44 protein-coding genes, 1 pseudogene and 1 riboswitch (2 of these 46 only partly in view) are annotated in these 57,671 nt (G+C 70.3%); of the genes and pseudogenes, 15 read left to right on the plus strand and 30 right to left on the minus strand.

What is annotated here, in order from left to right:
* Positions 1 to 231, minus strand: partial view of a DUF5998 family protein gene (locus ACOBQB_RS08310; RefSeq protein ID WP_423590009.1) — the 5' portion only. It extends 357 nt beyond the left edge of the window; the window shows 231 of its 588 coding nt (coding positions 1-231); it begins with the start codon at positions 229 to 231; its stop codon lies off the left edge, out of view.
* A 71-nt stretch (positions 232 to 302) separates the two neighbouring features.
* Entirely contained in the window at positions 303 to 3,167 is a 2,865-nt protein-coding gene (locus ACOBQB_RS08315) for a GNAT family N-acetyltransferase (protein WP_423590011.1), read from the minus strand.
* A 180-nt stretch (positions 3,168 to 3,347) separates the two neighbouring features.
* Between ACOBQB_RS08315 and ACOBQB_RS08320 the strand changes: the two genes are divergently transcribed.
* A complete protein-coding gene (locus ACOBQB_RS08320; RefSeq protein WP_030021209.1) occupies positions 3,348 to 3,629 on the plus strand; it encodes an HPr family phosphocarrier protein in 282 nt (93 codons plus the stop codon).
* Between the two features lie 172 nt (positions 3,630 to 3,801).
* Here the strand turns inward: ACOBQB_RS08320 and ACOBQB_RS08325 are convergent, their stop codons facing one another.
* The 4 genes from ACOBQB_RS08325 to ACOBQB_RS08340 all read right to left on the minus strand — a co-directional run bounded on the left by ACOBQB_RS08325 (position 3,802) and on the right by ACOBQB_RS08340 (position 8,705).
* Positions 3,802 to 4,506 (minus strand): GntR family transcriptional regulator, encoded by a 705-nt coding sequence (locus tag ACOBQB_RS08325; RefSeq protein WP_423590013.1) that lies wholly within the window; start codon positions 4,504 to 4,506, stop codon positions 3,802 to 3,804.
* A 214-nt stretch (positions 4,507 to 4,720) separates the two neighbouring features.
* A complete protein-coding gene (locus ACOBQB_RS08330) occupies positions 4,721 to 5,524 on the minus strand; it encodes a M23 family metallopeptidase (protein WP_423590015.1) in 804 nt (267 codons plus the stop codon).
* A gap of 12 nt (positions 5,525 to 5,536) precedes the next feature.
* A riboswitch (cyclic di-AMP (ydaO/yuaA leader) is annotated at positions 5,537 to 5,699 on the minus strand.
* Positions 5,700 to 5,949: 250 nt separating this feature from the next.
* Positions 5,950 to 7,335, minus strand: a complete 1,386-nt coding sequence (locus tag ACOBQB_RS08335) for a M16 family metallopeptidase (protein ID WP_423590016.1) — start codon at positions 7,333 to 7,335, stop codon at positions 5,950 to 5,952.
* On the minus strand, positions 7,332 to 8,705 hold the full coding sequence (locus ACOBQB_RS08340; protein WP_423590018.1) for a M16 family metallopeptidase: 1,374 nt from the start codon (positions 8,703 to 8,705) through the stop codon (positions 7,332 to 7,334). Before ACOBQB_RS08340 ends, ACOBQB_RS08335 begins: the two co-directional genes overlap by 4 nt.
* Positions 8,706 to 8,954: 249 nt before the next feature.
* Between ACOBQB_RS08340 and ACOBQB_RS08345 the strand changes: the two genes are divergently transcribed.
* Positions 8,955 to 11,408: a DNA gyrase/topoisomerase IV subunit A gene (locus ACOBQB_RS08345; RefSeq protein WP_423590019.1), complete on the plus strand. Its 2,454-nt coding sequence runs from the start codon at positions 8,955 to 8,957 to the stop codon at positions 11,406 to 11,408.
* Between the two features lie 55 nt (positions 11,409 to 11,463).
* Here the strand turns inward: ACOBQB_RS08345 and ACOBQB_RS08350 are convergent, their stop codons facing one another.
* Positions 11,464 to 12,678 (minus strand): CobW family GTP-binding protein, encoded by a 1,215-nt coding sequence (locus tag ACOBQB_RS08350; protein ID WP_423590021.1) that lies wholly within the window; start codon positions 12,676 to 12,678, stop codon positions 11,464 to 11,466.
* 395 nt (positions 12,679 to 13,073) lie between these two features.
* Between ACOBQB_RS08350 and ACOBQB_RS08355 the strand changes: the two genes are divergently transcribed.
* Together ACOBQB_RS08355 and ACOBQB_RS08360 are read left to right on the plus strand one after the other, a co-directional pair.
* Positions 13,074 to 13,649 (plus strand): DUF6082 family protein, encoded by a 576-nt coding sequence (locus tag ACOBQB_RS08355; protein ID WP_423590023.1) that lies wholly within the window; start codon positions 13,074 to 13,076, stop codon positions 13,647 to 13,649.
* 93 nt (positions 13,650 to 13,742) lie between these two features.
* Positions 13,743 to 13,979 (plus strand): hypothetical protein, encoded by a 237-nt coding sequence (locus tag ACOBQB_RS08360; RefSeq protein ID WP_423590025.1) that lies wholly within the window; start codon positions 13,743 to 13,745, stop codon positions 13,977 to 13,979.
* Between the two features lie 507 nt (positions 13,980 to 14,486).
* On the opposite strand, the gene ACOBQB_RS08365 is transcribed toward ACOBQB_RS08360, so the two are convergent.
* Positions 14,487 to 15,662: a citrate synthase/methylcitrate synthase gene (locus ACOBQB_RS08365; RefSeq protein WP_423590027.1), complete on the minus strand. Its 1,176-nt coding sequence runs from the start codon at positions 15,660 to 15,662 to the stop codon at positions 14,487 to 14,489.
* Between the two features lie 120 nt (positions 15,663 to 15,782).
* On the opposite strand from ACOBQB_RS08365, the gene ACOBQB_RS08370 reads away from it, so the two are divergent.
* The 6 genes from ACOBQB_RS08370 (at position 15,783) to ACOBQB_RS08395 (ending at position 22,416) form a co-directional block, all read left to right on the plus strand.
* Positions 15,783 to 17,045, plus strand: coding sequence for a citrate synthase family protein (locus tag ACOBQB_RS08370; protein ID WP_423590028.1), 1,263 nt, complete (start codon positions 15,783 to 15,785; stop codon positions 17,043 to 17,045).
* A gap of 42 nt (positions 17,046 to 17,087) precedes the next feature.
* On the plus strand, positions 17,088 to 17,993 hold the full coding sequence (locus tag ACOBQB_RS08375; RefSeq protein ID WP_423590030.1) for a sucrase ferredoxin: 906 nt from the start codon (positions 17,088 to 17,090) through the stop codon (positions 17,991 to 17,993).
* A gap of 202 nt (positions 17,994 to 18,195) precedes the next feature.
* Positions 18,196 to 19,836, plus strand: a complete 1,641-nt coding sequence (locus ACOBQB_RS08380; protein WP_423590031.1) for a sensor histidine kinase — start codon at positions 18,196 to 18,198, stop codon at positions 19,834 to 19,836.
* A 22-nt stretch (positions 19,837 to 19,858) separates the two neighbouring features.
* Complete coding sequence (locus tag ACOBQB_RS08385; RefSeq protein ID WP_423590033.1) at positions 19,859 to 20,536, plus strand: response regulator; 678 nt, start codon at positions 19,859 to 19,861, stop codon at positions 20,534 to 20,536.
* 186 nt (positions 20,537 to 20,722) lie between these two features.
* A complete protein-coding gene (locus ACOBQB_RS08390; protein ID WP_423590482.1) occupies positions 20,723 to 21,130 on the plus strand; it encodes a YciI family protein in 408 nt (135 codons plus the stop codon).
* Between the two features lie 20 nt (positions 21,131 to 21,150).
* Complete coding sequence (locus ACOBQB_RS08395; protein ID WP_423590484.1) at positions 21,151 to 22,416, plus strand: RNA polymerase sigma factor; 1,266 nt, start codon at positions 21,151 to 21,153, stop codon at positions 22,414 to 22,416.
* A 65-nt stretch (positions 22,417 to 22,481) separates the two neighbouring features.
* On the opposite strand, the gene ACOBQB_RS08400 is transcribed toward ACOBQB_RS08395, so the two are convergent.
* The 6 genes from ACOBQB_RS08400 to ACOBQB_RS08425 all read right to left on the minus strand — a co-directional run bounded on the left by ACOBQB_RS08400 (position 22,482) and on the right by ACOBQB_RS08425 (position 29,151).
* The gene (locus ACOBQB_RS08400) at positions 22,482 to 24,074 is read right to left on the minus strand and encodes a solute symporter family protein (protein WP_423590035.1); all 1,593 of its coding nucleotides are present in this window, start codon (positions 24,072 to 24,074) and stop codon (positions 22,482 to 22,484) included.
* Positions 24,071 to 24,619, minus strand: a complete 549-nt coding sequence (locus ACOBQB_RS08405; RefSeq protein ID WP_423590486.1) for a DUF485 domain-containing protein — start codon at positions 24,617 to 24,619, stop codon at positions 24,071 to 24,073. The genes ACOBQB_RS08400 and ACOBQB_RS08405 overlap by 4 nt, the downstream gene beginning before the upstream one ends.
* Before the next feature lie 117 nt (positions 24,620 to 24,736).
* Positions 24,737 to 25,390 carry a response regulator transcription factor gene (locus ACOBQB_RS08410; protein ID WP_423590037.1) on the minus strand — a complete coding sequence of 218 codons (654 nt, stop codon included), beginning with the start codon at positions 25,388 to 25,390 and terminating at the stop codon, positions 24,737 to 24,739.
* Between the two features lie 89 nt (positions 25,391 to 25,479).
* Positions 25,480 to 26,625, minus strand: coding sequence for a sensor histidine kinase (locus ACOBQB_RS08415; protein WP_423590039.1), 1,146 nt, complete (start codon positions 26,623 to 26,625; stop codon positions 25,480 to 25,482).
* On the minus strand, positions 26,622 to 26,837 hold the full coding sequence (locus ACOBQB_RS08420; protein WP_423590040.1) for a hypothetical protein: 216 nt from the start codon (positions 26,835 to 26,837) through the stop codon (positions 26,622 to 26,624). Before ACOBQB_RS08420 ends, ACOBQB_RS08415 begins: the two co-directional genes overlap by 4 nt.
* A 190-nt stretch (positions 26,838 to 27,027) precedes the next feature.
* Positions 27,028 to 29,151, minus strand: a complete 2,124-nt coding sequence (locus tag ACOBQB_RS08425; protein ID WP_423590041.1) for a DNA gyrase/topoisomerase IV subunit B — start codon at positions 29,149 to 29,151, stop codon at positions 27,028 to 27,030.
* A gap of 440 nt (positions 29,152 to 29,591) precedes the next feature.
* On the opposite strand from ACOBQB_RS08425, the gene ACOBQB_RS08430 reads away from it, so the two are divergent.
* A complete protein-coding gene (locus ACOBQB_RS08430) occupies positions 29,592 to 29,822 on the plus strand; it encodes a DUF7455 domain-containing protein (protein ID WP_127911237.1) in 231 nt (76 codons plus the stop codon).
* A 166-nt stretch (positions 29,823 to 29,988) separates the two neighbouring features.
* Here ACOBQB_RS08430 and ACOBQB_RS08435 read toward each other — a convergent pair whose 3' ends face one another.
* The 7 genes from ACOBQB_RS08435 to ACOBQB_RS08465 form a co-directional block, all read right to left on the minus strand.
* A complete protein-coding gene (locus ACOBQB_RS08435) occupies positions 29,989 to 30,819 on the minus strand; it encodes a serine protease (protein ID WP_423590043.1) in 831 nt (276 codons plus the stop codon).
* A 140-nt stretch (positions 30,820 to 30,959) separates the two neighbouring features.
* Positions 30,960 to 32,504, minus strand: coding sequence for an RNA polymerase sigma factor (locus ACOBQB_RS08440; RefSeq protein ID WP_423590045.1), 1,545 nt, complete (start codon positions 32,502 to 32,504; stop codon positions 30,960 to 30,962).
* Positions 32,505 to 32,956: 452 nt separating this feature from the next.
* The gene (locus ACOBQB_RS08445) at positions 32,957 to 33,847 is read right to left on the minus strand and encodes a FadR/GntR family transcriptional regulator (protein WP_423590046.1); all 891 of its coding nucleotides are present in this window, start codon (positions 33,845 to 33,847) and stop codon (positions 32,957 to 32,959) included.
* Between the two features lie 162 nt (positions 33,848 to 34,009).
* A complete protein-coding gene (locus ACOBQB_RS08450; RefSeq protein ID WP_423590047.1) occupies positions 34,010 to 35,950 on the minus strand; it encodes an ATP-binding cassette domain-containing protein in 1,941 nt (646 codons plus the stop codon).
* A 275-nt stretch (positions 35,951 to 36,225) separates the two neighbouring features.
* Positions 36,226 to 36,987 carry an NUDIX hydrolase gene (locus tag ACOBQB_RS08455; protein WP_423590048.1) on the minus strand — a complete coding sequence of 254 codons (762 nt, stop codon included), beginning with the start codon at positions 36,985 to 36,987 and terminating at the stop codon, positions 36,226 to 36,228.
* A gap of 398 nt (positions 36,988 to 37,385) precedes the next feature.
* Positions 37,386 to 39,302, minus strand: coding sequence for a glycogen debranching N-terminal domain-containing protein (locus ACOBQB_RS08460; protein ID WP_423590488.1), 1,917 nt, complete (start codon positions 39,300 to 39,302; stop codon positions 37,386 to 37,388).
* A gap of 378 nt (positions 39,303 to 39,680) precedes the next feature.
* Complete coding sequence (locus ACOBQB_RS08465) at positions 39,681 to 41,522, minus strand: DUF4192 family protein (protein ID WP_423590049.1); 1,842 nt, start codon at positions 41,520 to 41,522, stop codon at positions 39,681 to 39,683.
* A 133-nt stretch (positions 41,523 to 41,655) separates the two neighbouring features.
* Here ACOBQB_RS08465 and ACOBQB_RS08470 point away from each other — a divergent pair, with 133 nt between their 5' ends.
* Together ACOBQB_RS08470 and ACOBQB_RS08475 are read left to right on the plus strand one after the other, a co-directional pair.
* The gene (locus ACOBQB_RS08470; RefSeq protein WP_423590051.1) at positions 41,656 to 43,848 is read left to right on the plus strand and encodes a RecQ family ATP-dependent DNA helicase; all 2,193 of its coding nucleotides are present in this window, start codon (positions 41,656 to 41,658) and stop codon (positions 43,846 to 43,848) included.
* 234 nt (positions 43,849 to 44,082) lie between these two features.
* Entirely contained in the window at positions 44,083 to 44,721 is a 639-nt protein-coding gene (locus tag ACOBQB_RS08475; protein WP_423590053.1) for a hypothetical protein, read from the plus strand.
* Between the two features lie 600 nt (positions 44,722 to 45,321).
* Here ACOBQB_RS08475 and ACOBQB_RS08480 read toward each other — a convergent pair.
* From ACOBQB_RS08480 to ACOBQB_RS08490, 3 genes are all read right to left on the minus strand, one after another.
* The gene (locus ACOBQB_RS08480) at positions 45,322 to 46,029 is read right to left on the minus strand and encodes a hypothetical protein (RefSeq protein ID WP_423590054.1); all 708 of its coding nucleotides are present in this window, start codon (positions 46,027 to 46,029) and stop codon (positions 45,322 to 45,324) included.
* Between the two features lie 79 nt (positions 46,030 to 46,108).
* Entirely contained in the window at positions 46,109 to 46,810 is a 702-nt protein-coding gene (locus tag ACOBQB_RS08485; RefSeq protein WP_423590055.1) for a ribonuclease HII, read from the minus strand.
* A 50-nt stretch (positions 46,811 to 46,860) separates the two neighbouring features.
* Positions 46,861 to 47,475: a TetR/AcrR family transcriptional regulator gene (locus ACOBQB_RS08490; protein WP_423590489.1), complete on the minus strand. Its 615-nt coding sequence runs from the start codon at positions 47,473 to 47,475 to the stop codon at positions 46,861 to 46,863.
* Between the two features lie 762 nt (positions 47,476 to 48,237).
* Between ACOBQB_RS08490 and ACOBQB_RS08495 the strand changes: the two genes are divergently transcribed.
* Positions 48,238 to 49,779, plus strand: a complete 1,542-nt coding sequence (locus ACOBQB_RS08495) for an MFS transporter (RefSeq protein ID WP_423590491.1) — start codon at positions 48,238 to 48,240, stop codon at positions 49,777 to 49,779.
* Positions 49,780 to 49,803: 24 nt separating this feature from the next.
* Here ACOBQB_RS08495 and ACOBQB_RS08500 read toward each other — a convergent pair whose 3' ends face one another.
* From ACOBQB_RS08500 to abc-f, 4 genes are all read right to left on the minus strand, one after another.
* Positions 49,804 to 51,294: a DUF4173 domain-containing protein gene (locus tag ACOBQB_RS08500; RefSeq protein ID WP_423590056.1), complete on the minus strand. Its 1,491-nt coding sequence runs from the start codon at positions 51,292 to 51,294 to the stop codon at positions 49,804 to 49,806.
* A gap of 995 nt (positions 51,295 to 52,289) precedes the next feature.
* Positions 52,290 to 53,198 (minus strand): ADP-ribosylglycohydrolase family protein, encoded by a 909-nt coding sequence (locus ACOBQB_RS08505; RefSeq protein ID WP_423590058.1) that lies wholly within the window; start codon positions 53,196 to 53,198, stop codon positions 52,290 to 52,292.
* 12 nt (positions 53,199 to 53,210) lie between these two features.
* Complete coding sequence (locus ACOBQB_RS08510) at positions 53,211 to 53,870, minus strand: histidine phosphatase family protein (RefSeq protein ID WP_423590060.1); 660 nt, start codon at positions 53,868 to 53,870, stop codon at positions 53,211 to 53,213.
* Positions 53,871 to 53,904: 34 nt separating this feature from the next.
* A complete protein-coding gene (gene abc-f / locus ACOBQB_RS08515; RefSeq protein WP_423590493.1) occupies positions 53,905 to 55,515 on the minus strand; it encodes a ribosomal protection-like ABC-F family protein in 1,611 nt (536 codons plus the stop codon).
* Between the two features lie 361 nt (positions 55,516 to 55,876).
* On the opposite strand from abc-f, the pseudogene ACOBQB_RS08520 reads away from it, so the two are divergent.
* A pseudogene (locus ACOBQB_RS08520) lies at positions 55,877 to 56,476 on the plus strand (TetR/AcrR family transcriptional regulator C-terminal ligand-binding domain-containing protein); the annotation flags it as partial.
* A 24-nt stretch (positions 56,477 to 56,500) separates the two neighbouring features.
* Here the strand turns inward: ACOBQB_RS08520 and ACOBQB_RS08525 are convergent.
* Positions 56,501 to 57,106: a YdbC family protein gene (locus ACOBQB_RS08525; RefSeq protein WP_423590061.1), complete on the minus strand. Its 606-nt coding sequence runs from the start codon at positions 57,104 to 57,106 to the stop codon at positions 56,501 to 56,503.
* 33 nt (positions 57,107 to 57,139) lie between these two features.
* A protein-coding gene (locus tag ACOBQB_RS08530; protein ID WP_423590063.1) for an arylamine N-acetyltransferase family protein crosses the window boundary here: on the minus strand, positions 57,140 to 57,671 show its 3' portion. Its footprint extends 290 nt past the window's final position; 532 of the gene's 822 nt are visible here — the last part of the coding sequence; the start codon falls outside the window, past its right edge; it ends in the stop codon at positions 57,140 to 57,142.

Here is a 57,671-nt window from a genome sequence, read left to right on the forward strand (position 1 = left end):
CGCCTGCTCGTCGGTGTGGCTGACGATGAAGCGCGTCCCGGTCAGGACGAGGACCGTGACGTGCCGGCGCACTTCGTTGGCGTCGAACGTCGTCTCCTGGTGAACCAGGTACGACCCGATGGCCTCGCCGCCGATCGCGGCCTCCACCGCCTCGGCCACGAGGGCCGGGTAGTAGCCGCTGCGCTCGATCGCCGCGCGCAGCCCCTGGGTCGTCGTACCGGTCTTTGCCATGCCGACCATCCTACGGCCCGGTGCGGGGGCGCTGGGCCCCCGTGGCCGCCCCGGTGCCCGTGGAGCGCGCTTCAGTACCCGGGGAGCGTCCGCGGGCCGAGATCGTCGCGGGCGGGCGGGGGCGCGAGGCGTACGGAGGCACCGAGGACGGAGAGGCCGTGCGGGGCGACGACCACGGGCTCCAGGGAGACGCCGACCACTTCGGGGTGGTCGTCGACGAGCCGGGAGACACGCTGGAGCAGCTCTTCGAGGGCCGGGGTGTCGACCGGGGCCGAGCCGCGCCAGCCGAAGAGGAGGGGCGCGGTCCGGATGGACCGGATCAGGGAACTCGCCTCGCGGTCGGTCACCGGGATGAGGCGGTGGGCGGTGTCGCCGAGCAGCTCGGAGGCGGCGCCCGCGAGCCCGAAGGAGAGCACCGCTCCGGCCGCCGGGTCGATGACGGCGCGTACGACGGTGTCGACGCCGCGCGGGACCATGCCCTGCACGACGGGCCGCAGCTCGGCGGGCTTGCCGAAGGTGTCGGTCAACTCTTGATAGGAGCGGCGCAGTTGTTCTTCGTCGGCGAGGTCGAGCCGCACCCCGCCGAGGTCGGCGCGGTGCCGCAGGTGCGGGGCCGTGGTCTTCAGGGCCACGGGGTAGCCGAGCGTGCGCGCGGCGTGCGCGGCGGCGTCCGGGTCCGGCGCGGGCAGGGCCCGTCGTACGCGGATGCCGTACCGCCTGAGGAGTTCGTGGGCGTCGGCCGGGGCGAGGGTGGTGCCACGGGGGTCGCCGTCCTTGCCCAGCAGCTCCGCGATGCGCTCGGCGGTGCCGCTCTCGTCGATGTCGTCGTACTCGTGCACCTTGCCGGGATCGGCGGCCTCGCGGCGCCACTGCGCGTACTTGACGGCTTCGGCGAGGGCGCGGACGGCGCGCTCGGCCGCGGGGTAGGCGGGGATGCGGTACTGCTCCGCCGGGGGCTCGTCGGTCGCGGGGGCGGCCTCCGGTGGCGTCTCGTCTGCGGCGGGGCGGTGTGCGGGGTGGTCCGGGTCGGCGCAGCCCGCGGTGCCGGGCTCTTTCGGCGGGGCGCCCGGCCGGGTGCTGGTCGCGGCGGAGAGGGCGTCGGCGAGGCCGCCGAGTTCGACGTGGACCACGGCGACGGGCTTCGCGGGGCAGCCGGCCGCGGCGGCCCGCAGCTCCGTGGCGAGCGTCTCGGGGTCGGCGGTGGCGCCGTCCTCCCGCACCCAGGGGATGGCGTTGACGATCACCGCGTCGCATCCCTCGTCCGACAGGGCCGCGGCGAGCGCGGCCCGGAAGTCCGCCGGGGTGGCCGCGGTCGTGAGGTCGCGGGGCGGCAGCGGTCGCAGCCCGTCGGCGACACACGCGTCGTACGTGAGGAGCCCGAGCGACTCGGAGTTGCCGAGGATCCCCACGCGCGGGCCGGACGGCAGCGGCTGCCCCGCGAGCAGCAGGCCCGCGTCGACCATCTCGGTGACGGTGTCGACGCGGATGACGCCCGCCTGGCGCAGCAGCGCGGAGACCGTGGCGTGCGGCAGGCGCGTGGCCTGTACGGCGTGGCCGGTGGGCGTGATGCCGCTGTGGCGGGCGCCCTGGACCACGACGAGCGGCTTGGCGGTCGCGGCCCGCCGCGCGAGGCGGGTGAACTTGCGCGGGTTGCCGATGGTCTCCAGGTACATCAGGGCGACGTCGGTGTCCGGGTCCTCGTACCAGTACTGGAGGAGGTCGTTGCCCGACACGTCGGCGCGGTTGCCGGAGCCGACGAACGTGGACAGTCCCGCGCCCCGGCGGTGCAGCCCGGAGAGCAGCGCGATGCCGATGGCGCCGGACTGGGTGAACAGACCGATGCGCCCGCGCGCGGGAGGCTCGGGAGCGAGCGAGGCGTTGAGCCGCGTCCGGGGGGAGGTGTTGATGACACCGAAGGCGTTCGGGCCGATGATGCGCATGCCGTACGAGCGGGCGTGGCGGACCAGTTCGCGCTGCCGCTCGCGGCCCTCGGCGCCGCTCTCGCCGTACCCGGCGGAGAGCACCAGGAGGCCCTGTACCCCACGCTCGCCGCACTCGGCGACGACCTGGGAGACCCGGTCGGCGGGCACGGCGACCACGGCGAGGTCCACGGGCTCCTCGATGGCCGTGACCGAACGGTGAGCGGGCACCCCGTCGACTTCGGAGCCTTCTTCGAAGGCGCTGTTCACCGCGTGGAGGCGCCCGGTGAAGCCGGCCTCCTTGAGGTTGCGCAGCACGCTGCGGCCCACGCCGCCGGGGGCGCGGCCCACGCCGATCACCGCGACCGAGCCCGGCGTCAGCAGGCGCTGCACGGACCGCCCCTCGGCGCGTTGTTCGCGGGCGCGCTGCACCGCGAGCGAGCGGTCGGTCGGCTCCAGGTCGAACTCCAGGCGTACGACGCCGTCCTCGAAACTGCGCTTCTGCTGGTACCCCGCGTCCGTGAACACCTTGATCATCTTGGTGTTGGCGGGCAGCACCTCGGCCGCGAAGCGGCGGATGCCGCGTTCCCTGGCGACCGCCGCGATGTGTTCCAGGAGCGTGGAGGCCACGCCACGGCCCTGGTGGGCGTCCTGCACGAGGAAGGCGACCTCGGCCTCGTCGGCGGGGGCGCTGGCGGCCATGCCGCGTTCGTCGATGCGGTCGTAGCGCACGGTGGCGATGAACTCGCCGCCCACGGTGGCGGCGAGTCCCACCCGGTCCACCTGGTCGTGGTGGGTGAAGCGGTGCACATCCTTGGCGGACAGCCGCGGGTAGGGCGCGAAGAAGCGGTAGTACTTCGACTCGTCCGACACCTGTTCGTAGAAGCTGACCAGGCGGTCCGCGTCCTCGGCCGTGATGGGCCTGATCCGGGCGGTGCCTCCGTCGCGCAGCACCACATCGGCTTCCCAGTGCGAGGGGTAGTCGTGCCGGTCCTGCTGATCCGACGGGGTCTGCATGGGGCCAGGGTACGGGTCGCGGGGGCGCCCGGGCCGGGTACGGTCGAGGAGGACCGGCGTCCCGTCGCCGGAGGGCCGGCGTCCGGTCGACGGAGCGGCAGCGTCCGGTCGACGGAGCATCCACAACGGCATGCGACAATGGTCTAGACAAGTGTGAGATACCTGGAAGGGCAGCAACACATGGCTGAGCGCCGCGTCAACGTCGGCTGGGCCGAGGGCCTCCACGCCCGACCCGCCTCCATCTTCGTCCGCGCGGCCACGGCCGCCGGCGTCCCCGTGACGATCGCCAAGGCCGACGGCAACCCGGTCAACGCCGCCTCGATGCTCGCGGTGCTCGGCCTGGGTGCCCAGGGCGGCGAGGAGATCGTGCTCGCCTCCGACGCCGAGGGTGCGGACGCCGCCCTCGACCGTCTGGCGAAGCTCGTCGCGGAGGGCCTCGAGGAGCTCCCGGAGACGGTCTGAACCGCGCAGTACCTGGACGCGCAGTACCTTTCAAAGGGTCCACCCTGGAACACGGGGTGGGCCCTTTGTTTTGCCTGGCGGCAGTTTAGTTGCGCATGGATGGAGAAACGGCCGGAATTAAATTGAACGGCCCGCATCTTTCTCACGCCGCTCGCTGTATACGGCAGCTGCGTTAATTCCTGAGGCTCACTGTGTTTACGGGATGTTGCACTTCCCTCACTTCGCTCACTTCCCTCGTAGGGCCGCCCCTCGGCGCACGGCGCAATCGGTGCGCGGCCGTCGCCCGCTCCGCGTGCCCGGCGGTCAGCGCCCTGGCCCGTTCCGCGTCCCCGCGGGCCACCGCGTCGACGATAGCCGCGTGTTCGGACCAGGAGGCGGCGGGCGCCGCCGGGGGCCCGACGACGTACATCCAGGCGAGTTTGTGCCGCAGCTGGCCGAGCAGCGTGACGAGGCCGGGGCTGCCGGAGGCCTGGGCGAGCGTCTCGTGGAACCAGCCGCCCAGCGAGCGCAGATCCTCCCCCTGCCCCTTCCGCGCGCGCTCCTGGCCCAGCCGTACGAGTCCGCGCAGGACCTTGAGGTGCGCGTCGGTGCGGCGCTGTGCGGCGCGGGCCGCGGCGAGCGGTTCGAGCACCGTGCGCAGCTCCAGGAGGTCGGCGGCCTCCTGCTCCGTGGGCTCGGCGACACAGGCGCCCGCATGCCTGCGCGTGACGACGAAACCCTCGGCCTCCAGGGTGCGCAGGGCTTCGCGCACCGGGACGCGGGAGACGCCGTAGCGGCGCGCGAGGAGCTCCTCGGTGAGCCGGCCGCCCCTTTCGTAGACACCGGCGACAATGTCGTCCCGGATGGCCGTGCATACCGAGTGCGCGGGAATGCGCATGACCGGACCTCCGCCTTAATCCCCGCGTAACGCGGTCGACCGACGCTCGTTCAGGAACTCTATGGCAGAGCTTCGGAATTTCCGATGGCGGGCCGGAATCCATGGATATTTTTTGGCCAAACGCGGGCGGGCCGGAAAATGACGCCGGAAACACCGAAGGCCCCGGCTCGCGTGAGCCGGGGCCTTCGGTCGGGCGCTGAGAGCGTCGGAGAGGTCAGACGTTGACACCGTGCGAGCGGAGGTACGCGACCGGGTCGATGTCCGAACCGTAGTCCGGGCCGGTGCGGGCCTCGAAGTGGAGGTGCGGGCCACTGGAGTTGCCGGTGGAGCCCGAGAGGCCTATCTGCTGGCCCGGGGTGACCGTCTGGCCGACGGTGACACCGAGGGACGACATGTGGCCGTACTGGGTGTACGTGCCGTCGTTCATCTTGATGACCACGTTGTTGCCGTAGGCACCGCCCCAGCCCGCCTCGACGACGGTGCCCGCGCCCACCGCGTGGACCGAGGTGCCGGACGCGGCGTGGAAGTCGACACCGGTGTGGCTGCCGGAGGACCACATGGCGCCGCCGGTCTGGTAGCCCGTGGAGACGTACGAGCCGGAGATCGGGGAGACGTAGGTGTTCAGGCGCTTGCGCTCGGCCTCGCGGGCGGCGCGCTCCTTGGCCTCGCGCTCCTTCTTGGCCTTCGCCTTGGCCTCGGCCTCGGCCTTGCGCTTCTCCTCGGCGGCCTTCTTCTTGGCGGCCTCTTCGGCCTTCTTGGCCGCAGCCGCGTCGTCGGCGGCCTGCCGCTGGGCGGCGGCCTGCGCGTCGATGCTGTCGGCGAGCGAGTCACCGACAGAGATCGCCTGGGTGAGTCCGGTGTGCTCAAGGGCGGCGTCGTCGGCGGCGGCGAGCGCCGGAGCGGCCAGGCCTCCGATGACACCCGTGGTGGTGATCGCGGCGACGCCCGCGACGTTCGCGGTCGTGCGGGTGAGGCGGCTGGGACGACGGTGCTTCCCGGTGGCACGGGTGAACGCCATGAAGCGGCTGATCCTTTCCTTCCTTCTCGCCTACCGGGTTAGCTGACGGGTTCGGAGCAGGAAGGTCTCCTACGAGTCCCTCACCTGATGGCAAGGTGCCCGATTCACCCCAGGGGACATGTGGGTCCCCGGCTCCCCTGGCTCGCGCCGTACGGGGACTCGGCGATGACTGTCCGGTGCCGCGGATGCGGCGTGGTGCGTGACGTACAGCCGGACCGACGCTAAACGGGCCGTCTTTCAATCCACAAACAGAAGACGTCTTTTGTAGCGCACGCCACACGCCAGACGGGCAACCTCCATATGAATTCGGACATATGGGGAGTAGGAGACCCCGGCCACCGAAACGGTCACCGGGGTCCTGATATGTCCTGACTGTCACTCAGCCATGTCCCGGCTGACGCTCAGCCGGGGGCTCAGCCGGCGACTCAGCCGGTGACCACCGTCACGTCTCCGATGCCGAGCGCCCTGACGGGCTCCTCGATCTCCGCGGCGTCCCCGACGAGGACCGTCACCAAGTGATCCTCCGGGAAGGCGCTCACGACGGCCGCGGTGGCCTCCACGGTGCCCGTCGTGGCCAGCCGCCGGTACAACTGCGCCTGGAAGTCGTCCGGGAGGTTCTGTTCGACCTGGTCGGCGAGCGTGGCGGCCACAGAGGCGGCCATCTCGTACTTGAGCGGGGCCACGCCCACCAGATTCTGCACCGCCACGTCGCGCTCGGCGTCGGTCAGGCCCTCCGCGGCGAGGGTGCGCAGGACCGTCCAGAGGTCCTCCAGCGCGGGCCCGGTGGAGGCGGTGTCGACGGAGCCGCTGATGGCGAGCATCGCGGCGCCTGTGCCGTCCGGGGCGGAACGCAGGACCTGGCCGAACGCCCGTACGCCGTAGGTGTAGCCCTTCTCCTCGCGCAGGACGCGGTCCAGGCGGGAGGTGAGGGTGCCGCCCAGGCAGTACGTACCGAGGATCTGGGCCGGCCAGACCCGGTCGTGCCGGTCCGGGCCGATGCGGCCGATCAGGAGCTGCGTCTGGACGGCGCCGGGGCGGTCCACGATGACGACACGGCCCGTGTCGTCGGCGGTGATCGCGGGCATCGGGCGGGGTTCTGCCGTGCCACCCGTCCAGGTGCCGACCGTGTCCGCGAGGACGGCGTCCAGGTCGGTGCCCGCGAGGTCGCCGACGATTACCAGGGTGGACGTGGCGGGACGGACGTGCGTCTCGTAGAAAGCGCGCACCGCGGCCGCGTCGATGGCCGTGACCGTCTCCTCGGTGCCCTGGCGGGGTCGCGACATGCGCGAACTCGCCGGGAACAGCTGCCGGGAGAGCTCCTTGGCGGCGCGGCGTGCCGGGTTGGCCGCCTCGTGCGGGATCTCGTCCAGGCGGTTGCGTACGAGCCGTTCGATCTCGCTGTCGGCGAAGGCCGGGGCCCGCAGGGCGTCGGAGAGCAGACCGAGCGCCTTGGGGAGGCGGGAGACCGGTACCTCAAGGGAGACACGGACGCCGGGGTGGTCGGCGTGCGCGTCCATGCTGGCGCCGCACCGGTCGAGCTCGGCGGCGAACTCCTCCGCCGAGTGCTTGTCGGTGCCTTCGTTGAAGGCCCTCGCCATGATCGTGGCGACGCCGTCGAGGCCCTCCGGCTCGGCGTCCAGGGGCGCCTCCAGGTGGACCTCCACGGCGACGACCTGCTGGCCGGGGCGGTCGCAGCGCAGCACCGTGAGGCCGTTGGGCAGCGCGCCGCGCTCGGGGGCGGGGAAGGCCCACGGCTTGGCCGTACCGGCCTGGGGCTGGGGGTGGAACTGCATCGTCGCGGCCTCGGTCACTTCGCCGCCTCCTCTTCCTCTGCGGTCTCGGCGGCGGCCTCGGTGCCCTCGGCGGCCTCGTCGTCGTCGGCCAGGGGTTCGTAGACGAGCACCGCGCGGTTGTCCGGGCGCAGGCGGGCCTTGGCGATCTCCTGCACCTCCTCTGCGGTGACGTCGAGCACGCGCTGCACGGCGCTGAGGGCGAGCTGCGGGTCGCCGAACAGGACCGCGTAACGGCACAGTTCGTCCGCGCGGCCCGCGACGGTTCCGAGACGGTCGAGCCACTCGCGCTCCAGCTGGGCCTGGGCGCGCTCCATCTCCTCCGGAGTAGGGCCTTCCGCGGCGAAGCGGGCCAGCTCCTCGTCGACGGCGGCCTCGATGACCGGCACCTCGACGTCTCCGGAGGTCTTCACGTCCAGCCAGCCGAGCGAGGGCGCGCCGGCGAGGCGCAGCAGGCCGAACCCGGCGGCGACGGCCGTACGGTCGCGGCGCACGAGCCGGTTGTAGAGCCGGGAGGACTCGCCGCTGCCGAGGACCGTGAGGGCGAGGTCGGCCGCGTCGCACGCGCGCGTGCCGTCCTCCGGGAGGCGGTAGGCGGCCATGAGGGCACGGGCCGGCACGTCCTCCTCGACGACCTCGCGCAGCTCCTTGCCGATGCGCTCCGGAAGGGAGCCGTCACGCGGCGGCTGCTTGCCGTCGTGCGAGGGGATCGACCCGAAGTACTTCTCGACCCAGGCGAGCGTCTGCTCCGGGTCGATGTCGCCGACGACCGACAGGACGGCGTTGTTGGGCGCGTAGTACGTACGGAAGAACGCGCGCGCGTCCTCCAGCGTGGCCGCGTCCAGGTCGGCCATGGAGCCGATCGGCGTGTGGTGGTAGGGGTGGCCCTCCGGGTAGGAGAGGGCGGTCAGCTTCTCGAAGGCCGTGCCGTACGGGACGTTGTCGTAGCGCTGGCGGCGTTCGTTCTTGACGACGTCGCGCTGGTTCTCCATGGACTCCTCGTCGAGCGCGGAGAGCAGCGAGCCCATCCGGTCGGCCTCAAGCCACAGGGCCAGCTCCAACTGGTGGGCGGGCATCGTCTCGAAGTAGTTGGTGCGCTCGAAGCTGGTCGTGCCGTTCAGGGAGCCGCCCGCCCCCTGGACCAGTTCGAAGTGGCCGTTGCCGTGCACCTGCTTCGAGCCCTGGAACATCAGGTGCTCGAAAAGGTGAGCAAGGCCGGTACGCCCCTTGACCTCGTGACGGGAGCCGACGTCGTACCAGAGGCAGACCGCGGCGACCGGGGTCAGGTGGTCCTCGGAGAGCACCACGCGCAGGCCGTTGGCCAGCCGGTGCTCGGTCGCTGTCAGGCCGCCGGAGCCGGCCTCGGCTGTGGCCGTGTGACCCATGGGCATGTACGTCCCTTCGATCGCTGGATCATGGTGATCATCGCTGGACCCAGAACAATTTCCTGCCAGTTCTGCCAGTCCTGCCACTGTATGCAAGCGTGTGGACACCTGACGAAGTTCCCGGGTCCGCCCTCGGCGTACTTCGCGGGGTGACGCGCGGCCGTCGACACGGGGCGTGGTCGGCGTTGTCAGTGGGACAGTCCACAATGGTCGGCGTCAGAACCCGCACTTGTTGGTGAAGGAGCCGCAGCAGCGATGGCCCGCCGCAGCACGAAGACCCCGCCGCCCGACGACTCGTTCGAGGAGAAGATCCTCGACATCGACGTCGTCGACGAGATGCAGGGCTCCTTCCTTGAGTACGCGTATTCGGTCATCTACTCCCGGGCCCTGCCGGACGCCCGCGACGGCATGAAACCGGTGCACCGCAGGATCGTCTACCAGATGAACGAGATGGGCCTGCGCCCCGACCGCGGCTATGTGAAGTGCGCCCGTGTCGTCGGCGAGGTCATGGGTAAGTTGCACCCCCACGGCGACGCGTCGATCTACGACGCGCTGGTGCGCATGGCCCAGCCCTTCTCGATGCGCCTCCCGCTGGTGGACGGCCACGGCAACTTCGGCTCGCTCGGCAACGACGACCCGCCGGCCGCCATGCGCTACACCGAGTGCAAGATGGCCGACGCCACCTCCCTGATGACGGAGTCGATCGACGAGAACACCGTCGACTTCGAGCCGAACTACGACGGCCAGGAGATGGAGCCGTCCGCCCTCCCGGCGGCCTACCCGAACCTCCTGGTCAACGGCGCGTCGGGCATCGCGGTCGGCATGGCGACGAACATGCCGCCGCACAACCTCGGCGAGGTCATCGCGGCCGCGCGCCACCTGATCAAGCACCCGGGGGCCGACCTCGAAACGCTGATGAAGTACGTGCCGGGCCCCGACCTGCCCACGGGCGGCAGGATCGTCGGCCTGACCGGCATCAAGGACGCGTACGAATCGGGCCGCGGCTCCTTCAAGATCCGGGCCACGGTCGCCGTGGAGAACGTGACAGCGCGCCGCAAGGGCCTGGTCGTCACCGAACTGCCCTTCTCCGTAGGCCCCGAAAAGGTCATCTCCAAGATCAAGGACCTGGTCGGCGCGAAGAAGCTCCAGGGCATCGCGGACGTCAAGGACCTCACGGACCGCGCACACGGCCTGCGCCTGGTCATCGAGATCAAGAACGGCTTCGTCCCGGAAGCCGTCCTGGAGCAGCTGTACAAGCTGACGCCGATGGAGGAGTCCTTCGGCATCAACAACGTCGCGCTGGTCGACGGCCAGCCCCTCACGCTCGGCCTCAAGGAGCTCCTGGAGGTCTATCTGGACCACCGGTTCAACGTGGTGCGCCGCCGCAGCGAGTTCCGCCGCGGCAAGAAGCGCGACCGTCTGCACCTGGTCGAGGGCCTCCTGGTCGCCCTTCTGGACATCGACGAGGTCATTCGCCTCATCCGCTCCAGCGAGAACTCCGCGCAGGCCAAGGAGCGCCTCATCGAGCGCTTCTCGCTGAGCGACATCCAGACGCAGTACATCCTGGACACCCCGCTGCGCCGTCTCACCAAGTACGACCGCATCGAGCTGGAGTCCGAGCGCGACAAGCTCAACGGCGAGATCGACGAGCTGACCGGCATCCTGGACTCGGACGCCGAGCTGCGCAAGCTGGTCTCCTCCGAACTGGCAGCCGTGGCCAAGAAGTTCGGCACCGACCGGCGCACGGTGCTCCTGGAGTCGGCGGGCTCACCGGCCGCCACCGTGCCGCTCCAGGTCGCGGACGACCCGTGCCGCGTGCTCCTGTCGTCGACGGGCCTGCTGGCACGCACGGCCAACGGCGAGCCCTTCGGTGACGGCGAGACCAAGCGCGTCAAGCACGACGCGATCGTCTCCGCGGTGCCGGCGACGGCGCGCGGCGAGGTGGGCGCGGTCACGTCCGAGGGAAGGCTGCTGCGCCTCTCCGTAGTGGACCTGCCCCAGCTCCCGGAGACGATGGGCGCGCCCAACCTCTCCGGAGGGGCACCCGCTTCCGAGCTGCTGCCCCTGACGAAGAACGAGAAGCTGATCTGCCTGATGACGCTCGACGAGTCGTCGCCGGGCCTGGCACTCGGCACCGCGCAGGGCGTGGTCAAGCGTGTGGTGCCCGACTACCCCTCCAACAAGGAGGAGCTGGAGGTCATCACCCTGAAGGACGGTGACCGGATCGTCGGCGCGGCCGAGCTGCGCACCGGCGAGGAGGACCTGGTCTTCATCACGGACGACGCCCAACTGCTGCGCTATCAGGCCTCCCAGGTGCGTCCGCAGGGCCGTCCCGCGGGTGGCATGACGGGCATCAAGCTCGCCGAGGGCGCGAAGGTCATCTCCTTCACGGCGGTGGACCCGGCGGCGGACGCGGTCGTCTTCACGGTGGCGGGCTCGCGCGGCACGCTCGACGACTCGGTCCAGACGACGGCCAAGCTCACGCCGTTCGACCAGTACCCCCGCAAGGGCCGGGCCACGGGTGGTGTGCGCGTTCAGCGGTTCCTGAAGGGCGAGGACTGCCTGAGCTTCGCCTGGGCGGGCCCGACGCCGCCGCACGCGGCCCAGCGCAATGGCACACCGGCCGAGCTGCCGGACATCGACCCGCGCCGTGACGGTTCGGGCGTCTCGCTGGCGAAGCCGGTGGCGGCGGTGGCCGGCCCGGTATAGCCGCGGCCGGCCCGAGCGTAACCGCGGCCGGCCCGGGCGTAACCGCGGCCGGCCGTCAGCCGGTGGGCTCGGCGTCGAGGGCCTCGACGCCGGGGTCGCTGGGGTCGGGTCCGGGTCCGGGTTGACCGTGGCCGGGTTCGCCGGGGTGCGGATGGTCACCGTCCGGTTCGTCGGCGTCCGGCTCGTCGGCGTCCGGCTCGTCGGCGTCCGGCTCGTCGGCGTCCGGCTCGTCGGTGTCCGGCTCCTGGACGTATCGCAGTACGCCCCACATGCCGTGCTCATCGGCCTGCGGGGCGTCCTCTCGACAGGCCTCCAGCTCCTTCCCCAGGGCGGGTACGTCGATGCCCGACCCGATGAGGACGAGCTGGGTCAGGCGAGGCTCGCCCGGGGCCCACGGTTCCGGGTAGAAGCGAAGAAAGCGCCCGACAGCGTGCACCGCGTACCGGTTCGCCGGGTCGGAGGGGCCGAAATCGACGTACCCCTTGATGCGGTAGAGCCCCTCGGGCCTGCTGTCCAGAAGGGCCATCAAGGGGCGGGGCCCCAGGGGCACCTCAGAGGTGAACGAGAGGCTTTCGTAGGCGGAGTGCAGGTGGCCGTGGTGGCGGCAGCTGTCGGACGGTTCCGCCTCGTCCCGCAGATCGTCGAAGGAGAGCTGCCCGACCCGCTCCCCCACCGGCGCGCGGTCGAAGAACAGTTCCACGTCCACGCGGCCGAAGGAGGCGGTGACCACAGCCGCGCGCCCGGCGAGCCCGCGGACGACGCCGAGGACGCGCTCGTACTCCTGCGCCGGTACCCGGTCCGCCTTGTTGACCACGACGAGATCGGCGATGCCCAGATGGCGGTCCACCTCGGGATGCCGCTCCCTCGTGGCGTCGAACTCGGCGGCGTCCACCACCTCGACGAGCCCCCCGTACACGATGTGCGGGTTCTCGCTGGCGAGCAGCATCTTCACGAGTTCCTGCGGCTCGGCGAGGCCGCTCGCCTCGATGACGATCACATCGATCCCGGCGGAGGGCCTGGCGAGCCGCTCCAGGTACTCGTCGAGCTCACTCGCGTCCACGGCACAGCACAGGCAGCCGTTGCCGAGGGAGACGGTGGAGTCGCCGAGCTGCCCCGCGACCGACATGGCGTCGATCTCGATCGAACCGAAGTCGTTGACGATCGCCCCGATCCGGCTGCCACCACTGCGGTGCAGCAAATGGTTGAGAAGGGTGGTCTTGCCGGAACCGAGGAATCCGGCGAGGACGACGACCGGGATCTGCTTGTTCAACCGTGGGCCCCTCGTACCGACGTTCGCACGGGTCGCGGCGGCCCCCCACGCGGAGTGCGGGCCGCCGCGGAGCTCCCGCGAAGAATGAAGACCGACTCAGGATATGTGTGCGCGCCCAGGATATGTGCGCGCGGACGAGCCGCGAAGTGAACGATTGTTAGCGGCGCTCGCGGGGCACACGTTAGGCACGGCACCGGGAGGCACGACCGCTGCTTCCTTCCGTGCGCCTCCTCTCCGCCTCCCCGCCGATCAGAGCCGCTCGGCACCCTGGGAGACGGCAAGCGCACCGCCCACCGCTCGCCGGTCCGCTCCCTGTCGACCCGCATCCGACGACCGGCGGACGGTCGCCTGATTCGGGGGTTGACATGGCCACACAGAGTGCACGGACATGGGGGGTGGGTTCGGCAACGGTTGCCGGGCTCGCGTTCGCGACGGGGACGCTTGCTTGGTGCTGGACGCAGCAGCGCAGACAAGCGGCATGCACGGCGGAACGCGAGCGCCTCATATCCGAAACGGCGGAACGCGAGCGCCTCATATCCGAACGCGACCTCGCGGCAGCCGAAGCGCAGCGCCGCAACAAGGCACTCACCGAGCAGCACCGGCTGCACTTCGACCTGCTGTGCAAAGCCATGGGGGACGCCACGCTGGCCGCCGTCCTGGACACCTACGAGGGGGACGTGTCCCCCGAACGGCAGCGGCAGTTCCTCTTCGCGAACGCGCTCTACATCAACGCCCTGCATGCGCATCGCATCGGCGCCATGACGCTCGGAGAACTCCACGGACACCTTCGGGTGATGTGTCAGAACCCGCTCTTCCGGCACTACTGGGATGCCACACGCCACCACCGGGCAAGTCTGGACCGGTCCTCGGAGGAGGCCAAGTTGGGCCGGATGATGGACCGTCTTGACAGGGAACTGCAAGAGGCGGACACCGACGAGTGGTGGGTCGTGGGTGAACCGCCCGCCGAGTAGGTCCAGTTGGATGACGACGCACCCAACCCGGCGACATCAAGGGCTAACCTGTCCCCGCCCTTACTCCCCTATCGCCCAAGGACCGGGATCCCCTTGAAGATCGTGCGCCGCATCGGCGCGTCTCCCCGTGAGCGGGGCAGCGCAACCGGCCAGACCTGTCCCGACATTTTCGAGCTCAGTGACGGCGACTTCGCCGTCATCGGGACAGACAGGACCGAGGCGCTCGACGGCACACTGCCGGCCGATGCTGCACGTGCCGCCTATGAACGCATCGTCGTCATCAGCCGGGAAACCCTCATCCGAGCCAAGGTCGACATCCCCGAGGCCTGAGCCGCCCGAGCTCGCCGTCATGCCGCACCCGGCATTCCGACGGCGCATCGCCATCGCAGCACGTGAGTGGTCCCTCACTGCCCGACCTTTTCGCCGTCATTTCTGCCTGCCGGGAAGGAGCCGCAAAATGACCGTCTGCAGAATGGCCGTCCGCCTTGGGCGCAAGAGCGTCCTCACACTCTCCATATGCCGTCGGCTATGCGTCGCCCCGCCAGACAACCTTCGCTGAGCGAGATTGCTTCTGCTCGCTGCTCGGCTGCTCGTCAGGGAGCCCGGCTTGGCCCTGGTGAGCCGACAGACGCCCGGCGGAATCACCACGTGGCCGACTGCACAGCCGACCGACTGCCCGGCCGCCTCTCGGGCCCGGTCCCCATAGGGGCCGGGCCCCCGTGCGGTCCGAACTCCACCGGAGCGCGAGGCCGACATGCGAGTCTGCACGCAACCGCCCGGCGTTCCGCCGCTACTGGAACACGGCGCCGGCACACAACTGCGTCACGGAACGGATGCCTACGGCGCCGACGGCACCGGAACCGGCGGCGCCTCCCCCACGTACCGCGCCGCAGGGCGGATGATCTTCGAGTCCCGGGCCTGCTCCAGGACGTTGGCGCTCCAGCCCACCACGCGCGCGGACGCGAACGTCGGCGTGAACATCTCACGCGGCAGCCCGCACAGCTCCATGACGACCCCGGCGTAGAACTCCACGTTCGTGTGCAGCTCACGGCCCGGCTTGAGCTCCGCCAGGATGGCCTCGACCTGCCGCTCGACCTCGACCGCGAAGTCCACCATGGGCCCGCCGAATCCCCGCGCGATGCCCCGCAGCATGCGCGAGCGTGGATCCTCGGTGCGGTAGACGGGGTGCCCGAAGCCCATGATGCGTTCCCCCGCGAGGACACGTTCGCGGATCCAGCCGTCAATGCGGTCGGGGGTGCCGATCGCGTCGAGGGTGTCGAGGGCTCGGCTCGGCGCCCCACCGTGCAGCGGACCCGACAGCGCTCCTACGGCGCCCACCAGACACGCCGCCACATCCGCCCCCGTGGACGTGATGACCCGGGCCGTGAACGTTGACGCGTTGAAGCCGTGATCAATGGTGGAGATCAAGTACTGCTCGATGGCACGGGCGCGGGCGGCGTCCGGCTCGAAACCAGTGAGCATGTAGAGATAGTTGGCGGCGTACGAGAGGTCGTCCCGCGGCTCCACCGGTTCAAGGCCCTGGCCGAGCCGATACAGCGCGGTGAGCAGTGTCGGTACGACGGCGGACGCGGCCAAGGCGTCAGCGCGCCGCCGGTCCTCGTCGATGTCGTACACCGGACGGAACCCCTTCGACGCCCCGAAGAGCGACAGGGCGGTGCGCAGTCCGGAGAGCGGCCCCGACAGCGCACTGGCGCGGGCGAGGGCGGGCAGCGCGTCCCGCACTTCCTCGGGGAGGTGCCGCAGCGCCGCGGTCCGCGCGGCGAAGGCGGCGCTCTGCCCGGTGTCCGGCAGCTCGCCGTGGAACATCAGGTGCCATACGTCCTCGAAGCTGCGGCTCTGCGCGAGCTCGACGGCCGAGTACTGGCGGTAGTGGTAGAAGCCCTCATATCCCCTCACGTCTCCGAGTGCGGTCTCGGTGACGACGACACCCGCGAGTCCTCGCGGGACCTCGACGGGCTCGGTGGGGGCGGCGGTGGAGCCATTGATCGGCATGTTCTTCCTCGACTTCCTCCCTGGACTTGATTTGACTGTCCATGCTTGACTAAACCTCTGTCAATATTGATTGAATCAATATCGCAATACAGGTATCGAGGTACGGATACGGTGTCGTCCATGACGGATCAAGGAACCGCGCACGACGGTCAGCGGCGGATGAGCACCAAGGAAGCCGCCGAGTTGCTCGGTGTGAAGCCCGAGACCGTGTACGCGTACGTGAGCCGCGGCCAGCTCAGCAGCCGCCGCGGACCGGGGTCGCGGGGCAGCACGTTCGACCCCAAGGAGGTCGAGGCGCTGGCCCGCAGGAACAGACGGGAACCAGCGGCCTCGACCACCGCCAACGAACTCTCCGTGCGCACCCGCATCACGTTCATCGACGGCGACCGCTACTACTACCGTGGAGTCGACGCCACTGAACTCGCGCTCGCGCACTCCTACGAAGAGGTCGCCGAGTGGCTGTGGACCGGCGTCCTGCGCCCCGGCATCCGCTTCAGCGCCCCCAGAGAGACCGTCTCCGCGGCCCGCCGCGCCGTCAACGCCCTGCCCGGCCACAGCGGGCCGACGGACCGGCTGCGCGTGGCGGCCATCGCCGCCGGGTCGGCCGACCCGCTCCGCTTCGACCTCTCCGAAGAGGCGGTCATCGGCACCGCGCGCACACTGATCCCCACGCTCGTCACCGCGCTCCCCCCGGTGCTTCCGGGGCACCGGGACGAAGGCCCGCTGGCCCGGTGGCTGTGGGCCCGGCTGAGCGGCGTCGACCCCGACGAGGCGTCGCTGCACGCCCTGGACACCGCCTTGGCGCTGCTCATCGACCACGACCTCGCCGCGTCGACACTCGCCGTACGGGTCGCCGCCTCGGCACGCGCCCACCCCTACGCGGCCGTATCGGCGGGCCTCGGCGTGCTGGAGGGCCCGCTGCACGGCGCGGCCAGCGGCCTGGCCCACCGCATGCTCCTCGACGTACTCGACCGGGGCAGCGCGACCCCTGTGGTGGCCGACGAACTCCGCGCGGGCCGCCGCGTGCCCGGCCTCGGCCACCGCCTCTACCGCGGCGAGGACCCGCGTGCCCAAGCGCTGTTCGCCCTCCTGGAGGAGATGCCGAAGGCGGGCCCCGCCCTCGCCGCGGCCCGCGACGTGGTGGCCACCACCGCCCGCCACACGGACCTGCGTGCCAACGTCGACCTCGCCCTGGCCGTCCTGACCGCCTCCTGCGGAATGGCGGCGGAGGCGGGCGAAACGATCTTCGCGGTGGCCCGCACGACGGGCTGGGTGGCCCACGCCCTGGAGGAGTACGACGAACGGCCGCTGCGCATGCGCCCCAGCGGCCAGTACGTCGGACCTCGCCCGCCCCAGCCCCCGCCTTCCCCCGGCCAGGAGTGAACGGCCCATCACCCGCAGACAAGGCAAGTTAGGCTCGCCTACGTGAGTACGTGCGCGACCGCCTCGCGGGACCTGGACGAGCCTCTTGCGGGAACCGCTGCCACCGCCAGGACGTGGCTTCTGGTGGAGCAACCGGGCCCCTGGGGCGCCAAGGCGCTGACGTCCAGCCATCTCGACCCGGAGATCGGCAGCGCCCTGGAGGGCGCCGCCGAAGGCACGGGCGTACGCGTCGCGCTGATCCGGCGCCCCGGACGCCACGCCGACTGCCACGCTCCGACCCGACACCGGGTGTACGCGGCGCACACGGTCCCCGGCCGCACCTGGCTGCGCTCCGAGGTGACGGACGACGCGAGGCGCTTGCTCGACCTCGACTTCGCGGCTCTCGGCGCGGGCGACCACGGCGGCTTCGGCACCCCGCACACGGGCGCCCCGCTCGCGCTCGTCTGCACCAACGGCAAGCGCGACCGCTGCTGCGCCCTGCTCGGCAGACCGCTCGCCGCCGAACTCGCGGCCGCCGGCGAAGAGGGATCCTGGGAGATCACTCATCTGGGTGGTCATCGCTTCTCGCCCACCCTGTTGGTGCTCCCGTACGGCTACGCGTACGGCAGGACCGGGACGTACGCCGTCAAGGAGATCCTGGAAGCCGTGCGGACGGGCCGGGTGATCATCGAGGGCTGCCGGGGCAACTCCGCCTGGGAGCGTCCCGGCCAGGCCGCCGAGCTGGCGGTGCGGACGGCGACGGACGAGGACGCCGCCGGGGCCTTGACCGTCGTCGGCACGGACGGCACGGCCCCGCCGTGGGAAGTGACCATCGCCCACACCGACGGCCGCCGCTGGCAGGTCACTGTGGAACAGGGCGCCTCGCTGCCGCCCCGCCCGGAGAGCTGTGGTGCGGCTCTGAAGTCCCCGGCGCGGATGGACGTGGTGGCGGTGCGACCCGTCCGCTAGGCCGCCGTACAGCGGCTCTTGGCCGCCGTACAGCGGCTCTTGGGCGCCGTACCGACAGGCTGCGCCGATCAGAGCCCCGGATCAGGCGCACGCATCCTCGTACGGAACTCCCCGCCACCTCGTACGAGACCCACCACCTCGTACGAGATCCCCACCACACTGACTTCGGAGTAGCCCGCCCCCGGCCGTACCGTTCGTACACATGAAAGCGACCTCCCCTGTACGACGCCGCCGCCTCGGCCTGCCGCGGCGCGTGTTCTCGCAGGTGCTGCTGATACAGCTGGCGATCGCCGCCGGGGTCGCGGTCCTGGCCACCGGGCTCTTTCTCGCGCCCCTCAGCGACCAGCTCGACGACCAGGCGATGCGCCGCGCGCTGGCCATCGCCCAGACGACGGCCGCCCGCCCCCAGCTCGCCGAGGAGCTGACGTCCTCACCGCCCACAGGTGACGGGCCCGTCCAGAAGGAAGCCGACCGGATCCGCCGGGCCAGCGGCGCCGAGTACGTAGTGATCATGAACAAGGAAGGCGTCCGCTGGTCCCACACCGATCGTGGCCAGATCGGCAAGGTCGTCTCGACCGACCCCAGTGACGCGCTCGCGGGACGTGAGGTCATGGAGATCGACAACGGCACGCTCGGCCGTTCCGCGCGCGGCAAGGTGCCGTTGAGGGCTGCGGACGGGGCCATCGTGGGCGCTGTCTCCGTAGGCATCGAGTACGACAGCGTGCGGGCCCGCCTGGTCCACTCGATCCCGGGGTTGCTCGCCTACGCGGGCGGGGCGCTGGCCGTCGGCGCGCTCGCCGCGTACCTGATCTCCCGCAGGGTGCAGCGGCAGACCCGTGACCTGGCCTTCTCCGACATCTCGGCGCTGCTCGCGGAGCGCGAGGCGATGCTGCACGGTATCCGCGAAGGCGTCGTCGCGCTGGACCGCGCGGGCCGGATCCGGCTGCTCAACGACGAGGCGCAGCGCCTCCTCGGCCTCGGGGCGGAGGCGCTCGGCCGACCGCTGGACGACGCGCTCGGCCCGGGACGTACGACCGACGTCCTCGCCGGCCGGGTCACCGGCACCGACCTGCTGACCGTCCGTGGGCAGCGCGTCCTGGTCGCCAACCGCATGCCCACCGACGACGGGGGCGCCGTCGCCACCCTGCGCGACCGCACCGAACTGGAGCAGCTGGGCCGCGAACTCGACTCCACACGCGGCCTCATCGACGCCCTGCGCGCCCAGGACCACGAGCACGCCAACCGTATGCACACGCTCCTTGGACTGCTCGAATTGGAGATGTACGAGGAGGCCGCCGAATACGTCGGAGAAGTGGCCGGTGCGCACCGCGTGACCGCCGAGCAGATCACCGAGAAGATCCACGACCCGCTGCTCGCGGCCCTCCTGGTCGGCAAGGCCACGGTCGCGACGGAGCGCGGCGTCGCGCTCTCCGTACCCCGTGACACCTCGCTGCCCGACCGGCTCGTCGACCCGGGCGGACTCGTCACGATCGTCGGCAACCTTGTCGACAACGCTCTTGACGCCGCCGCTGGCGCCCGGCACGCGCGCGTGGAGGTCGCCGTACGCACCGAAGGGCGCTCGGTGGTCCTGCGCGTCCGCGACACAGGTCCCGGAGTGCCCGCCGAGCAGCGCGAGACGATCTTCACGGAGGGGTGGACGACCAAGGAACCGCCGGCGCACGGCAAGCGCGGGATCGGCCTCGCCCTGGTCCGCAGGCTCGCCGAACGGCAGGGCGGCAGCGCGCGTGCCGGTGAGGCACCTGAGGGAGGCGCGGAGTTCACTGTCGTACTGCCCGAAGCGCTCCGCGCACCAGAGCTGGCCGCCACGGAGGAATCACGATGACCGAAGGCACGGAGGCGACACGTTGATCGAGGTCCTTGTCGTCGACGACGACGTCCGGGTCGCGGACGTCAACGCCGCCTATGTCGCGAAGATCCCCGGCTTCCACGTGGCGGCGAAGGCACACAGCGCCGGTGAGGCGCTGCGCCTCGTCGAGGAGACCCCGGTCGACCTGGTGCTGCTGGACCACTATCTGCCGGACGAGACGGGTCTGTCGGTCGTACGCGCCTTGCGCGAGCGCGGCCACCAGACCGACGTGATCATGGTGACGGCGGCACGCGATGTCGCCACGGTGCAGGCGGCGATGCGGCACGGCGCACTCCAGTACCTGGTGAAGCCGTTCTCCTACGCGAGCCTGCGCGCCAAACTCGACGCGTACGCGACACTGCGCCGCACGCTGGACGGCGGCGGCGAGGCCGAGCAGGCCGAGGTCGACCGGATCTTCGGCGCCCTCTCGTCGACGCCCGCCCCCGAACTGCCCAAGGGCCACTCCCCCACCACGGCGGAACTGGTACGCCGCGCCCTGATGGCCGCGGACGGCCCCCTCTCCGCCCAGGAACTGGCAGATCGCACCCGTCTGAGCCGCCAGACGGCCCAGCGCTATCTGAAACTCCTGGAACGCACGGGCCGCGTCCGCCTGAGCCTCAAGTACGGCGACACGGGCCGCCCGGAGCACCGCTATGAGTGGGCGGCCAGCGTCTAGCAGTGCGCCACCGGCCGCCAACCGAGGGGCCGAATAGGCGGCCGACCAGGCGCCTACCAGGCACCAACCGGGCGCCACCTCGGTGTCCAAAAAAACTTCGGCCGGGCATGTCGAGAACCCGTGATCGGCTCCGTCCCCGCTATGAACGCGACCAGAATGGGTCGCACCAGTGCCGAGGAGAACACGATGGCCAAGTACCTGCTGCTCAAGCACTACCGAGGCGCCCCCGCCGCGGTCAACGACGTGCCCATGGACCAGTGGACACCGGAGGAGATCTCCGCGCACATCCAGTACATGCGCGACTTCGCGGACCGGCTCGAAGCGACCGGAGAGTTCGTCGACGGCCAGGCGCTCGCCCCTGAGGGGACCTTCGTCCGGTACGACGGTGAGGGCCGCCCGCCGGTCACCGACGGCCCGTTCGCCGAGACCAAGGACCTCATCGCCGGCTGGATGGTGATCGACGTCGACACCTACGAACGTGCCATCGAACTGGCCGGGGAACTGTCAGCGGCCCCCGGGGCGGGCGGGAAGCCGATCCACGAGTGGCTTGAAGTGCGCCCGTTCCTGACCGCGCCGCCCACCATCACGGAGTGACCTCTCACGTGACCTCTGAGCTGAACGAGGCCCTTCTCCGGAGCCTCACACCGAGTGTGCTCGGAATCCTCGTCCGCCGCGGAGCCGACTTCGCGGCGGCCGAGGACGCCGTACAGGAGGCGCTGGTCGAGGCGGTCCGCGTCTGGCCCACCACCAAGCCCTACCCAAGCTCTCCAGGTGCCTCGGAGGCCTCGGGCTCTCCGGGCTCTCCGGGCTCTCCGGGCTCTCCGGGCCACGGGTCCCCCGTGCGGGACCCGAAGGGGTGGCTGGTCACCGTGGCCTGGCGCAAGTTCCTCGACGCGGCCCGGGCGGACACCGCCCGCCGCCGACGCGAGGAGCTCATCGACGAGGAGCCCGCACCCGGACCCTCGCCGTCGGTGGACGACACGCTCCAGCTGTACTTCCTCTGCGCCCACCCGTCCCTGACACCGTCATCCGCGGTCGCGCTCACCCTGCGGGCCGTCGGCGGGCTGACCACCCGCCAGATCGCCCAGGCCTACCTCGTGCCCGAGGCGACCATGGCCCAGCGCATCAGCCGGGCCAAGCGCACCGTCTCCGGCGTGCGATTCGATCGGCCGGGCGACGTCGCCACCGTCCTGCGCGTCCTCTACCTGGTCTTCAACGAGGGCTACTCCGGCGACGTCGACCTCGCCGCCGAAGCCATCCGGCTCACCCGGCAGCTCGCGGCCGCGATCGACCACCCCGAGGTGGCCGGGCTGCTCGCCCTCATGCTGCTCCACCACGCCCGGCGCGCCACCCGCACGGCTTCCGACGGCAGCCTGGTGCCCCTCGCCGAACAGGACCGCAGCCGATGGGACACCGAGTCGATCGCCGAGGGCGTCGAGATCCTGCAGGCGGCCCTCGCCCGCGACCGGCTGGGCGAGTTCCAGGCCCAGGCCGCCATCGCGGCGCTCCACGCCGACGCGCCCACCGCCGAGGAGACCGATTGGGTGCAGATCGTCGAGTGGTACGACGAGCTGGTCCGCCTGACCGACAACCCGGTCGTCCGGCTCAACCGCGCGGTGGCGGTCGGTGAGGCCGATGGGCCACGCGCCGGACTGGCGGCACTCGCGGCGCTGGACGACTCCCTGCCCCGACTCGCCGCGGTGGCCGCGTACCTCCACGAGCGCGACGGCGACCACGCGACGGCCGCACAGCTGTACGCGGAGGCTGCCCACAAGGCATCCAACCTCGCCGAACGCGATCATCTGACGCGCCAGGCCGCCCGACTCAACGCCCGCCCCAACGCCCGCCTCAGCGCCCGTCGAGACAGCCGAGACGACTGAGGCGCCTCGTCCGGATCTCCGCGCGGCACCAGCGGGCTCGGGCTTGGGCTCGGCCAGAGGAATCGTTACGCCGCTCCGGCACCCGTCAGCGAACGCACCTCGGTCTCCGCGTGCTTGGCCTCGTCCGCCGGTTCGCGTGAGGTCACCGTGCCCAGCCAACCCGCGAGGAAGCCCAGCGGAATGGAGACGAGCCCCGGGTTCTCCAGCGGGAAGTACTGGAAGTCCGCCCCAGGGAAGAGGGAGTCGGGCCCTCCGGAGACCACCGGCGAGAGCAGCACCAGTACGAGCGCGGGCAGCAACCCCCCGTACACCGACCACACCGCGCCCCGCGTGGTGAAATTCCGCCAGAACAGCGAGTACAGCAGCACCGGCAGATTGGCGGACGCGGCGACCGCGAAGGCGAGGCCCACCAGGAACGCCACGTTGAGGTCCCGCGCCAGCAGCCCGAGCCCGATCGCCAGGACACCGATCCCGGCGGCGGCAACACGCGCCACCGCCACCTCGCTGCGCGGCTTCGCGCTCCGCCGCCGCAGGGAGGCATACAAGTCGTGTGCCACTGACGCCGAGGAGGCGAGCGTGATCCCGGCGACCACGGCAAGCATCGTGGCGAAGGCGATGGCTGCGACGATCGCGAACAGAACCGCTCCCCCAGTGGAGTCCACACCGCCGCCCAGGTCGAGCGCCAGCAGCGGAACTGCCGTGTTCCCCGCGGCGTTCGAGCCCCGCACCGCCTCGGAGCCCACGATCGCGGCCGCGCCGAAGCCCAGCACGATCGTCATCAGATAGAAGCTGCCGATGAGTCCGATGGACCAGACGACCGAGCGGCGCGCGGCCCGCGCGGTCGGCACGGTGTAAAAGCGGGACAAGATGTGCGGCAACCCGGCGGTGCCAAGCACCAGTGCCAGCCCGAGGCTGATGAAGTCGAGCCTGGCGGTCCAGTCACCCCCGTACTTCAGTCCCGGCGCCAGGAACCGCTCGCCGTGGCCGCTGCGGTCGGCGGCGGTGCGCAGCAGTTGGTCGAAGTCACCGTGGAAGCGCACGAGAACGAGCACGGTCAGCGCTATCGCGCCGCACATCAGCAGGACCGTTTTCACGATCTGGATCCAGGTGGTGGCCCGCATCCCTCCCAACGACACATAGATCACCATGAGCGCGCCGACGCCGACCACCGTCCACGTCTGCGCCGCCCCGCTCGTCCCACCGAGCAGCAGTGCGACCAGCGAGCCCGCCCCCACCATCTGCGCCACCAGATAGAGAACGGACACGGTCACCGAGGAAGTTCCCGCCGCGATCCGCACCGGCCGCTCCTTCATCCGCGCGGCAACGACATCGGCGAGCGTGAAACGGCCGCAGTTGCGCACCAGTTCAGCCACCAGAAACAGCACGACGAGCCAGGCGACGAGGAAGCCCACCGAGTAGAGCAATCCGTCATACCCGAAGAGCGCGATCAGTCCGGAGATGCCGAGGAAGGAGGCAGCCGACATGTAGTCACCGGCGATGGCGAAACCGTTCTCCATGGGCGAGAAGAGCCGCCCGCCCGCATAGAACTCCTCGGCCGAACCATGCCGGTGGCGACTCACCCACGTCGTGATCGCCAGCGTCACGGCCACGAAGACACCGAACAGCAGGAGCGCAAGGGTCTGGTGGTCACCGGTCATCGCTCCACCCCCTCCTCCGCGGCCCCGCTCGGCGCCCACCGCGGTCCCTGTCGCTCGACCCGCTTCCGCTTCCGCTCGAACACCGTCCACCGGAGATCGAGAGCCGCCCGGTCCCTGCGCAGGCGCGCGTGCCGGGCATAAGCCCAGGTCAGCAGGAACGTCGTGAGGAACTGTCCGAGCCCTGCAAGCAGCCCTACGTTCACCGCCCCCGCGATGGGACGCGCCATCAGGTCCGGCGCCGCCGTCGCGGTCACCACGTACGCCACGTACCAGGTGAAGAAGACAGCAACGGCAGGGAAAGCGAACCTCCTGTACCGGCTGCGCACCTCTTGGAAAGCCTCGCTGTGCTGCACCTCCAGGTAGATGTCCGCCGCGCTCGCGCTCCGCTGCTGCGGGACGGCCCGGGGTGCCACCACGGAAGCCGGCGCACCCGTGCCGTCCAGCTCTCCCCAGCCGGAAGCGAGTGCGTCACACCAGGGATCTCTCAGATCTCCGGCCAGGCTCCGGTCGGCCCGGCCCGCACCGACATTCGGCCCGTCGTACATCTCCACCGAACTCTCCTCGCCCGCTGCCCTGTTCGGCCGCGTGCCCAAGGATGGGCAGACCGGGAAGATCCCTGACACTTCCTCCCGGCGCTCTTCACTCCATCAGGTGAAGCATCGTCAGGTTCTGCCACCTCCCGCGGGTTTGGCGAGGCCATGCCGGTAGGCATAGCGAACGGCCTGTGCACGGTCTTTGAGGCCGGCCTTCGCGAAGAGGTTGTTGATGTGGGTCTTCACGGTCGCGGTGGAGACATGCAGGGCACGGGCGATCTCGTGGTTCGACATGCCCTCGGCGATCAGGACGAGCACCTCGGTCTCCCGCGCGGTGAGCCCGTCCGGGGGCTCGGCGGCAGGGGTGGAGTCCGGCTCCGACAACCGCTCCAGGAGTCGCCGTTGGATTTGCGGGGAGAGCCCAGCCTTTCCCGAGAGCACGTCCACCACGGCCCGCACGATCTCTTCCCCGCCGGCGTCCTTTGTCAGGTACCCGCGGGCGCCCGCCTTGAGCGCCGGAAACAGCGAGTCGTCATCGGCGTAGGTGGTGAGCACGACGACCTGTGTCCCCGGATACTCGGCCCGGATGCGTCGAGTGGCCTCCGCTCCGTCACAACGAGGCATGCGCAGGTCCATCAGCACCACATCCGGGGCGAGTTCGGCGACCAGGCGGACGGCCTCCTCACCATCACCGCCGGCACCGACAACCTCGATGCCGGGCAGCAGCCCCAGCAGCATCACGATCCCCTCGCGCACGATGGTCTGGTCGTCGACCACAATCACCCGCGCGGGTGGCCTTCCCCCCGCCCCTCCCGCGGTTTCCGGTCTTTTCTCCCGGCTGTCCGCGGTCCCGGCGGCAACGTCCTCCCGCGTCATCCCGGCACCCTCAGCGTCACCACGAAGCCCTCCTCGCCCGGTCCTGCCTCCAGGGATCCGCCCAGCAGCTCGGCCCGTTCACGCATCCCCAGCAGACCGTATCCGGCCCCGGACGCGGCCAGCTCCCCCGGTGACTGCCCGCCCGAATCCCTTATGTCCAGCCTCACTTGATGCTCCCCGTACTCAAGGCGCACCTGGATCTTCGCGCCGGGCGCATGCTTGCGTACGTTCGTCAGGGCTTCCTGGGCCACTCTGCGTACCGCCTGAGACGCCTCGGCGGGCAGGGCTCGCGGGGCACCCACGACGGTGACCGAGGCGCGGTCCGCCGTGACCAGTTCGCGCAGGAAGTCCTCGACCGGGCTCATCTCCCCGCGCAACGCGGACAGCGCCTGTCTGGTCTCGGCGAGTCCTTCCCTGGCCATGGAACGCGCCGCCACCACGCGGTCCAGGATCTGCTGCTTGGTCGCGTCCCCCTCGATCAGCAGCCGGGCCGCCTCCAGGTGGACGAGCTGCGCGGAGAGGCTATGGGCCAGCACATCGTGGATCTCACGGGCGATGCGGGCCCGCTCCGCGAGCGCGGCCGACTCCGCCTCCGCGGCGTGCGCCGCCCGCTCCTGGGCGAGCAGCCGATGAGCGCTGCCTCGCGCCTCGGCATCCAGCCGAAGGGCGTAACCGGCGAGCACGAGCCCGACGATGGTCAGTCCGGTGATGAGCCAGCTGTCGGTGTTGTACGACGCGTACCCGGCCATCGCCACCAGGACGCATAGGGCACCCGCGGCGAGCGGCAGCCGCTCCAGCGCGGAGATGGCGGAGCCGCACCACAGCACCAGGGCCAGCACGCTCCACCCGCCCAGGTCCGCGACGAGCGCGGCACCCAGGAGCAGCGTCATCAGCGCCAGAGAGGGCCACAACCGATGGGCGAACGAGACCCGGAAGAACGCCCACCCCGCCCCGGTGACCACCAAGACCACGGTCACGCCCGCCACCAGCTGCCAGCCATGGTTCTCGTGGAGTGCGTTCCACAGCAGAATGCCGAGGATCATCACGCGGAGGATCCCGACGAACCACAGCCGGGCCAGGCTCATGCTTTCCCAGGCGAGCGCCTCCTGGGAGGGCCACCTCGTCCATCCGCCCCAACTCATACGGGGTCCTTCCGTGTAAGCACATACGCCGCGTCCGCAATGCCGTAGGTGGGGCGTATGGCCAGGTCGGGCTCGCGCACGGCCATGAAGACCAGCACTGCCGGTATCAGCCGCCGACGCCTGTCCGCATCGATCCGCTGGGCCTTGACCTGGCGGTCGATCACCAGCAGCACGACAGCGCCGATCAACAGAGCGTGGGCGAGCCCGGGCATGTCAGCCTCCGTGCGTCGAAGAGGACGAAGCCGATCCGAGCTGGATCGACGTCTTCGAGGCTAAGCAAATCGCCTGGTCACGGAATCGGAGCAGGGGTGGAACATGGGTGGAGCCGTGCTCTCCACCCGCGGGTGGAGAGCACGGCTCCTGTGCCGTTTGCGTCGGCGGCCCTGAGGCCGGCGGCTTTCGCTACGCGTCGATGCGCGAGCGGTCCAGCGTCGCCGCGGAGCTCGTGATGAATTCCTTGCGCGGTGCGACGTCGTTGCCCATCAACAGATCGAAGACCTGCTCGGCCGAGTCCAGGTCGGAGATGTTGATCCGCCGCAGAGTCCGGAAGCGCGGGTCCATCGTGGTCTCGGCCAGCTGGTCGGCGTCCATCTCGCCGAGGCCCTTGTAGCGCTGGATCGAGTCCTTGTACCGCACATTCTTGCGCTGCATCTCAAGCAGCGTCTCACGCAGCTCACGGTCCGAGTACGTGTAGACGTACTTGTCCTGCCCCTTCTTGGGCTGGCTGAGCTCGATGCGGTGCAGCGGCGGCACCGCCGCGAACACCCGCCCCGCCTCGACCATGGGCCGCATGTACCGCTGGAACAACGTCAGCAGCAGGATCCGGATGTGCGCGCCGTCGACATCGGCGTCGACGAGCAGAATGATCTTGCCATAGCGCGCCGCGTCGATGTCGAAGGTCCGGCCGGACCCGGCTCCTATGACCTGGATGATCGCGCCGCACTCGGCGTTCTTCAGCATGTCCGTCACGGACGCCTTCTGAACGTTGAGGATCTTGCCGCGGATGGGCAGCAGCGCCTGGAACTCGGAGTTCCGCGCGAGCTTGGCGGTACCGAGGGCGGAGTCGCCCTCGACGATGAAGAGCTCGCTGCGCTCCACGTCATCGCTGCGGCAGTCGGCGAGCTTGGCGGGCAGCGACGAGGACTCCAGCGCGGTCTTCCGGCGCTGGGCGTCCTTGTGCTGGCGGGCCGCGATACGCGTACGGGCGGCAGCGACGGCCTTGTCCATGACCGCGCGGGCCTGCGCCTTCGCGTCCCGCTTGGTGGACGTCAGGAACGCCTTGAGCTCCTTGGCGATGACGTTGGCGACGATGCGGTTGGCCGCGGAGGTGCCCAGCACCTCCTTGGTCTGCCCCTCGAACTGCGGCTCGGCGAGACGGACCGTGACGACGGCTGTGAGGCCTTCCAGGGCGTCGTCCTTGACGATGTCGTCCTCGGCGACGCGCAGCACCTTCTGGGCGCGCATCGCCTCGTTCATCGTCTTGGTGAGGGAGCGCTCGAAGCCTGCCACGTGGGTGCCGCCCTTGGGGGTGGCGATGATGTTGACGAAGGACCGGACGGTCGTGTCGTACCCGGTGCCCCATCGCAGTGCCACATCCACGCCGAGCTCACGGGTGACCTCGGTGGGGGTCATCTGGCCGTGGTCGTCGAGGACCGGCACCGTCTCCTTGAAGGAGCCGTGCCCGGAGAAGCGGAGGACATCGCAGACAGCCTTGTCCTGGGCCAGGTACTCACAGAACTCACTGATGCCGCCGTCGAAGCGGAAGGATTCCTCGCCCTTCGTGCCGCCCTCGCCGAGGCCGAATTCGTCGCGCACGACGATGGTCAGGCCCGGCACCAGGAAAGCGGTCTGACGGGCGCGCTGGTGGAGGTTCTCCAGCGACAGCTTGGCGTCCTTGAGGAAGATCTGCCGATCCGCCCAGTAACGCACGCGCGTGCCGGTGCGCGCCTTGGGGATCTTCTTGACCTTGCTGAGCTTCGCCGACGAGTCGAAGGGTGCCTCGGGCCCCATCTTGGCGAAGGCGCCGGGAACGCCGCGCCGAAAGCTGATGGCGTGCGTGTGCCCGGCTCGGTCCACCTCGACGTCGAGACGCGCGGAGAGCGCGTTCACCACGGAGGCGCCCACGCCGTGCAGACCGCCGGAGGCGGCGTAGGAGCCACCACCGAACTTGCCGCCCGCGTGAAGCTTGGTCATGACGACCTCGACGCCAGAAAGGCCGGTCTTGGGCTCGACATCCACGGGGATGCCCCGACCGTTGTCCCGGACCTCTACGGAGGCGTCGTCGTGGAGGATGACCTCGATGTGGTCGCAGTATCCGCCCAGGGCCTCGTCGACGGAGTTGTCGATGATCTCCCAGAGGCAGTGCATCAGGCCACGGCTGTCCGTCGACCCGATGTACATGCCCGGGCGCTTACGGACGGCCTCGAGCCCCTCCAGGACGAGCAGGTGCCGCGCGGTGTAGTTGGAACCGTCCCGGTCTGCTCCGGTCAGCAACGCTGTGGACGGCACGGACGTCTCGGCGGTCACGCGGTTCGCTCCTCGCTGAATTTCAAGGGGAGTCCTTTGGGGTAAGGACGCGGCTTCGGTTGCCCGTCAGAGGGTACCGAGGCCTGGTAGAGCCGTTGTAACGCCACCCTCGTCACCACGCAGACTAGCCCAGCCTCGCATGCATGTTCGATCCCTCGATGGAGTGAAGCGCACGTCACGTTCCCTTCGAGGCATGAACCATTTAGGCTCCGGGCACGTCCTCATGAACAACCGGCAACCCAGCCGGGAGGACACCGACCTGACAGACAGCGCGAAACCGTAAGACACGTAAGAGTCGCAATACGGCACATTCGCCGCCAACCGGCAACGACAACCTCCTCAAAAAGAAATTTCGAGGAAAAGCCGCGAGCGGGAACGTTTTCGGCCTGGTTGGATGTTGACCCTGGTACGACAGCTCGTCGAGCTAGAGAAGAGGCGACGTGACTACTGTTCTGACCCCCGCGAGCCCCCTGACGGCCGCTGATCGCTGCGACCGCTGCGGCGCCCAGGCATACCTGCGCGTCGTCCTGCTGAGCGGCGGCGAACTGCTCTTCTGCGCCCACCATGGCCGCAAGTTCGAGCCGGAACTCAAGAAGATCGCCGCTGAGATACAGGACGAGACGGAGCGCCTGACCGCCGTTCCGGAGAGCACCACCGAAGAGGAACGCTGACACCTCGCATCCACGACGAGCCAGCCCCGGCGCACCAGGCCGGTGACGGGCGGCCGCCCCTGCCCATCAGGCAGGAGCGGCCGCCCGCTCTCGTCACAGAGGCTTCCAGGCCCCTTCTGGGCCCGCCAGGGCCGACGGCTCCCCCGGCCCTGTACGAGCGATCACCTCAGGCGCGGCCACCCATCACCCGGACCACGTCCGAGATCCGCGTATAGACCCCTGGGCGGCCAGGACGTCCGCAGCCGCTCCCCCAGGACACAAGGCCGATCAGTCGCCCCTGAGCGACCAGCGGCCCGCCGCTGTCGCCCTGACAGGCGTCTCGACGGCCGTCCATCTCGCCGGCGCACAGCATGGTCGCCGCCGTGTACTTCCCATCGGCACTGCCCGGGTACGCCCTCTCGCACACCGTGTCGGGCAGTACCTGCACCCGCGCCGCGTGGAGCGTACGGGCGTAACTGCCCGATCCCGTCGTGTCCCCCCAGCCGTAGACGGCGGCCTCCGTCCCCGCCTCGTACGCGGGGTCTCCCGGTCCTGCCATGCCGATCACGTAGCTCGCGGGGAGCGGCTCGGCCAGGGTCAGCGCCGCGAAGTCGCCGGAGTTGGTGTCACTGTCGTACTCCGGGTTGGACCGGGCCTCACGGACCGGGAACTCTTTCCCCTCCGCCGTGCCCAGGTCTCCCCGGCCGGCGATGACCTTCAGGTCCGACACTCTGCTCAGTGGAACGCCTAGCACGCCCTCGCTCACGCAGTGGGCCGCCGTCAGGACGGTCGTACGCCCGACCACGACGGCGCCGCAGAACTGCCCTGAGCGCGTACCTCCGAACCGGTCACGGCTGGCGAGCGCCACCACCCATGGACTCTCGGCGATCTGTACCGGGCTGCCCCCGATGACGACGCTGTCGGCCGCCGCGGACGCCGGGGAAGACAGCGGCAGGGCGGCGGCAGCGGCCGCCGTGGCCAGCACCCCCGTCCACGATCGGGCGAAGGGACGACGCATGCGATCTCCTCACTCTGGGCTGGGATGGCTTACCCAGAGTCATTCAGCGCCGCATATCGCGCACCCGCGCGCGGAAGGCCCGAAGCCTCGTTACCGAGGACTTCGGGCCTTCCGTGGAGCGCTCTGACGACTGTCGAGACCTAGTCGAGGTAGTCGCGCAGAACCTGCGAGCGCGACGGGTGACGCAGCTTCGACATCGTCTTCGACTCGATCTGACGGATGCGCTCACGCGTCACTCCGTAGACCTTGCCGATCTCGTCGAGGGTCTTGGGCTGGCCGTCCGTGAGACCGAAGCGCATGGAGACCACGCCCGCCTCACGCTCGGACAGGGTGTCCAGGACCGAGTGCAGCTGCTCCTGGAGCAGCGTGAAGCTGACCGCGTCGGCCGGCACGACCGCCTCGGAGTCCTCGATGAGGTCACCGAACTCGCTGTCGCCGTCCTCACCCAGAGGGGTGTGGAGGGAGATCGGCTCACGGCCGTACTTCTGGACCTCGATGACCTTCTCCGGGGTCATGTCGAGTTCCTTGGCCAGCTCCTCCGGGGTGGGCTCGCGGCCCAGGTCCTGGAGCATCTGGCGCTGGACACGGGCCAGCTTGTTGATGACCTCGACCATGTGCACCGGGATACGGATGGTGCGGGCCTGGTCGGCCATGGCGCGGGTGATCGCCTGACGGATCCACCAGGTGGCGTACGTGGAGAACTTGTAGCCCTTGGTGTAGTCGAACTTCTCGACCGCGCGGATCAGACCGAGGTTGCCCTCCTGGATGAGGTCCAGGAAGAGCATGCCGCGGCCGGTGTAGCGCTTGGCCAGGGAGACCACCAGGCGGAGGTTGGCCTCCAGGAGGTGGTTCTTGGCGCGGCGGCCGTCCTCGGCGATGATCTCCAGCTCACGCTTCAGCTTCGGCGCGAGCTTGTCGGCGTTGGCCAGCTTGTCCTCGGCGAACAGGCCGGCTTCGATGCGCTTGGCGAGCTCGACCTCCTGCTCGGCGTTGAGCAGGGGGACCTTGCCGATCTGCTTCAGGTAGTCCTTGACGGGGTCGGCGGTGGCGCCGGCCGCGGCGACCTGCTGGGCGGGCGCGTCGTCCTCGTCCTCGTCGGAGAGCACGAAGCCCTGGGCGCCTTCCTCGGCGGGCTCGCCCTCGCCGGGCTTGCCGGCGGCGGGTGCCTCCTCGGTGGCCTCTTCGTCCAGGAGCTCGTCGGCGTCCTTCTTGGAAGCGGACTTCTTGGCCGTGGCCTTCTTGGCGACGGTCTTTTTGGCGACGGCCTTCTTGGCCGTCGTCTTCTTGGCTGCGACCTTCTTCGCGGACGCGTCCTCGACGGTGCCATCCGCGCTCGACGCCTCAGTGGCGGCGGTGGCGGTGGGCTTCGCCGTGGCGGTCTTGGCCGCGACCGTCCTGGTCGCGGTGCGCTTGGCCGGGCTCTTCGCTGCGACGCTCTTGCGGGGGCGTTTCGGCTCCGCGGCACTGACCATCAGCGTCACACCCTCTTCCTCGAGGATCTGGTTGAGGCTGCGCAGAACGTTCTTCCACTGAGTGGCCGGAATCTGGTCAGCTTCGAAGGCACGACGCACGTCATCGCCGGCGATCTGCCCATCAGCCTTTCCCCGCTCGATGAGCGCCATGACAGAGACGGATTCGGCGATCTCCGGCGGGAGCGTACGGGATGTGCTGGCCGACACGAACAACCTCTCGGAACGTTGGAAAACGGCTTCCGGCCCCGTCCATTGTGGACCGGAGCCGACGACCGGCGGCTAGGGATTTGGGCCGACGGCGCGGGCGGAGGCCGGGGAGCTACACAGCGTCGCGGACGACTGCTGTATTCCCTCCTCGGCTATCACCTCTTAGGTCATCGCGCTGTTCCTTGGAGCGTTACGCCCAATCTACGTGGCCCGAGTCACACCCCGTAAGTACTCAAAAGCGTCCAGATACGGCCAGAAGCGACCTTTACACATGCACGAATGATCCCCCGATGGGCCGCCACGCAACCCTCAATATCGCGTCGCCGGACCCCGCGGGGCTCTTGAGGAACCCGTGGAGATCCGGCGACGGCTGGCGCGGCGAGGGGGTCGTCGACCGCTCAGGGTCGGCGAGGCACCTGCCGCGGAGAGCACACACGGCGGGCGGTGTGGACGCGCGGTCAGTGCTCGCGCGGGGCGGGCACGACGCGCTCCACCTCAGGGTGGACGGTGAGCAGCTGCCGCATCGCGGCCTCGGCGCTTGCTCCGTCGCCCGCCGCGAGGGCGTCGACGACGCGCGAGTGGTGCACGAGAGAGGTCTCGCTGGGGCGGTCACAGCCCGTGACGGGGCCCCCAGAAACCTGGAGGGCGGCCGAGACGATGCCGGAGAGGTGCTCCAGCATGCGGTTGCCGGCGACCTGGATGAGGAGCGAGTGGAACTCCGCGTCGGCGCGCGAGAAGGTGATCGAGTCGCCCTGGGTCAGCGCGTGCCCCATGATCTCGACCATGTCGACGAGGCGCTGCTGCACTTCCTCGCGGCCGTGCCCCGCGGCGAGGCGGGCGGCGAGCGGCTCGATCATCCAGCGCAGCTCCCCGAGCTCACGCCGCTGGTCGTCGCGCTGCGGCCCGAAAGCCCGCCACTCGATGATGTCGGGGTCGAGGAGGTTCCAGTCGCTGACGGGCCGCACGCGCGTGCCGACGTTGGGCCGGGCGCTGACCAGGCCCTTGGCTTCAAGCACGCGCAGCGATTCACGGACGACGGTGCGGGAGACCTCGAAGCGCTGGCCGATCTCCTCGGGGACGAGCGGGCGGTCTGCGCCCAGGTCGCCGGAGACGATCATCTGGCCCAGCTGTTGGACGAGTTGGCCGTGCAGGCCGCGGCCGCGGCTTCCGGACGCGCGCCGGCTGACGCGCCCAAGGTCGTGGTCTGCGCCGTCCCACATAGAGGCGACGACACGGTCGCTGCCTCCAGGGGGCTCGGCGAAGGGGTATCGGTCGAGGTCGCCCGGGCCGGCGATACCGGAGTCGGCGGAGCGGGCGGCGGTCATCATGGTGTGCGCAAGGGTACTCACGGATCAGTTGTCGGCGTGGCCTCCAACTCCCTTGAGGTCTTTGGTGAAAAGCACACGAAAGGGTGATCGCTTACCCCGCCGCAATTGACGCCTTATCGGAAAGAAATGAGCGTCGCCCGGGGAGTTGCGCACAGGCCCGAAACAGAAGGCGGCGGGTGATCATCAACGGGCTCCGCTTCGCATCGCCGTGAGCACATATGCGCAGAGCAGCGCGGCCAGCGACAACGTCAGCGCCCCGCCCACAGGTTGAATGATCATGCGCATTCCTCCCTCCACATAACGCTCGGCTCCGAAGGGCCACTGCATCAGCGCGAGATCCCGCAGCCGCCCCGATAGCCCGGCCGCCGACCGCACAGCAGGGCCTTCAACGGCCTTTTGTACGAGAGGTACGACGACGATCGGCACTCCTAGCACAGCAGCCAGGCCTGCAGTGGTCGAACGGAAGGTGCCGGCGGCCAGTACCCCGGCCCAGGCGCACCCCGTGAGCAGAGCCGTCCAACTCACGCTCAACGAAAGCCAGTCAGCGGGAACTCTGGTGAGCTCCTCTCCGTATACGAGATGGAGCACCACGGCGTCGGCCCCCACGGTGAGTACCCCCGACAGCACCGCCGTGGCGGCGGCGACGAGCAGTTTGGCGACGAGCAGCCCCAAGCGGCGCGGCACGGTACCCCGGTCCACGGCGAGGGCAGGGTGGCGGAACTCGTCCCCGAACGCGAGAGCACCGAGCAACCCGGCGCCGAGAGCCGTCGGCGGCAGAGGCAGTTCCTGCGGCCAGGCGGCGAGCAGGCGCGGTTGCGGCGTGTGCCCGGCCCGCGCCAGCAGGACGCAGATCAGCGCTGAGGTGGCGAGGACGGCGGCGAGGGTGAAGTAGCCGGTTCCCACACCCGTCAGACGGCGCAGTTCGTAGCGCAGGGGGCGGAGGGGGCTGCGGCCGGGCTGGACGGTGATGGGGGGCGGCAGGCAGGAAGTGGCGTCACCTCGGGGGCTGGGAGGGGCAGGAGGGACGGTGGAGGGCCTCGGACCACCGACGCTCACGAGCGGAACCGTTTCAGCTGGGGGCTCGGCCTCTGCTTGGGCAATCTCTCCTCGGGCGGTCTCTGCTTGGGCGGTCTCACCTCGGACCGTCTCACCTCGGCCAGTCTCGTTTTCAGCAGTGCCCTGCATCCCGGGGGTGGCGATGGGTGGCGTCCATGGCTCCGGTGGCCCCCAATGGCCCGATGAACCAGCAGGCCCCGCATCACCCACCTCGTCGGCGAGTTGATGCATGAGGATGCTGTGCCGGTACGCGGCCTCCCCCACATCGGCGCAGTTACTGCCGTAGACGGAAAGCCTGTTGCCGCCTTCCGTGACGACCTCGATGGAGCGTCGATTCGCGCGCGCTTCTTTGGTGAGGAGCGCGCCGAGGCGAGCCGCGTGAGGACTCAGAACGGCGACCCGAGGGCGGAGCCTGGTCCGCGCGAAGTCAGCGGCTTCCTGGTCCGCGACGAGCCGCCCCGCCTCCAGCGTGACGACGCGGTCAGCGGTTCGGGCCGCTTCCTTGGGGTCGCCCGTGGTGAACAGAACCGTTCCGCCCTGGTACGCGTGGGCGCGCAGGATTCCGTGCAGCCAGGCTCCTTCCCGGGCCGAGAGGCCCTCGGCCGGGCCGTCCAGGACAAGCGTGTGCGGGTCGGCGAGCAGCGCGCAGCCAAGTCCCAGACGCCGGTCCATGCCCCGCGAAAGGGTGCCGAGGCGCTGAGCCCGGAGGCTCACCAGGCCTACGACCTCAAGTACGTCATCGGCGCGCTGGACGGGCACTCCTGCTGCCGCGCACAGCATGCGCAGGTGCCCACGGACCGTACGCGCCGGGTGCCCTGGGACGTCGCCCAGGAGGACACCCACCTCACGCGACGGATGGGCGATGCGGTGCAGGGGGCGGCCTCTGAAGTACGTGACGCCGCGGCCTTGTTGAAGTTCGAGCATCAGCCGCAGCGTCGTGGTCTTACCGGCGCCCTCGGTACCGAGCAACGCCGTCACGCGGCCGGCACGCGCCTCGAAGGACACATCGTCGACGGCGGGCGGGAGCTCCTCGCGGGGAGTGCTGGTCAGTCCGATGGCCTGGATCATCGCTTCTCTCGCAGGATGGGCGACCGCTCGGCGGCCGAGGCCCGTCCGCCGGATCGGGGACGGACGAGCCCCGTGGGTACCAAAGCAAGATAACGCTATATTTCCGGCTTTTGGGGCAGGAGCGGAGCGCGGCCGCTGGTGTCCCCTGAAGACCGGCAGCAGCCCAGGAAGCGTCTGAAGGGTCAGCCGCTCAGCGTCGGCGGGCAGCGGGCAGCGGGCAGCGGGCAGCAACGAAGGCTGGCGCATACCGGCTGTGGGGCGCGTGCCCCGGAGACTCAGACCTCCGGACGCAACATCGGCGGGTTGAGGAGCGTCGCGCCTCCCGCGCGGAAGAGCTGTGCGGGTCGGCCTCCCTGCCGGGTCGTGGTGCCGCCCGTGGGAACGAGGAAGCCCGGGGTGCCGGTCACCTTGCGATGGAAGTTGCGGGGGTCGAGGACGACACCCCAGACCGCCTCATACACACGCCTCAACTCCCCGACCGTGAACTCCGGCGGGCAGAAGGCCGTGGCCAACGACGAGTACTCGATCTTGGAGCGGGCGCGCTCGACGCCGTCCGCCAGGATCTGTGCGTGATCGAAGGCGAGCGGTGCGGCGGGTTCGCCGTCACGGCCGAAGCTCGCCTGGTTGAGCAAGGTCTCCACCGGCGCCCAGCGCGCACTGTGCGCATCGCCGCCCGCCCGAGGCGCCGGCAGGTCGGGCGCGAGCGCGAGGTGGGCGACGCTGACCACGCGCATCCGTGGATCGCGCCGGGGATCGCCGTACGTGGCGAGCTGTTCGAGATGCGCTCCGTTGTCCTGCGCGGGAGCGTCGGGCTCGTGGGCGCACAAGCCCGTCTCCTCGACGAGTTCGCGCGCCGCCGCGGCCGAGAGGTCCTCGTCCGGACGTACGAATCCTCCGGGGAGCGCCCAACGCCCCTGGAACGGCTGTTCACCGCGGCGCACGGCCAGCGCGCAGAGCGCGTGGCGGCGCACGGTCAGCACGACCAGGTCGACGGTGACGGCGAAGGGCGGGAAGGCCGACGGGTCGTAGGGGGACATGCGGTGATCATAGTCGTCTTCCTGACGATAAACACCTCCTTCGCTCACGGTTCCAGCGTTGTGGGTTCCGCAGATTCGTGAGCACTTTCGCGCGGCCATGGGCGGCGACCACGACCTGGCCATGGCCCGGCAAAACCGCCGTATCTCGACACCCGCACCTCCACTGGTTCGGCCTCACGCCCTTCGGCACAAGGCCGAAGACAACAGGTGCGGCGCGGAGCGACCGCCGAAGGCATCGCGTTGGGACGTTCTGCTCATGAGCCATGCCCACGAGCAGTGCTCGTCGCGGACGGCAGAGCGCTGTTTCCGTAGGAGGCCGCTACTCATGAGGGTGCGATCCCTGGAAGCGTGATTCTTCTGTGCCACGCCGTGACTCGCCGGTTCCCCGCACCACCGGATCACACTCCCAACTGCAGCCCCTCGGCCGCCTCCTCGACCATGGCCAGTCCCAGCCGGCTCACCCGCACGGAGAACGGGGCGCCTGCCACGCTCAGCGCGGTCAGTCCGAGCTCCCCCAATGGGGCACTGCGGACCGGGCTCGATGTCACGGTCCCCGCCGGCGCGTCGGGACGGACCCCGGCGAGCGCCGTGAGGACATGCACCCCAGCCGCAGCAGCGGTAGCCGCCGGGCGACAGGCGGCCGGGTGCGGCAGCGGGGCCCCGCCCTCCCTGCGCTGCTCCCCCGCGTACATCTCGGGCAACCGATGGTCGAAGCACACGGCCGCGGACAACATGCCTCGCAACAGCGAACTCGCCTCCTTGTCATAGCCCGCCGCCGCAAGGCCCGTCACGGCGACCGCCGTCTCCTGCACACGAACCGCTCCGCCACGGTGCCCGAACGGGTTGTACGCGGCTTCATTGGAGCCGAGGCTGCGCAGTCCCCAGCCGGAGTCCATGACGGGCCCTCCCAGCAGCCGGGCGAGCTGTTCGGTCTGGACCTTGTCGAGCAGGCCCGGCGCCAGCTCGCCCGAGCCGAGCAGGCCGGTGTCCAGGAGGTGGCCAGCTCCCCCGGTGAGATGAGGCAGGAGGCGGCCGTCTGGCAGGCGGGCCGAAGCCGGGCGGCCCCCTGCCCGGTCCGCCATCCAGAACTCCTCCCGGAACGTCGACCGCAGCCGCTGGGCCCACTGCCGCAGGCCCGCGGCGCCCTCCATGCCGTACGCCTCGAGGAGGTCGGCACCGAGCAGTGCGGCCCGGTGCGCGTGCGCCTGGATCTCGCCGCGTACCAACCCGCTGGGGTGCCCGTCCGGCAGGAACACACCGTCCCCGACCCTGTCACGCAGCCACCGCAGGCACCTCTCCGCCGCGGGCAGCAGTTCCTCCACCTCCGGCCCGGGGAGCCCCCACCGACGCGCCTCGGCGAGGAGCGCCGGGAAGAGCAGCGTCGCCTCGGTGCCGGCGCAGCCGGGCGGCAGATGTGGCCCCGCGTCCCTAAGCGGCCCCGGGATCATGCCCGACCGGGGGCCCCGCCCCACGAGCTGGCTCCGGGCAAGGGAACGCATCGTCCCAGCGGCGAGCCGGGTACCCAGCGGCAGCGCCATGCGGGCGGCTGCCAGCGCTTCGGCAGGCGCCAGTCCGCAGCGCCAGGGTGCGCCCGCGGCCAGGTACACGTCGGTGGAGTGCTCGGGGTCCCTCAACAGCAGTGCCTGCAGATCCTCGACGGACCGGGCCAGCAGTGGCTGGACTCTGGGGTCGTCACCGACCGCCGCTGCCGTGGCGACGGAACGCATCGTGCCGTGCCCTGCCGAGCGGATCGGCCCTGCCCCATCAGGTCTCACCCGCAGCTCAATGCTGCGAGAGGCGCCCGGCGGCAGATCCACTTCCCAGCGCAGCAACCCCGCCGAGGCCAGAGCGTCCGCGGGCGCCGGGTGAGCCGTGACCAGGCAATGTGCCCCGGCTGAAGACCACCGCATGCCGGAGTCGTGCACACTGGCGGGCACTTCGGGCCCGGCTCGGCCGGATGCGACGATGCCCAGCTCCGCGAGATCCGTGCCAAGGGAGACCTCAAGAGGCAGCCGCAGGAGGCGCGCGGCCGAGCTGTGCAGCGTGATCCGTTCCGTACCGTCGGCGTGCCGGATCCGCTCGACGACGAGCTCCGGGTCGGGGCCGGCGCCGGTCGACAGGCACAGTGTCGCCACAAAGCGGGCGCTGTCCGCCGAAAGCATGCGGGCCTGCACCACGACCGGCTCGCGCCCCGCCACACGCACCTGACAGCGGGAAAGTATCCGTCGCCCCGCGCGGTAGAACCCTTCCAGCCCGCGACCGGTCAACTGCCCTTGGTCCGTCGAGATCGCAAAGGCGGGAAGAGCGACGCAGATCAAGGCCGTGTGTGCGGGCGGGAGCTCCGCCGGCCGGATCGGTGCCTGAGCCGGTGCTTCGGACGACTGCGGCGAGAGGGGCGGAGGCCGAAACGCAGGGACCGTTGCGGCCCCTTGGGGACCCTCTCTGTCGGATGCGGGGGACGGAGCGGAAAGGGACATGGGGCGGCTTCTTCGGCGTTGTCTGCGCTACGGAAGGTCGGAGGCGGTGCGGCCACGCGACCCGGTCGCCGGTACCGCCACTCAGGTGAACGGGCCCGCCCCGTCGCAAGTCACGCCTCCACGGCAGGAACCCGACCGCATGGAGCCAACTTCGTATGGACGCCAGTCCCGAGCGCAGCCGCGCCGCCCATCTGGCCCACCCACGGACGGGCGCGCTCATCGGCCGTTCCTCGCGCCACCCCTGAGCGTGCTCCGCCGATTCTGGGGGCCCGTGCCCGGGCCCCCAGGAACGCGAGAACCACTGGGGCCACCCGGGGTCCGGGGGCCGCCCGGGCTTCCTGAGGGGTGGGGGGTGTGGGAAGTGCTGGAGCTTCCGTTGCCGGGCGAGCGGGGCAGCCGACGCCTGCGTCGCCGAGGTGCACTTTTCTGTGCGGTCGAGGCGTCGGCCTCCGACGTCCCCTCATCCGTCGAGAGATCGGCCGAATCGTCCGGCGACGCGAAGACGTCAGCCCCGTCAGGGCCGTCGTGGTCACCGTGGTCGTCACGGTCATCGCGCCTCCTGCGCAGACAGCGACGAATCGGTTCCGGATCCATGTCTTCATTGCACGCGCGGTTCAGAAGCAGAGCGAACATGTACTCGGAGTCGGCGCACAAAGCCATGTCCAGGGCCTCTTGGCCTTCCGCCAGGTCACCGAGAGACCAGGCGACCCAGCCGGCAAGGGACAACGGCGCCGCTGCGTGCTCCGCGTACGCACCGACGCAGCGGCGGGACAGCGCCCTCCAGAGACGCAGGGCAGCAGGCGCCTCAGCACCTTCCATCCACTCGGCCGCGCGGTCGCGCGTGTCCCGGACCTGGAGGCCGAGGATCAAGGCGGCCGCCTCGTCGTGCGCGATCAGTTCGTCGTCCCTGTTGTCGGCCTCAAGCGTGCCGGGCACGGGTGGTGCGTCGGCCAGCCGCGCCATGATTCGATGCGCCAGATCGAGCGTCTCGGCTGCGGCCACGTGCGCCTCCTCGCTCAGCATCCTGGGAATGAGCGCGAGGCCAGCGGCGTCCAGTGCTCGTTCCTGTTCGGGTGCCGCAGCGGTTTGCCAAGGGGTAAGGCGCGCCCTGATCTCACTCTGCGTGGCAGACACCTGGACCCCTACATAGGTCGCCGCGGCGGCGAGGACCGAGGTGCCCGGCCTGAGCAGAGGGGTGCCTTCCGGCGGGCAGCAGACGGTGTCCGGGCAGCAGTAAGTCCAAAAGCGGCCCCCCGAAATACATACGACCTCGAACACCGGGACGTCGAGAGCGCCGCACGCCGTACGCAACACCTGCGCCAGCGGCCGCAACTGCTCCACGACATGCTGGCCGGACGCTGCTTCGCCGGGTTCCCGGCAGAGGAAGGCGATGACGCCATCGGGGCGGGCTCCCCTCCGCTCGCAGCCGCCCACCAGGCATTGGGCCAGCTGCTCGGCGACGCTCGGCCAGTCCTCCGCGCGCTCCGGAATCCCCAGGCGCACGCGCCCGCCGAACTGCCCGCGTTCGCCGTGCAGAGCGATGAGCACGATGCTGTCCTCGGGCTTGAAACCGAGCAAGTACGGCAGGGCATCGGCAAGTTCGGCGGGCGTGCGCAAGGTGACCAGCGGCTCGTCGAACGGGTTGGTCGGGGCCGTTCCGTCGCCGGGGTCAGTGCGGTTGCCGGGCGGGTCAGCCGCGTCGGGACCAGCCGTGCCGACCGGATCAGCAGGGTCAACGGGACGCAGCGGGCCGAGGGGGCCAGCCGGGCCGGTGAGGCCGACGGGGTTGACAGGGGCGCCAGGGCGGGGCGCGTCGGCGGTTTCGGTGGAGCCGCCGGGACGAGCCGCGTGGCTCGGCTCGACGTCGTTCTCCTCGATCTCGGTCGCGTCGATGCCGTGCACGTCAATTTCGTTCACGTCGACGCCAGTCACGTCGACGCCAGTGACGTCGATGCCGGTCACGTCGATACGGTTCGGGTCGCTGTCGTCGAGGTCGATGTCGTTGGGGTCGATGTCGTTCGGCTCGATCGGGCCGGTTGCTTCGCTGTGGTTCGTCATGCGTCGACTGTCCCGCGGATCACAAGATTCCGGTTGACCCTGTGGATAACCTTGATCAGGGGCACGCCAAGACTTATCCACAGCTCGACCGACCCGTTCGCCTAATGTCGGACCCATCAGGTTGCATGGGGGCATGACCAACGAAGACCTGCGCACGGCGGCCGATGCCGTACTCGCCCGCCTTGTCGGCGGCCCCGCCCCCGCCTCCGGCGAGGCGCCCTCGTCGGACGGCGGGGCCCGGCTGCGCGAGGACCAGTGGCGTGCGATCGAGGCGCTGGTCGCCGACAAACGCCGGGCGCTGGTCGTGCAGCGCACGGGCTGGGGCAAGTCCGCGGTGTATTTCGTCGCGACGGCCCTGCTGCGCGAGCGCGGCAGCGGGCCCACCGTGATCGTTTCGCCGCTGCTCGCCCTCATGCGCAACCAGGTCGAGTCGGCAGCCCGAGCCGGCATCCGCGCGCGCACGATCAACTCCTCCAACACGGAGGAGTGGGAGTCCGTCCAGGCCGAGGTCGCCGCAGGGGACGTCGATGTGCTGCTGGTGAGTCCCGAGCGACTCAACAACCCGGACTTCCGCGACCAGGTCCTGCCCAAGCTCGCCGCGGCCACCGGGCTGCTCGTCGTCGACGAGGCTCACTGCATCTCCGACTGGGGTCATGACTTCCGGCCCGACTACCGCAGGCTGCGCACCATGCTCGCCGACCTCCCGCCCGACGTGCCGGTCCTGGCCACCACAGCGACCGCCAACGCGCGCGTGACGGCGGATGTCGCCGAGCAGCTGGGTACCGGGGGTGGTTCGGACGCGCTCGTACTGCGCGGGCCTCTGGACCGGGAGAGCCTGAGCTTGAACGTGCTCCAGCTGCCGAATGCCGCGCATCGTCTGGCCTGGCTGGCCGACCACCTCGACGACCTGCCGGGTTCCGGGATCATCTACACCCTGACAGTCGCCGCCGCCGAGGAGGTGACCGCCTATCTGCGGCAGTGCGGGCACACGGTCGCCTCGTACACGGGAAAGACCGAGAACGCCGACCGTCAGCAGGCCGAGGAAGACCTTCTCGCCAACCGCGTGAAGGCTCTCGTGGCCACCTCCGCGCTCGGCATGGGCTTCGACAAGCCCGACCTGGGGTTCGTGGTCCACCTCGGCTCACCCTCCTCGCCGATCGCCTACTACCAGCAGGTGGGACGTGCGGGCCGCGGTGTCGACCACGCGGAGGTGCTGCTCCTGCCGGGCAAGGAGGACGAGGCGATCTGGAACTACTTCGCCTCGCTCGCCTTCCCGCCCGAGGAGCAGGTGCGCCGCACACTCGACGTCCTGGCCGAAGCGGGCAGGCCGCTCTCACTGCCGGCCCTCGAACCCCTGGTCGAGCTCCGCCGCTCACGGCTCGAGACGATGCTCAAGGTCCTCGACGTGGACGGTGCTGTCCGGCGCGTTAAGGGCGGCTGGATCTCCACCGGCCAGCCCTGGGCGTACGACACCGAGCGCTATGCCTGGGTGGCCAAGCAGCGGCAGGCCGAACAGCAGGCGATGCGCGAGTACGCGTCATCGTCCGGCTGCCGCATGGAGTTCCTGCGGCGCCAGCTGGACGACGAAGGCGCGGCCCCCTGTGGGCGTTGTGACAACTGCGTGGGCGCGCGATTCGGGGACGAGGTCTCCGCCGCCGCGCTGGACTCGGCGCGGGGCGAGCTCGGCCGGGCCGGCGTGGACGTCGAGCCCCGCAAGATGTGGCCCACCGGCCTGGCCGCGGTCGGCGTGGACCTCAAGGGGCGGATTCCGGCAGGTGAACAGGCCGCTCCCGGTCGGGCGTTGGGCCGACTCTCCGACATCGGGTGGGGCAACCGGCTGCGCCCCATGCTCACCCCACAGGCCCCGGACGGGCCGGTACCGGACGACGTGGCGAAGGCCGTGGTGCACGTACTGGCGGACTGGGCGAAGGGCCCCGGCGGCTGGGCCTCGGACGCGGGCGATGCCCAGCCGCGACCGGTAGGCGTGGTGACCATGACCTCGCACACCCGGCCACAGCTCATCCAGTCGCTGGGCGCCCGGATCGCCGAGGTCGGCCGACTCCCCCTCCTTGGCTCCATTGAGTACACCGCGGGGGCCGATGCGGGACGGGTCCCCAGGAGCAACAGCGCGCAGCGCCTGCGCGCCCTGGACGGTGCGTTGACAGTGCCGCCCGCGCTCGTCGCCGCGCTCCAGGAAGCCGGCGGGCCGGTGTTCCTGGTCGACGACATGACCGACAGCGGCTGGACTCTCGCGGTGGCCACGCGCATGCTCCGTCGCGCCGGCGCCAAGGGGGTGTTGCCGCTGGTCCTGGCTGTGCAGGGCTGAAGTAAGCGTCAGAAGGCGGCGAGTTGGGCAGGGATATACGCGACGCATCGACCGATACCGGTGCGTGATCCCTACTTTCTCGTTGCCGCAAGCCACTACGACGGGAAGAATCGAAGTTGCTCCCCGCGCGGTTCCCGTGGCCCGACAGGGCTGTGCCCCAGATAGGGCTGTGCCGTGGTGCGCTCCTCAGTCCGACCCCGCCCTCAGTTGGGGCGCGTAGCCGAAGGGAGGACCGTGACCTTCGGATTCGCTCCGTCCGATGCCGCATCGCTGTCGCAGTCTTCGACGTCGGCCGAGATGTCCGCCGATTCCGCCCACCGACTGGCCCGGATGCTCGAACCCGCGGAGTGGTCCGCCGCGGGAATCCCTCTGCTGCGCAATCCACGTGAGGTCGTGAGTGGCCTGCACTCCCGACATCAGCCGACGCCCCTGACGGCAGTCGTGGCGGTGCTGGATCCGGACGAACGGATCCGGGCGAGCGCCTCGTTCAGCCGACGTGCGACCGCGACGGACGGCTGGATATTCCGTAACGTGCTGCTCGCTCAGTTGCGCCGGGTCATCCCGCACGATCTGCGGCGCCGCACTCCGGTGCGCACGGCCGTGCTGCTCTACTGCCGTGAGGGGGACGCGCGTTGGACGGAGGAGGACGGGGCCTGGATGTGGGGTCTGCGGGACGCCTGCACCTTGCATGGGTTGCGGTGCGGTGCGTACATCACGCTGACGCACGACGGCTGGCAGGTGCTCGGTGAGGGTCGTGGTGGTCGCAGACCGAGCGCTGGTTCGCAGCCGGAAGCCTTCGCCGGGGCGGATCCGCCGACTCCTCGCACCGGAGGCGCGGCCTCGGATGTGCTCCGCCGCGCGGCGGCACGCTGACGCGGGCACGGGGAACTCCGGTGCCCGGACCGCCCGGTGCAGGCGCTGCCGACTCGGCGACCACCTAGCGGCCGCGACCCGCCGGCAGCCGACCCAGCACTCACGGTGTCAGGTGCGGACGCAGGCGCAGGCGCAGGCCACGATCATGCAACCGTCGCCAGCACCGCTCGCTCACGGAAACCCGCACAGAACCACGAGGCAACACGAGGGAACGCGAGGAACCGTTCGAACGGCACAGCACGGATCGACAAGCAGTCGAACCGGCCATGCCTCGCACGACAAACGCCGGATCACCACGACGCGGCCCGCACAGGAACGGCAAGGAACGGCACCGCACGGCGCGCCGCGGCACGGTAGGCACCGCACGGCGCATTTTCACACCGCACGGCCGCCGCCGAGCGACACGTGGCCCGCATCGGCCGCCGCCGACGTGCGGCCCCTGCTGGACATCGCCGTCCGGCTGACGCAGGCGCCAAGCGTCGTACGCCGAACGCACACGCCAAGCGAGCAGGCACCAGGCACCGCCGCGCCAAGCGCAGACGCACCAGGCACCGCCGCGCCAAGCGAGGACGCGCCAGGCACAGACGCCGGACGCGAACGTCAGACGCCTGCGCCCAGCATCGAGTTGATCCGCTGTGGGTCACCGCACACGATCAACAGGGTGCCTGCCCGGGTCGCAGCCGTCGGCAGCGCGGTGACCGCGGTCTCCTCACTGCCGCCGTTGACGGCGACGACGACCACGGGCCGGGATGCCGCACGAGTCAGCGCGGCGGCGTCGGCGTAGAAGACGTCGTCGCCCGCGTCGTGCTGGGCCCAGTAGGCGGCCTCGCCGAAGGACAGCTCGTGCGCGGCCCACGGGTGCGGATCGCCGGTGGTGATCACCAGGATGTCCCCGGGCGCGCGCCCGGAGTCAAGAAGCAGGTCGACGGCTTCCTCCGCCGCGTCCAGCGCACCCTCGGCCGAGGCCGGGATCAGCTGGATCTGCGGAACCGAAGCCGCGGGATCACGGTCGGTGGACGCTACGGAAGCGGTCACTCCGGAAGCAGTCGCTCCGGGAGTGGAGCGACCGGCGGTGGAGGGACCGGAAGCAGCCGGGGCGGACGGCCCGGGCTTGGCGGTCGCATCGCGCGGCGTGCGCTGCGCCGGCGGCATCGGCCGGACAGAGCCCGGACGGCCGGGGCGCGGCGGAGCCGCGGGACGCGGACCGGGTACGGGGCGGGGGGTCGGCGCGGTGCGGCTGCTGGCCGGCGTGGCGCGGGGACCCTGGGCACTCTCGTGAATCTGAGGCTCCTCGGGAATGAGAGGCATGAAGTGTTGTCTATCAAACACCGATGCGAGTCGCGTCGGCGGGTGGCACATGAGTGCGGCCGGAAGCGCCGGAAAAGCGTCAGAACTCAAAGCCGAGCTGACCCTCGATTTCCGGAACGTTTCCGTCCGCCCAGCTGCGGGCCTTCTTGAGGTGCCGCCACTGGGGCAGCGCATCAAGATACGCCCACGAAAGCCGGTGGTACGGGGTGGGCCCCCGCTCCGCCAGCGCGGCCTTGTGCACCGGCGAGGGATAGCCGGCGTTGGCCGCAAAACCGAAGTCTGCATGTTCGATGCCCAGTTCGGCCATCATTTTGTCGCGCCGGACTTTGGCAATGACCGAAGCCGCGGCGACGGCCACGCAGGACTGGTCGCCCTTGATCACGGTACGAACCTGCCAAGGAGTGCCGAGGTAATTGTGCTTGCCGTCGAGGATGACCGCGTCCGGGCGGACCGGCAGCCCCTCCAGCGCGCGCACGGCGGCGAGCCGCAGCGCGGCCGTCATCCCTAGGTCGTCGATCTCCTCGTGCGATGCGTGCCCAAGAGCGTGCGCCGTGACCCAGGTCTCCAGTTCCGCAGCGAGCGCCGTGCGCCGCTTGGGACTGATCAACTTGGAATCGGTGAGCCCTTCGGGCGGTCGGCGCAGTCCCGTGACCGCCGCGCAGACGGTGACGGGCCCCGCCCACGCACCGCGCCCGACCTCGTCGACACCGGCGACGATCTTCGCTCCGGTGGTGGCGCGCAGGGAGCGCTCGACGGTGTGGGTGGGTGCTTCGTACGGCATGGCGCCAGATAGCCTACGCCGACTGAGGCCACCGGCGACACCCAGGCTCGTCAGGGGCGCAGCAGCGGGACCATCACCTGATCGACGAGGCCCTCGAACTCCTCGTTCCGCCATTCGCTTCCGCACACCTTGGAGCGGTACATGAGCATGGCCGGAATGACGTCGCACACGTAGGCGTCCGCGCCTCCGGGGCGCACCTCTCCGCGCTCGATTCCCCGCCGCAGGACCTCTTTGATCAGCTTCACGCTCGGCTCGACGACGCCCTCGAAGATCACGTCATGGAAGCGTTCAGCCGTTGCCGTATCGCACTCGTGAAGCACGGCGCGGAGGGCGAATCCAGGGCGCGAGAACATCGCATCCCGCATTTTGCGGCACAGTTCCAGGAGATCTTCCCGAATGCTCCCGAGGTCCGGCGCGCTGTCGAACTCCGGCAGCCCGGACCGCAGCGCGTCCGCGACGAGGTCCTCCTTGGACGGCCAGCGGCGGTACACGGCCGCTTTCCCTGTCTGTGCGCCCGCGGCCACGCCCTCCATCGTCAGCCCGCTCCAGCCGACGGTGCTGAGCTGATCGAGAGCGGCGTCGAGGATCGCCTGTTCGAGGACAGCGCCCCGGCGCCGCGGGGAACCCGTCCGAGCGGGAGCAGCCGTCCAGCGCGAAGCAACCATCGTTTTCTCTCCATTGAGCGAGCAAGTCGGTGCGCCGTCCCCCGGGGAGCGGGCTGTGCGGCACCGCACCCGAGCCCAGCATGCCAGGCGACCGGCTTCCTTTCGATGCACGAGAAGCACGAAAAAGCACGAAGAGGCACGAAGAAGCAGGATGAAGGTCTCCTCGGCTGCGGCTTCGGACATGTGGATGTCGGGGATGACGCAGACGCGGGGGCTCCCGGGCGCGCGCAGCACCGAGGCGTCCAGGCAAATTCCCCCAGTCCGGTACGTCCTCCAGGCGCAACCGAACCGCTCCAAGCGCTCGGCGAACTGGGGGGCAGATTGCCCCTCCCGACGGCGTGCCGGCGCGGGGAACTCGATCGCGGACCTGGGGCTGCCCGGCGGCCTGATCGCCTGGCCCTTCCTGGCAGCCGACGAGCGCGGCCGGCCCCGCCCTCTGCTCAACCGCGGCCAGTCCCGCCCTCTGCTCAACCGCGTCTGGCTCTAGAGCGGCGCGGTCGTCGCGGGCACCGTGGTGGACGCGGGGCTCCGCGACATCCACGGGCTGCCGACCCTGACCGGCCCGGCGCTGGGAGCGGCCCTCCTCCTTCTGCGCCGCCGCCGTTCCCACCGGGGCGCGACCCTCGTGTGAGGGCCCCCACACAGCGGCCAACTCCCGTAGTGAAGGCTTGTGTTCATACTCAGGGACTCGCTACCGTCCCCTTAGTGAACGGCCGCGTTCACTATCTCACTTCCGGGGGAACGCTCGTGACCCACGACCAGATACGTACGCAACCACCCGCACCCGAGCCCGACCGCAGCGCACGCTCCTCGCACCCCGGCATCGCCCTCACCGTGATCGCCGCATGCCAGCTGATGGTGGTGCTCGACGCCACCATCGTCAACATCGCCCTGCCCCAGATGCAGACCGCGCTGGAGTTCTCCACCAACGACCTCACCTGGGTGATCAACGCCTACGCACTCACGTTCGGCGGGCTGCTGCTGCTCGGCGGACGCGCCGGCGATCTGCTCGGCCGCCGCCGCATGTTCATCACCGGGATCGCCCTCTTCACGCTCGCCTCGCTCCTCGGCGGCTTCGCACAGGAGCCCTGGCAACTGCTCGCGGCCCGCGCGCTGCAGGGCGTCGGCGGCGCCATCGCCTCGCCGACCTCCCTCGCACTGATCGCCACCACCTTCCCCGAAGGCCCCGAACGCAACCGCGCCTTCGGTGTCTTCGCCGGCGTCTCCGCGGGTGGTGGTGCCGTCGGCCTCCTCGCGGGCGGCGTCCTCACCGAGTGGCTCGACTGGCGGTGGGTGCTCTTCGTCAACGTACCCATCGGCATCGTCATCGCCGCCCTGGCGCCCCGCTACATCAGGGAGTCCGAACGCCATCCCGGACGGTTCGACCTGACGGGGGCGCTCACCTCGACCCTCGGCATGGCCTCTCTCGTCTACGGATTCATCCGCGCGTCCGAGGAAGGGTGGCGCGACGGTCTCACCCTCGTCTCCTTCACCGCCGCGTTGGTGCTGCTCGTCGCCTTCGTCTTCGTCGAACGACGCAGCTCGCAACCGATCACGCCGTTGAAACTGTTCGCGGACCGCAACCGATCCGGCACCTACGCGATCATGCTCAGTCTCGCTGCCGCCATGTTCGGCATGTTCTTTTTCATCGTGCTCTTCGTGCAGAACGTGCTGCGCTACACCCCCATCGAAGCCGGCCTCGCCTTCCTGCCCGTAGCCGTCGCGATCGCCATCGGCGCGGGTCTCTCCAGCGCCCTGCTGCCCCGCCTCGGCCCCAAACCCTTCATGGTGACGGGTTGCCTCCTCACGGCCACCGGAATGGCCTGGCTCACCCTTATCGACCGCGAAAGCTCGTACCTCGGTGGCCTCCTGGGCCCCATGTTGCTCTTCGGAATCGGCATGGGACTCAACTTCGTCACCCTCACCCTCACCGCCGTGTCCGGCGTCTCCGACAGCGAATCCGGTGCCGCATCCGGCATGCTCAACACCACCCAGCAGGTCGGCGGCGCCCTCGGCCTGTCCATCCTCACCACCGTGTTCAGCACGGCCGGCAAGGACGAGGGCAGGACTCAGGTCCAGAAGTTCCTCGCCGAAGGCACATCTGAGCAGAAAGCCCTCTTCGCCAAGACCCACGAACTCCCTGCGCCGTGGAGCGATTCCGTTCTCGCCCACGGCATCGGCAACGCCTTCATCGCCGCGGCCACACTGGCCGTCGCGGCAGCGCTCGTCTCCCTCTTCGTCATCCAGGTCCGCAAGAGCGACCTGGAAGCGCTGAGCGGCAAGGCGGGCGCCTCGGCCGTCTGAACCAACCATCCGGAGCGTGCGGTGTCAGCGGTACGAGACGGCCGCACGCTCCTCACCACAGGCGCCCCAGGGCGCCGAGGGAGGCCGTTCCTCGATGATCCGCCGGGCCCTCGACTCCCCGAGGCTCATCGCGTACCAAGGACCACGCTGCCACCCGAGGTCATCGGCGATGGGCCTGATCGCACACGAGCGCTGCGGCTCCGGCAGCCTGTCGAGGGCGGGTACAGCGTCCGCGGACAGCTGGCGGGCGTAGTCGAGGTCGAGCTTTCCGGTGTTCTCGTAACGGTGCACGTTGCGCTCGGCGATCACCGCGTCGGGTGACATCAGGCCGAAGGCCAGCACTCCGGCCGCCGCGCTCGCGGCGACGGCGCGCGGCAGCCACCGCGCGCCCCAGATCCCCGCGGCCATGATCAACAGAATGATCACGCCGAGCCAGAGCTCCACGGCGACGACCGAAATCCTGAGTCGGGTCAGGCCGTACGCCTCCACATACATGTCCATGCGGCGCACCGCGGACGCCACTACGACGAGCGTCAGCGCGCAGAGCGTCCCGAGCACCGCACGGACGAGCGAGCGGTCCTTGGCACCGTCACGAGGTGCCCACCGCAACGCGAACACGATGACGAGCAGCGTGAGCAGCGTGGCCAGGAGCAACTGCCAGAACCCTTGCCGCGCGTAGGCGGAGTACGAGAGTCCGGTCCTGTCGAGAACGGTGTCGTACCCACCAAAGAGAACGGCCAGTTGGACGGCGTTGAACGCTGCGAACAGCACATTGAGCACGATCAGCGGCAGCGCCCACTCCATCCGGCCGCGGGCCCGGCCGGGCTCCACCACGAGCCGGTCCCACCGCAGCGGGGACGCGGCCACGTGTGCAGCGGCGAGTGCGCCGACCGCGCCGACCACCAGGAGCAGGAGGCGCACGGGGGCCCCTGCGAGGGAGGTATCCGGTATCAGGTCGCCGAGGAGGTCGGCGAACGCGGCATCCGCGCCGGCGAACAGCGCGCCGAAGACCAGCAGCAGCGCGGCGGCCATCGCCACCGCGCGCATCGCGGGGCCGGCACCGCGCGCACTCCCCCCGCGCTCACGCAGGCCGCGCCAACCCCAGACGATCCCCTTCCAGACCGCGTCGAAGAGGCCGATGGGGCTCAGGACTATCCCGAGCCAGGTCCGGCAGCCGTGCAGGGCGAGTGAGCCGAGCGCGGCCGAGGAGACGATCGCGAGGAACGACGGCCACCCCGCGTCCCGCAGCGCGGGCACGATCAGCAGTGCGAGACCGCCGACCCCCCACGTCAGCGACCAGGCGCCGGGCCGACTCCGACTGCCTGCCGGACGGGAGGCGAAGTAGGCAGCGAGCGCGGCGGGGACGGCGACGATCAGGAGATTGATCGCGAGCCCGTCACCGAAGAGCAGCATGCTCAGTACGGCGGCGGCCAGCACCGAGAAGAGCGTCGCCGTCCGAACAGGGCCGGGCGGGTCGGTGCGCAGGTCGGCGAAGATCGGCGTGGTCGCCGGCATGGGGCAGCCCCAGGCGGCGTGGGGCTGCGGGCCGCCTGCCCCGCCGGCTGCCTGAGACTGCGGCTGCTGCGGTGGCACAGACGTCCGGTACTGGGGTGGCGCGGGAGCCTGGTCCTGGGGCCCGGCCTGGTCACCACCACCGGGGGCCGTCACCCCGTGACCACGAACCGCTTCGACGGCGTCGCGTGGCTCTTCAGCGACTGACGGCGCAGGCACGCCGGGCGACTGCGACGCGGCGGACGCATCTTCCGCGGGCGCGTCGGGCGTGGGCACATCAAGGGCGGGCGAGGGCGTACCGGGCCTGGGCGCATCGGGGGCAGGCGCGAGCGTGCTGGGCGTGGGCGCATCGCGGGCGGCTGGTGCGGCGCCTGTAGTCGATGCGCCGTCCCCAGCGGCCGCACCGCTGCCAGCGGATACTTCACCGCGGGCGGACGCGTCACCACTGGCAGGTGCTCGGCCGCTGCGTGGCTGCTCACCACCGCGTACTGCTTCGCCGCCAGCCGTCGGCTCACCGCTGGCGGAGTCGTCGCCACCGGCGGAAACACCACCACGAGCGGCTACATCACCTTTACCGGGTGCGCCACCGCGAGCGGGCGCGTCACCACTACGGGGTGCGTCTCCGCTAGCGGGCACCTCACCGCCACCGGGCGCGCCACCGCTAGCGGGCACGTCCTCACCGAGTACGTCACCGCTAACCGGCACTTGCCCACTAGCAGGTACGCCACCACTCGCAGGCACGTCACCATCAGCTGATGTATGAGGCACGGGACCCCCTCCCGGCCGGTGCACCGTGCCGCACGCGGCTCACGAAGGTGGCCGTTGGGCTGCCGGGACCGGCATCTCGTTCAACCGGCATCTCGTTCAAAGCGTGCACGCCAAGATCAACTGGCAGGCCGCATCAGCGTATCCGCGCGTCGGTGCCCAGTTCCCAGGCCAGCTGCGCCTGTGGCACGACCGTGACTTGGAGCCGCCGGTGGTTTCCGGAAGGCCTGGGATCAGGCCTTCCCGACAGGTACCCAGCCCGGCAGCGCCTCGGTCCGCTCCAGCCACTCCGCGGGCGGCGCACCGCCGTCCCCGGAAGCGACCACGCCCCCCACGATGGCGCAGGTCGTGTCCATGTCGCCGCCCACCTGGGCGGTGTCCCAAATGGCTCGCTCATACGCTCCGAGCCCCCGGGCCGCCGACCACAGCGCGAACGGCACCGTGTCGTGGGCCGTCGTACGGCGGCCGCACCCCAGGACCGCGGCGACGGTCGCCGCGTCGCCGTAGTCGAGCATGTCCCGCGCCCTGCGCAGGCCCGCGCCCACGGCACTGCGCGGCACCAGGGCGATGGTGCCGTCAAGGAGAGCCTGCGGCGTCGGCGGCCCTGCGGGATCGGCCATCAGCGCCGAGGCCGCGGCCACCGCCATCGCGCCGACCACGGCCTCCCGATGCTGATGCGTGGTGTAGGCCGAGATCTCCGCCTGGTGTGTCGCCTGCTCCGGGTCGTCGGCGTACCAGGCGCCGAGTGGGGCGATACGCATCGCCGCGCCGTTACCCCAGGACCCTTGCCCCTTGAAGAGCGCGGAGGCCAGTTCCCGCCAGTCGCCGCCCTCACGGACCTGCCTCAGCAGGCGGTTCACCGCAGGGCCGTACCCGCGGTCGAAGTCGTGGTGGACGGCGAAGGACTGGGCCAGCGCGTCCTGGTCGATCCGGCGGTGCCGGATGAGGACGGCCAGCACGGAGCAGGCCATCTCGGTGTCGTCGGTCCACTGCCAGGGAGCATCCGGCAGCCGTCGGTGCTTGAGCAGCGGGTAGTGCGCGGGCACGAAGAACTGGGAGCCCAGCGCGTCCCCCACCGCCAGTCCGCGCAGGCTGGCCAGAGCGCGCTCCAGGCGCCGGTCGGGAGAGGAGTCAGCGGTCATCGCCCTGCCACTCTATCCGGTGACGCCGTACGGCTCTGGCTCGCGCCAGCGCACGAACGGCCGGTCGAGTGTGTACTTGCCGTCCTCACCGAGCACCAGCATCCTCATCTCGCCGTTCCCCGGGTTGGCCAGGGACTCGAACTCTGCCACCGTCCAGTGGAACCAGCGCATGCAGAACAACCGCATGGTGAGTCCGTGCGTGACCAGCAGGACGTTCGGCGGGTGGTCCGGGGCCTCGAAGCTCCGGTAGAGGCTCTCCAGGAAGGCCCCCACCCTGTCGTAGACATCGGCTCCCGACTCGCCCTGCGCGAACCGGTAGAAGAAGTGGCCGTACGCGTCCCGGTACGCCTTCTGCAGCCGCACGTCGTCCCTGTCCTGCCAGTTGCCCCAGTCCTGCTCCCGCAGCCTGGGCTCCTCGCGTACCCGCACCAGCTCCGGGTCGAGCCGGAACGCCTGCAACGTCTCGTGCGTGCGGCGGTACGGCGAGACGTACACGCTCACCCGCTCCCGGCCGAGCACCTCCCGCAGCCGTTTGCCCGTCTCCGCCGCCTGGGTCCGGCCTGTCTCGGTGAGGGCGAGCGCGTGATCGGGCTCGCGCTCGTACACGGTGTCGTCGGCATTTCCCGCCGACTCGCCGTGCCGGACCAAGATGATGCGCCGCGGACGTGCCATGCGGAAACCCTAGATCGGCTCACTCGCGGGTGGGTCAACCGGGTAGCCGTCCGGCCTCCATCCGGCGTATTCGACCCGTGAAGCGCTGCCGCAGCGACCGGTCGTGCGAGACGACGACCAGCGCTCCCGTCCATGCGTCGAGTGCCGCCTCCAACTCCTCGACCAGGCCGAGCGCCAGGTGGTTGGCGGGCTCGTCGAGGAGCAGGAGGTCCGCAGGCCTGGCGAGCAGCCGCGCGAGGGCCAGCCTCCGGCGTTGCCCGGCGGAGAGCGCCCCCACCGGGACACGCAGATCGCGTTCCCGGAACAGGCCGAAAGAAAGGAGCAGCTCCGTCTGTTCCTCCTCAGTCAGTCCGAGCCCTTTTCCGAAGACCTCAAGGATGCGCTCGGCAGGACGTCGTACTGGTATCTCCTGTGCGAGATAACCGATCCGTCCCCTGCGGACGACGGTGCCTTCGTCCGGCTCCAGTACGCCCGCCAGGGTGCGCAGCAGTGTGGACTTCCCCGCGCCGTTGCTCCCGCGGATCAGCAGGCGCTCACCCGCCGACACCGTGAGCTCCTCGACCGCGAGCCGCTCGCCCACGCGTACGTCCCGCAAGGTCACCAGCGCGCCTTCGGCGGCGCCGGTCATGGGACGCGCCGCGAACCTCAGCGGTTCGGGAGGCTTGGGGACGGGCTGCTCGTGAAGTCTGCGGAGCCGCTCCTGCGCGTTGCGCACCCGGCCCGCGACGGAGGCCTGGACCCGGCCTCCCGCCCGGTCGTACGCCATTTTGTTGTTGTCCTTCATGGCGCGTCCGCCGGCGACGGCATGGGCCGTGGTCGCCATGAACTCCTGGAGCCGGGCGGTCTCCTCGCGCCACTGCGCGTACTCCTGCTCCCAGCGTGAGCGGGCGGCCGCCCGCTCCGCGAGCAGCCCTTGATAGCCACCGCCGTGCCGCACCACTGTCCTGCGGTCGGCGTCCACTTCGAGGATCGCGGTGGCGACCCGCTCCAGGAACGTGCGGTCATGGGAGACCGCGACCACCGTGCCGCGATGTGCCGACAAGGTGCTCTCCAGCCAGTCGAGCGCCCCCTCGTCCAGATGGTTCGTCGGCTCGTCCAGGAGCATGACGTCCGGGGCCGCGGCGATGAGACAGGCCAGGCCGAGCCGCGCCTGCTCACCTCCGGACAGGCTGCCCAGGGTCCTGTCCCTGCCGATGTGCCCGAGCCCCAGTCCATGCATCGCCTTGTCCACGCGCGCGTCCGCCTCATAGCCGCCGCGCAGTTCGAAGGCCGTCAGCAGGTCGCCGTACTCCCCCAGAGTTTGTTCGGTGGCAGAGTCAAGGTCCGCTTCGAGTTGGCGCAGCCGCCGCTCCATGGTCCGCAGCTCGGCCAGCGCCGCGTCGATCGCGTCCCCGACACCGTGGTGCGCAGGCAGTTGGGGAGTCTGCGTCAGCAGCCCCGCCCCCTGATCCGCGACGGTCACCACCTCACCCTCGTCGGGCCGCTCGTCACCGGACATCAGACGCAGGAGCGTCGACTTGCCCGCGCCGTTCTCCCCCACGACGCCTACGCGCTCGCCCGGTTTGACCGCGAGGGAGATCCCGTCGAACAGTAGCCGTTCACCACAGGCCTTGGTCACGCCATGCAGAGAGATCTGAGTAGGCAAGGGCACCCCCGATTCCACATCCACGCCCAACAAAATCCACGCCCAACAAACGCTACGTCTGTTGCATTACGCCGAGTGTTGCACGCTCAACCCGCTAACGCAACAGGAGTTGCAGTAAACTTCGCCGATACGAGTGAGATGACGGAGAGGTCGGTCCATGGCGGGGAAGCCTGTTGGCGGTGGTCGGAGCGGCCGGGCGCGGAGCGCGGACGAGCACGCCGCTCGGTCTGCAAGCGGCGATGCGGGTCGGCGGAACCGTCCCGAAGAGAGCCTCGCGGACCTCACCGAACCGCCGCGACACACGGAACCGCCGCGTCGTACGGCGTCGAAGCCGGACGGAGCCGAGGCGGCAGCGCCGACCGCCGCCCCCGGCACCCAACGCCCGGGCGGTCGCACGGCCCGCACCCGCGCCGCCGTCCGCGATGCCGTACTGAGCGGCCTCGCCGATCACGGGTACCCGGGCCTCACCGTCGAATACGTGGCCGACCACTCAGGAGTGCACAAGACCACGCTGTACCGCCGCTGGGGCGGACTCGAAGGCCTGGTCGCCGACGCCCTGGACATGGCAGGTGAGGACACATGGACGCCGCCGGACACCGGCAGTCTCGACGAGGATCTGCGCGAGTTGGCCAGGGAGGTGGCCGACTCCTTCTCCGACGAGGTCGCGGCCGCGGCGCCGACCGCCTTCATCGCCGCGGCCTTCCAGTCGGAGCGGGCCGCCGAGGCCCTCCACTCCTTTTACGCCGAGCGGTTCAGCCGCTGCGAGGCAGTCGTCGCCCGTGCAGTGCAGCGCGGGGAGGTACCCGCCGACATCGACGCGGCGGCTCTCGTCCGCGCCGTGTCCGCGCCCTTGCTGTTCCGCGTGTTCATCACGCGTGAGCCGATCGACGCGACGCTCGCCGACCAGTCGGCGGCGGCAGCCATCGCCGCCACGCGTGCAGGGGTGTTCACCAGGCGGTGAGGGCACCCGCGCCGTGAGGAGGAGTCACACCGTCCAGGAGGGTTCCAGTTGCACGACGTCACCGGCGAGAGCGGCGACGTCGGCATCCGTCTGCGCACGCAGCGAGAGCCGTTCCACCCGCTCAGCACGGTATTTGCCGTGCTCAGCGACGGACTGCCACATGGAAAGCACGAGGAATTCATGTCCGGGCGCCTCTCCGAACAGCCCTCGCACCATCCCCGGCGAGCCGGCCATCGCCGGGTTCCACACCTTCTCCTGCATCAGGGCGAAGTGCTCGACGCGCTCTTCATGGATCCGGCAGTGCGCCACCCGCACCACGTCCGCGCCCGTGAAGCGCGGCTCGAACCCCGTTTTCACGTCGAAGCGGTGATCGAAGAGCTTGGCCCGGAGGTCCTTGTACGTGCCCCCCTGCGCAGCTGCCAAGCGATCGTGTGAGCGAGCCATGAAGGAGTCATAAAAGGCACGGCTTTCCCAGAAGGCGAAGACATGGGCGACGCCCGGCCGCCCTCTGCTCCACCCCCCGCCCTGCCCCCGGAACCCCGGCTCGCCCAAAAGCCCCGCCCATTTCCGCTGCCCTCGCTCGAACCCCCGACGGTCCACCACGGTGCAGCGAGTCCACTTGACCAGCACCGCGCCATCGTACGGCGCGGAGTGCGACCCGGGTCACGCTCCGGCGTAGTGCACCCGGATCAGCTCGGCCGCGTCAGCGGCATCCAGCTCGATGGCGAACTCCCGAGCGAGAATCGTCGTCAATTCGCCCACAGGGACGCCTCGTTCGACGACCGAGCCGTCCGGGCACATCACGCTCAACCGGTCGCCCACCAGCCTGCGGCGCACCTCCGGAGCGGCCCTCTGCATCACCGGCCGACGGACGAACGACGACCTGGGGTGAGTCGACGTGTAGTGGTTCATCACTACGTAGTCGACAGGCAGGTGGGGTTCCAAGGTGTAGGCATACAAGTCGAACCATCCGTCGCTGCGCCATGTCCGCAGGACCAGAGCCCCGGTGTCCTCACGGTGAACCCGGAAGCGCCACTCCCCCTGTTGCATTTCAGCGCCGTCGCGCAGCGGAATCGGTTCGAGCAACCCGTCGGCACCGAATCCGACGTCACAGTGCCACTCCTCGCCGTCCAGCTCGACCTTCAGGAGCATGTGCGTCACCGCGCGCGTGGTGGACGCCCCGGCCCTGACGCGC

This window comes from Streptomyces sp. G5(2025) (assembly GCF_049542075.1).
Classification (GTDB): Bacteria; Actinomycetota; Actinomycetes; order Streptomycetales; family Streptomycetaceae; genus Streptomyces.

Coding starts and splice junctions, on each gene's coding strand:
- ACOBQB_RS08315 (WP_423590011.1), bottom strand. CDS start 3,167: ATGCAGACCCCGTCGGATCAGCAGGACCGGCACGACTACCCCTCGCAC.
- ACOBQB_RS08320 (WP_030021209.1), top strand. CDS start 3,348: ATGGCTGAGCGCCGCGTCAACGTCGGCTGGGCCGAGGGCCTCCACGCC.
- ACOBQB_RS08325 (WP_423590013.1), bottom strand. CDS start 4,506: ATGCGCATTCCCGCGCACTCGGTATGCACGGCCATCCGGGACGACATT.
- ACOBQB_RS08330 (WP_423590015.1), bottom strand. CDS start 5,524: ATGGCGTTCACCCGTGCCACCGGGAAGCACCGTCGTCCCAGCCGCCTC.
- ACOBQB_RS08340 (WP_423590018.1), bottom strand. CDS start 8,705: ATGCCCATGGGTCACACGGCCACAGCCGAGGCCGGCTCCGGCGGCCTG.
- ACOBQB_RS08345 (WP_423590019.1), top strand. CDS start 8,955: ATGGCCCGCCGCAGCACGAAGACCCCGCCGCCCGACGACTCGTTCGAG.
- ACOBQB_RS08365 (WP_423590027.1), bottom strand. CDS start 15,662: ATGCCGATCAATGGCTCCACCGCCGCCCCCACCGAGCCCGTCGAGGTC.
- ACOBQB_RS08370 (WP_423590028.1), top strand. CDS start 15,783: ATGACGGATCAAGGAACCGCGCACGACGGTCAGCGGCGGATGAGCACC.
- ACOBQB_RS08380 (WP_423590031.1), top strand. CDS start 18,196: ATGAAAGCGACCTCCCCTGTACGACGCCGCCGCCTCGGCCTGCCGCGG.
- ACOBQB_RS08390 (WP_423590482.1), top strand. CDS start 20,723: ATGGCCAAGTACCTGCTGCTCAAGCACTACCGAGGCGCCCCCGCCGCG.
- ACOBQB_RS08400 (WP_423590035.1), bottom strand. CDS start 24,074: ATGACCGGTGACCACCAGACCCTTGCGCTCCTGCTGTTCGGTGTCTTC.
- ACOBQB_RS08405 (WP_423590486.1), bottom strand. CDS start 24,619: ATGTACGACGGGCCGAATGTCGGTGCGGGCCGGGCCGACCGGAGCCTG.
- ACOBQB_RS08415 (WP_423590039.1), bottom strand. CDS start 26,625: ATGAGTTGGGGCGGATGGACGAGGTGGCCCTCCCAGGAGGCGCTCGCC.
- ACOBQB_RS08420 (WP_423590040.1), bottom strand. CDS start 26,837: ATGCCCGGGCTCGCCCACGCTCTGTTGATCGGCGCTGTCGTGCTGCTG.
- ACOBQB_RS08435 (WP_423590043.1), bottom strand. CDS start 30,819: ATGCGTCGTCCCTTCGCCCGATCGTGGACGGGGGTGCTGGCCACGGCG.
- ACOBQB_RS08450 (WP_423590047.1), bottom strand. CDS start 35,950: ATGATCCAGGCCATCGGACTGACCAGCACTCCCCGCGAGGAGCTCCCG.
- ACOBQB_RS08455 (WP_423590048.1), bottom strand. CDS start 36,987: ATGTCCCCCTACGACCCGTCGGCCTTCCCGCCCTTCGCCGTCACCGTC.
- ACOBQB_RS08465 (WP_423590049.1), bottom strand. CDS start 41,522: ATGACGAACCACAGCGAAGCAACCGGCCCGATCGAGCCGAACGACATC.
- ACOBQB_RS08470 (WP_423590051.1), top strand. CDS start 41,656: ATGACCAACGAAGACCTGCGCACGGCGGCCGATGCCGTACTCGCCCGC.
- ACOBQB_RS08480 (WP_423590054.1), bottom strand. CDS start 46,029: ATGCCTCTCATTCCCGAGGAGCCTCAGATTCACGAGAGTGCCCAGGGT.
- ACOBQB_RS08485 (WP_423590055.1), bottom strand. CDS start 46,810: ATGCCGTACGAAGCACCCACCCACACCGTCGAGCGCTCCCTGCGCGCC.
- ACOBQB_RS08490 (WP_423590489.1), bottom strand. CDS start 47,475: ATGGTTGCTTCGCGCTGGACGGCTGCTCCCGCTCGGACGGGTTCCCCG.
- ACOBQB_RS08500 (WP_423590056.1), bottom strand. CDS start 51,294: ATGCCGGCGACCACGCCGATCTTCGCCGACCTGCGCACCGACCCGCCC.
- ACOBQB_RS08505 (WP_423590058.1), bottom strand. CDS start 53,198: ATGACCGCTGACTCCTCTCCCGACCGGCGCCTGGAGCGCGCTCTGGCC.
- ACOBQB_RS08510 (WP_423590060.1), bottom strand. CDS start 53,870: ATGGCACGTCCGCGGCGCATCATCTTGGTCCGGCACGGCGAGTCGGCG.